The sequence below is a fragment of the Nakamurella panacisegetis genome (assembly GCF_900104535.1).
GTDB classification, from domain to species: domain Bacteria; phylum Actinomycetota; class Actinomycetes; order Mycobacteriales; family Nakamurellaceae; genus Nakamurella; species Nakamurella panacisegetis.
This window is the reverse complement of record NZ_LT629710.1, coordinates 517,449-574,641: the sequence shown is the minus strand read 5'-3', so window position 1 is coordinate 574,641 and position 57,193 is coordinate 517,449. Positions and strand designations below refer to the sequence as shown.

Here is a 57,193-nt window from a genome sequence, read left to right as displayed (position 1 = left end):
CGACGCACCCTCGACGGTGGTCGACCGTCTGTCGCGAACGCGGAGCCTACGGCGTCCTGGATCAACTCCGCAGCGCGTCTCACGCGCCGGAGGGATCGTCCGGCCGGGTCAGGAATGTCGTCGTCGACCAACCGGCCCGCGGCTACGACGCTGCGTTGCGAGATGGCCAGCTCGAGCAGCTCACCACCGGACGTCGCCGTGGGCCGGTCGGCGGCCGAACCGACCAGGCGAGCGAACTGCCGGATGGTGAAGGTGCGATGGAGAACGACCGGGTGGAGGGAAACCACCTGCGACCGGTTGACGCGATCTGCCGTGAGGACGAGGTCGGCGGCATCGAGCATCTCCGGTGTGACCCGGGTGGTGAGGAAACCATCGTGGGGGACTTCCAAGCTCGTCAGCACGCGATCGGCCCACGGGTGCATCGGCAACCCGTCGGCGGCCTGGACCCCCGCCGAACGAACAGCTACGTCGGGCGGCCCGCCCGGGTGGACCGACACAGCCTGGCGGATCAGCATCTCGGCCATCGGCGAACGGATCTGGTTGGCGTGACACACCACCAGAACTTGAAACGAGCCTGTCGACTCGGGTGCCATGCCGCGAGCGTAGCGGACCACAATGGCGAGAACAACGCCATACGGCCGAAGGACGGAAATTCAGCATTTCGCATCCGTCATCGGAACCCGGTTTCCCGCGCGCCGACCGCCAGGTGGCTGTAACATGCCGACAATTGTTGGGATCACAGGAAATTGACCGTTCGGTCCTGATCGGGCGGCGGACCAGTGGGAGGTTCCAATGCGCCGGATCATGAGGACTGCGGTACTTGCCTTCAGTAAGCGCAATCGTCAGAAGAAGGCCCGACTCATTCTGAAGTTCATGGCCGACAACGGAGTTCACAATGCGATCTTCGTCGGCTGCAGTCCCGGTGGTAACGCAAACGAACGTATTGTTGAACGCGCTGTGGCCGACCACGCCGACGTTCTGGCGGCCTGCGACATCCTGAGCGCGCCCGGTGCGTGGCGCTTCGTCCTGGCCGACGGTCGCGCCCTCCCGTTTCGCGACGGGGCTACCGACCTGGTGGTGGCCAACGCGGTCATCGAACATGTCGGGCAGGCGGACGAACAACGCACCTTCGTGCGGGAGCAGACGCGGGTGGCCCGGAACTGGGTCATCACGACCCCAAATCGATGGTTTCCCGTCGAATCCCACACCTCGGCGATATTTCGTCATTGGTCGACCGCTTGGCGCGATCGTCATGCCGAGTTCACCCGCCTACTGTCGCTCCGCGAGTTCTCCGACCTGCTGCCCGCCGGTGCCGTGGTGCACGGGAGGCCGTGGTCGGCCACCTTCACGGCCTTCTATCGGGCTCCGCGGGCGGCGACGACTGAGCAACCGGTTCGCCTCCGGGCGGCTCAGCAGGACAGAGAGTAACCTTCGAGACACACAGAGCCCTCGTCGGCCTCCCCTGACGGGGGACAGTTAACCCGTTCGAGGCATTCTCTCGCCGCGATCGCCACCGTCGGTTACGATACGGTCATCCGTAGAGCCGTCAGTTGTCGGGGCTGATGAGTCAGGGACCGTCCGGTCCCCTGGGCTCGTGGACCGAGCTGGCGAGAGGACCGACGCAGTGGCAATCCGGATCGGGTACGCACCCGGCGCGTACGACCTGTTTCATGTTGGGCACCTGAATATCCTGCGGCAGGCCAAGGCGCGCTGCGACTTCCTGGTTGCGGGCGTCGTTACGGACGAGATCTGCGCGCTGACGAAGGGTCGGCTGCCGGTGATCCCGTTGCCGGAACGCATGGAGATCGTTCGCAACATTTCTTACGTCGACGAGGTGTATGCGGAGCGGACGACCGAGAAGCTGGACTCCTGGCGGGATCTCGGATTTACGCATCTTTTCAAGGGTGATGACTGGCGGGGTACTCCCAAAGGGCTCAAGTTGGAGTCGGATTTTGCCTCGGTCGGAGTCGAGATCGTGTATTTCCCGTACACGGTGCACACGTCCAGTTCGATGCTGCGCCGAGTGCTGAATGCGACCGCCGGGCCGGATACGGACGAACTGGCTGTCATCTCCGGTTGAGCCGCGGTCTCCCGTCGCGACGCCCGTCCGCTGTCGAACATCCAATGAACTGTTTTCGAGAACGACAAGAGCTTTCGTGCTTGCCACATCCAACTGAGGGGAGGTGAACGATGACTCTCAGCACAAGCCCGCGGTCAGCGCAGGTGCCGGCCGACGGGCGGCCGCTTCCCGCGTCGGACGAACGCGGCGCCCTCCGTGCGGGCGCCCCGGCCGACGCGGCCTCTCGTGGGCTGCCATGGGCGCGGCGGTACGCCATCGGGCTGTTCGTCTCGGATGTGGTCGTCGTGACCTGGGCCGCCGTCGGGGCGCACACCATTCGCCTCGGATCGTTGACCACTCGGGTTTCTCGGGCTCCGGACCAGACCGGCTACGTGTTACTGACGGTCGGCCTGGTTCTGCTGTGGCTGGTCGGATTGCACTGGGGCGGGTCACGGGAGAAGTCGGTGCTCGGCTACGGGCCCGAGGAATACAAACGCGTCGTGCAGAGCACGGTCACCCTCTTCGGGTTGGTGGCGATCTGTTCCTACGTCTTCGACCTGAATCTGCCGCGTGTATATGTGCTGGTGGTGATGCCGGCCGGATTGGTGGCGCTGACTCTTTCGCGCTTCATCTGGCGTCGGTGGCTGCACGCCAAGCGGTTGGCCGGCGAGTACCAGTCGAAGGTCCTGGTGGTCGGAAACGTGCATTCGGCCACCGAATTGACCAGGTCCCTGCGGAGGGCCCCGCTGGCCGGATACCGGGTGATCGGTATCTGCACGAGCGTGACGGCCGCCGATCAGCACGCGGTGACCCAACAGGGCGGCACGATGTCGGTCGACGGGTTCCCCGTCCTGGGAACGCTGACCGATGTGGCCGGTGTCGCCACTGCCTGCGGGGCCGATGTGGTCGCCGTGACAGCCACTGCGTCGTTCAGCCCGGACATGGTCCGAAAGCTCGGGTGGGAGCTTGAAAGTACTGACATCGACCTGGTGCTGGCGCCAGCCCTGACCAACATCGCCGGTCCGCGGGTGCACACCACTCCGATCGCCGGACTGCCGTTGATCCACGTCGACCGCCCGACGTATCGGGGCGCCAATCGCATTGTCAAGAAGTCTTTCGATATCGTCGGGGCGCTGGTTCTGATCCTGCTGTTGTCGCCGGTGCTGCTGGGCTTGGCGGTGTCGATCAAGCTCACCGACCGCGGCTCGATATTCTTTCGGCAGGAGCGGGTGGGCCTCAACGGGAAGTCGTTCCGGATGGTCAAGTTCCGATCCATGGTGCCCAATGCCGAGGATCTGTTGGCCGATCTCCGCCGGAGCAGTCGGGATGCCGGGAACGACATCTTGTTCAAGCTGCGCGACGACCCTCGGGTGACCAAGATCGGTCGTGTTCTACGACGCTTCAGCCTGGACGAGCTGCCTCAGTTGTTCAATGTCCTCAAGGGCGACATGAGCCTGGTCGGCCCCCGTCCGCCTCTTCGGACCGAGGTGGACGTCTATGGCGATGATGCCAGGCTTCGGTTGCTGGTGAAGCCCGGCATGACCGGCCTGTGGCAGGTGTCCGGGCGGTCCAACCTGACGTGGGAGGAAACCGTCCGGCTGGACGTGTATTACGTCGAGAACTGGTCCATCACCGGTGATCTGGTGATCCTGTGGAAGACCGCCAAAGCCGTCGTCGCGTCATCCGGAGCCTACTGAGCCGGGCGGCTCAGTCGATTCGGATGCCCCCGGTGAAGCTCACCGTGAACGTCTGATCCTTCATGCTGGACGGCACGCTCGCGCACGACGGATCGAAGAGATTGGTTCCCAGTCCGGCGATGGTGATGCCGCTCTTGTAGCGGATCTGGTAGCGGGAACTGCTGCCGTAGTTGTACTGATCCATGCCGAATCGGTTGCTCGAGATCGTTCCGAAGTTCGCCCCGACTTCGCCCGACGAGGACGACTGGAAGGATGCCGTGCCGCCTTCGAACCAGTTCTGGGTGATGGTCGCATTCGTGATCTGACCCGAGTCGGGCGACGCGGTGATGCCGGCGCCCCAACGGCGATTCCAGGATCCGGTCGCCGGGTCGATCGCCGGGATGCCATGGATTCCGTCATTGGTACCGAGCTGCACGTACGACGAGAAGTAGTTGCCGCGGATCATGTATGGTCCCGCACCGCCGGAGATCTGGATGCCGTCGTTGTGTTCCCAGTAGGGGTGGTAGGCGTCCGAGGCATGGTCGACCGAGTTGTTGAAGAAATAGAGATCATGGATGTAGTTGCCGGTTGCCGTCAGTGACGCACCGGACACGTTGAGGCCATCGGCGACGGCCGAGATGTTGCAGCGGTTCACTGTGACCGAAGCCCCACTGCGCACCGAGACGCCGTTGCACCAGTACATGTTCGTCGCGGTGGCCGCAAACGTGCATCGGTCGATCAGCACGTTGGTGGCCGCTGATGATCGGCAGTCGACCAGTCCGTAGGTGACGAATGCGCCCGAAGCGGGTCCGCGGAACTCGCAGTTGCGGAAGGTGACGTTGGCCGCTCGCACGTACACATAGTTGCGGAACCGCTTGTTGGTGATGACGGCCCCGGCCACCGAGGCGGTGAAAGCGCCGGTGACGTCCACCAGGCTGGTGCCGGCCGGCACGCCGGTGGTGCTGGCATCCGGCTTGGTGGTCCCCAGGACGAAGGTGGTCCCGATGCTCTGCGACACCGCATCGATGATGTTGATGGTGGGCGTGGTGCCGGCCGCGGCCGTGCCGCCGAGGCGGGGGAAGGCCAGAACGCCGACGCCGATGGGTACGGCTGTGAAGGCAAGCCGAAGAACATTCCGACGGTTGAACGTGCGGGGGGCGCGGGCGTCGGAACCGGGTGTAGTCACTGGAGGCCTCTCGAGGTCTGTCTGTTTGCGGCTTCTTGTTCGATCTCGGCAACCTGCGGTCGGCCCTCGTCCCGTTGCTCTGGGTAAGCTCTTCTGTCAGCAGCAGTGCGTTGTTGCTAACTGTAATCTATGGTCTACGGAACGTCACCTTGTCCCGACCTGGGCGTAGCGTGCCCATGGCTACAGAGCGTGTGTTGGGTGGCGCAAAGTGCTACTGAGTGTGCTTTGGATCTTGAACACTCAGCGTGATGGCTACGGACCGCAACCAATCGGCGGCGTCGGACCGCAGGCGGGGTTGAAGGTGTGGGAAAGACCACCCGACGGTGTGAGCGGATCCGGAGTCGACCGGCTGGATAAGTCGGCTCGGTCACTTCCGGTCAACGTGCCGCCGGCTGACCCGGTCACGACCATGGCCGTGGTGGCCCGTAAAGCCGGGGACGGTGGGCCGCCCCCGAGGGGCTGTGGCAGGCTGAGCCAGGCATCGTCCGGCAATCCTCGGAGGTCAGGCTCGTGGTACTGCAGATGGCTCGTCGTGGAGCCGGAGGGCGCCGCCGCATGCTGGGGCTCGGGATGGCCGTGTTGTTGATGACCAGCAGCGCGTGTTCGGTGGTCCGCGAGTCGGGCTCGGCCGCGGTTGTCGGGCCGAGTGCCATCAGCGAGTCCACGATCCAGCAGCAGAGCGCTGCGTTCATCGACGAACTCGGTCAGGGCAGTCTGGATGACTCGCAGCGAGCCCAGGTGAATCGACTCCAACTGACCTTTCAGGTCCGGCACTTGTTGATCGAGCGAGCTGCGGCGGCCGCAGGCGTGACGGCAACCGCGAGCGAGGTGTCCGCGGCGCAGGCGCAGTTCTCGACGCAGAAGGTCATCCCGTCGCTGAATCTGCAGAGCGCGGACCTGCCGACGCTGTCCAGGGATTACGTGTTGCTCGGCAAACTGGCTCGAGGGATACCCGCAGCCGGTGTGACCGTGCCGGACGTCAGCGTGGTGGTCGACGGCGTGCCGACGGCGACCCGTGATGCGGCAGTGGCCAAACTGGCGGTCTACAGCGCCGACCCGGCCAGGCTGACCGCCGACGTCGCCGCGGCCGGCCAAGGGGGAGTGTCCAACCGCCAATTCAATCTGCTGACTACCCCCAGTGCCGGCTCGGCGGGGCTGTACAGCGCGGCCAACGGATCGTTCATCATCCTGCCGACGAACGGGTCGTACCTGGTTGCCCGGATCAGCCAGCGGAAAGTCTCCACCGCCCACCTCACGGCGGCGACCCTGCAGGCTGCCCAGTCCGCCTCCGACTTCTTCGATCTCGCCATCCTGATGGTGCCGACCAGCACTGATGAGCCGGTCTCGGTGAATCCGCGTTTCGGGTCCTGGGATCCGGTCAGCCGGCAGGTCGTTGCGCTCAACGGTGGCCTGTGAGCAGTCCCGAGTCACCCCTGCGGCAAGCAGTCGAGGTCATGGACCGGTTGCGGTCGCCCGGCGGTTGCCCGTGGGACGCCGAGCAGACCCACGCCTCCCTCGGGCGGTACCTGGTCGAGGAGACCTACGAGTTGCTCCAGGCCATCGAGGACGAGGACGAGGTGGCCATCCGTGAAGAACTCGGGGACGTACTGCTCCAGGTCCTCTTCCACGCCCGCATCGCCGCCGAACGCGACCGTGCGCTCGGTGGCTTCGACGTGGATGATGTGGCCGCAGATCTGGTCGACAAGCTGATCCGGCGCCATCCGCACGTCTTTGCCGGGGCGGAGCCGATCCAGGATGCGGCCGACCAGCAGGTGCGGTGGGACGAGCTGAAGAAGGCCGAACACGGCCGGTCGTCCGTCGTGTCCGGGGTGGCTCTCGGGCAGCCGGCGGTGGCCCTGGCCGCGAAGCTCGGGGCGCGGGCCGCGAGGTTCGGGGTCGAGATCGATCCGCCGACCGGAGACTCGCCGGCCGAGCAGATCTTCCGCATCGCCTACGCGGCCGGCGCTGCCGGCGGCGATCCGGAATCGGAGCTCAGAGCCGTGGCCAAGGCGCACGCCGCCCGCCTGGCCGACACGGAGACCGCCGCCGCCGACCAGGCGCCCGTCACCGTCAGTCCCCACCACGTGGCGCGCTGACCCAACCCCCGGACCGGTGCGGCCGACCGCGGGGCGACGCCCTCCGGCGCCATGGCCAGAGCCGCGAACACGAGCACCGACCGGATCTGCCCCGCCGGCGTGAGTTCGGTCCCCGGCGCATTAACCCGTATTCCCTGCGGGCGGGAAACGGTGCCCGGTATGCTCGGGGCAGGTCTTGAGTTCCAGCACACAGCCCCGGCTTGCTGGGCGGCAACCCTCCACTCGCGGTGGGGTGCCCCGGGTGATGACCTGGCTGTTCGTTGCACCTGACGAATAGCAAGCGCGGGCCCGCCAGCGGCGAGCCCAAATCGTTGTCGAATCGGGTGAGTCGCTGCCTCATCGGCGGCTCACCGCCACCCGTCTGCGACCGGAACCGTGTCGCAGACCCACCCAGCCTGGAGCCCACCGATGAGCCCCCAATGGTCCTTCGAAACCCGCCAGATCCACGCCGGCCAGACGCCTGACCCGACCACCAAGGCCAGAGCCTTGCCGATCTACCAGACGACGTCGTTCGCGTTCGACTCGTCCGAGCACGGTCGCAAACTCTTCGCGCTGGAAGAGCTCGGCAACATCTACACCCGCATCATGAACCCCACCACGGCCGTCGTGGAGGACCGGATCGCATCGCTGGAGGGTGGCGTCGGCGCACTGCTGGTCGCCTCCGGCCAGGCTGCCGAGACCCTGGCCATTCTGTCGATCGCCGAGGCCGGCGACCACATCGTGTCCTCCCCGCGGCTCTACGGCGGCACCTACAACCTGCTGCACTACACCCTGCCGAAGTACGGCATCACGGTCGACTTCGTGGAGAACCCGGACAGCGCCGAGTCCTGGCAGGCCGCGGTGAAGCCGAACACGAAGCTGTTCTACGCCGAGTCGATCTCCAACCCGCAACTCGACGTCCTGGACTTCGAGGTGGTCTCGGCGGTGGCCCACGCCAACGGCGTGCCGTTGATCGTGGACAACACCGTGCCGACCCCGTATCTCATCCGACCGTTCGAGCACGGCGCCGACATCGTGGTGCATTCGGCGACCAAGTACCTGGGCGGTCACGGGACGGCCATCGGCGGCGCCATCGTCGACTCCGGCAATTTCGACTGGACGGCCGACCCGGAGAAGTTCCCCAACTTCAACAACCCGGACCCGAGTTACAACAACCTGGTCTGGGGCCGCGATCTCGGTCCGGAAGGCCTGTTCAAGGCGAACGTCTCGTTCATCTTCAAGGTGCGCCTCCAGTCGCTGCGCGACATGGGCCCGGCCATCTCGCCGTTCAACGCCTTCCTGCTGGCCCAGGGCATCGAGACGCTGAGCCTGCGGATCGAGCGGCACGTCGCGAACGCGACCGCGGTGGCCAAGTTCCTGCAAGGACGCGACGAGGTCCAGTCGGTGTCCTACCCGGCCCTGGAGTCCAGTCCGTGGCACGCCCAGCAGCAGAAGTACTCGCCCCTGGGCGGTGGCCCGATCGTCTCGTTCGAGATCAAGGGTGGCGTCGCCGCCGGACAGAAGTTCACCGACGCCCTGGAGCTGTTCACCAACCTGGCCAACATCGGCGACGTCCGGTCGCTGGTGATCCATCCGGCCTCGACCACCCACAGCCAGCTCTCGCCCGAGGAGCAGCTGACCACCGGCGTCACGCCCGGACTGATCCGGCTGGCCGTCGGTACCGAGAACGTCGACGACATCCTGGCCGACCTGGACGCCGGGTTCCGCGCGGCGAAGTCCTGATCCGGGCTGCTCCCTCGGCCGCACCATGACCCTGACCTCTCGACCCGGTACCACCGCCGAGCCTGTGGGCTCCGGCGGCGGTACCGGCCTGCCCGGGGCCCGTCGGTACCTCGACATCGGTGACCTGTCGCTGGAGTCCGGGGTCACCCTGAGCGGGGTGCGGATCTGTTACGAATCCTGGGGGCAGCTCAACGAGCGCGGCGACAACGCCGTGCTCGTCGAGCACGCGCTGACCGGCGACTCGCACGTCGTCGGGCCACCCGGCCCCGATCACCCGACCCCCGGCTGGTGGGAGGGGCTGATCGGTCTCGGGTCCCCCTTGGACGAACGGTATTTCGTGGTCGCGGCCAACGTGCTCGGCGGGTGCCGGGGAACCACCGGGCCGTCCTCGCCCGCTCCCGACGGCCAGCCGTACGGATCGCGGTTCCCCGCGATCACCGTCCGCGACCAGGTCAAGGCCGAGGCCGCCCTGGCCGAGCACCTGGGCATCAGCTCCTTCGCGGCCGTGCTCGGCGGCTCGATGGGCGGCATGCGGGCCCTGGAGTGGGGGGTCACCTACCCCGCCCAGGTCCGGCGGGTGATCGCGGTGGCCACGACGGCGGCCGCGTCCGGAGACCAGATCGCTTGGGCGGCATCGCAACTGGCCGCCATCCGGATGGATCCGGACTTCGCCGGCGGCGATTACTACGCCGGTCGACCGCCGTTGCGGGGGCTGTCGGTGGCACGTCAGATCGCCCACACGACCTACCGGTCCGGGTATGAACTGAACACCCGGTTCGGCCGTGCCCGTCAGGACGACGGACCGCAGTTCGCCGTCGAGTCGTACCTGGACCATCACGGCACCAAGCTCGGTCGGCGGTTCGACGCCAACTCTTACATGGTGCTGACCGAGGCGATGAACGCCCATGATATCGGCCGCGGCCGCGGCGGGGTCGAGGCCGTGCTGCAACGGTTCTCGCCGCGGCTGACGGCTGCCGTGGTCGATTCGGACCGGCTGTACACGCCCGCCGAGGGGGCGCGCCTGGCCACCGCCCGCGGCGCGGCCCCCCTGGTCACCATGCACTCGGATCACGGGCACGACGGGTTCCTGATCGAAGCGGCCCAGGTGGCGGCCGTCGTCCGGGGGGCGCTGGCCTGACCGACCCCCGGACACGGTCCGAACGGGTCGGGTGCCGTGAGGGCCGGGTCGGGGCCGGGGTAAGAATGTGGAGAACGCCGGCCCCGATGACGGGGCGCGGGCGGGAGCAGCGAACGTCCCGTCATCGGGGCAGAAAGAGGGTCGGTGATGGCATTGCGCCTGGGGTACAAGGCTTCAGCGGAGCAGTTCGGACCGAAGGAGCTGGCCGATTTCGGCGTGCTGGCCGAGCAGGCCGGATTCGATTCGGTCTTCGTCTCCGACCACCTGCAACCCTGGCGACACGACGGGGGACACGCTCCGGCCGCGCTGCCCTGGCTGGGGGCGCTCGGCGCCCGTACCGAGAAGATCACCCTCGGCACCTCGGTCCTGACCCCGACGTTCCGGTACCACCCGGCCGTCATCGCCCAGGCCTTCGCCACCCTGGGGCTGCTGTTCCCGGGTCGGATCATCCTCGGCGTGGGCTCGGGCGAATCCCTCAACGAGGTCCCGCTCGGCCTGACCTGGCCCGACGGCAAGGAGCGGTTCGCCCGCCTGAAAGAAGCGGTGCTGCTGATCCAGCAGCTGTGGCGGGAGGACCGGGTCACCTTCGACGGCACCTACTACTCGACCGACAAGGCGACCATCTACGACAAGCCGGAACAGCCGGTGCCGATCTACATCGGGGCCTCCGGCCCGGCTGCGACCCGCCTGGCCGGACGGATCGCCGACGGCTTCATCACCACCTCCGGCAAGGCCGACACCCTGTACCGGGACACCCTGCTCCCGGCCCTGGCCGAAGGAGCGGGCAAGGTCGGCCGCACCCTGGACGATCTCGACCTGCTCATCGAGATGAAGGTCTCCTTCGACCACGACCGCGAGAAGGCCATGCACGACACCAAGTACTGGGGTGCGCTGGCGCTGACCCCGGAGCAGAAGTCCGGGGTCGAGGACCCCATCGAGATGCAGCGGCTGGCCGATGCGCTCCCGGTGGAACAGGCCGCCTCCCGCTGGATCGTGTCCAGCGACCCGGAAGAACACGTCGAGAAGATCAAGCACTACGTCGATCTCGGCTTCCGGCATCTGGTCTTCCATGCCCCCGGCCCGGACCAGGCCCGATTCCTGGAGCTCTACGGAGCCGAGGTGCTACCCCGGCTCCGCGCCCTCGGCGTCTGATTCAGCCGGTCGGGGCGGTCCCCGGGGTGCCGGTTGCGGCCTGCGGGGTGCCGGTTGCGGCCTGCGGGGTGCCGGTTGCGGCGCCCGTCGGGTCGTCCAGCAACCGCCGGTGCAGCTCCGTGGTCAGCACGTGGATCTCGCGGGTCAGGTCGGTGTTGGTCTTGAGTTCGAGTTCCTGCTCGACGAAGTCGTGATCCGCCTTGTGCTGCTGGAAGGCCGCGGCCCGGTTCTGGCCGATCATCACGAAGGTGGACAGGAAGATCGCCTCGAGCGACACGACCAGGGTCAGCGTCGGCCACGGCGACTTCTCGACCAGGAGCATCCAGACGCCGAACACCACGATGTGCAGGTAGACGAAGTTCATCGATCCCGCGAACGAGGTGATGGCATCGGCCACCTTCAGCTGCACGTTTCCGGCGCGGTGTTCGAAGGCCGCGACCACCGTCGGGTGGTGGGGGACGGTGGGGTCGAGCCGGCGACGGCTGAAGTACGGGATGGTCTTCTTGGCGGTTCCGGGCATCGATGGCTCCAACGCTGGTCGTTTCACGGCCAGGCCCGGCCGTTCGCAGCGCACTATCCACCCGTGGCGGTACCCGTGACGACCGAATCCACCGATTCACAGGCAAACGGCCCATCGGTTTCACGCCCGCGCCTTCTGATCCACCCGAACGGTCGCAGCAAGCCGTGACGACCGGGCGAGTCCGGTGCCGGTGAACCCCGCCGCGCCGATAAGGTGACCATGGAGCAGCGTGGCTCCGTCCCTGGCGTGGCCGCGGCCGCCGGTGAGCGATCACCGGTTCGCAGTACGGCAGCTCAAACATGACAACCCGCTAGTGAAGGGATGTGCCCGTGGCGGCCATCGAACTCATCGGAGCCCGCGAGATCCTCGATTCCCGGGGCAATCCCACCATCGAGGTGGAAGTCGCCCTGGAGGACGGGTCACTGGCCCGCGCGGCCGTGCCGTCCGGTGCATCGACCGGCGAGCACGAGGCCGTCGAACTGCGGGACGGCGACCCGGGCCGTTACCTCGGCAAGGGCGTCCAGAAGGCGGTCGAGGCCGTGCTCGACGAGATCGGCCCCGAGCTGGTCGGCTTCGACGCCACCGAGCAGCGGCTGATCGACCAGAAGCTGATCGACATCGACGGCACCCCGGACAAGAGCCGGATCGGCGCCAACGCCATCCTCGGCGTCTCGCTGGCCGTGGCCAAGGCGGCCGCCGACTCGGCCGAGCTCGAACTGTTCCGCTACATCGGTGGCCCCAACGCCCACATCCTCCCGGTCCCGATGATGAACATCGTCAACGGCGGCGCGCACGCCGACACCGCGGTGGACGTTCAGGAATTCATGATCGCGCCGATCGGCGCCCCCACCTTCCGCGAGGCCCTGCGCTGGGGCGCCGAGGTCTACCACTCGCTCAAGTCGGTACTCAAGAGCAAGGGTCTGTCCACCGGGCTCGGCGACGAGGGCGGATTCGCCCCGTCCCTGGCCTCCAACCGGGCCGCCCTGGATCTGATCGCCGAGGCGGTGACCAAGGCCGGCTTCACGGTGGGCACGGACATCGCGTTCGCCATGGACGTGGCGGCCACGGAGTTCTACTCCGACGGCGCGTACACCTTCGAAGGTGCCAAGAAGTCCTCGGCCGATCTGATCAAGTACTACGCCGAGCTGGTCGCGAACTACCCGATCGTCTCCATCGAGGACCCGCTGTCCGAGGACGACTGGGACGGCTGGGTGGCCATGACGTCCGAGATGGGCAGCAAGATCCAGATCGTCGGCGACGACCTGTTCGTCACCAACCCCGACCGCATCGAAGAGGGCATCGCCCGGGGCGCCGCCAACGCACTTCTGGTCAAGGTCAACCAGATCGGCACCCTGTCGGAAACCCTCGACGCGGTGACGCTGGCCCAGAACAACGGCTACCGCTGCATGATGAGCCACCGCAGCGGCGAGACCGAGGACACCACCATCGCCGACCTGGCCGTCGCCACCAGCTGCGGCCAGATCAAGACCGGTGCTCCGGCCCGGTCCGAACGGGTGGCCAAGTACAACCAGCTGCTCCGCATCGAGGACAACCTCGGCGATGCGGCCCGGTACCTGGGTGAACTCGCGTTCCCGCGGTTCAAGGCCTGACCTTGACCGACAGCACACCACGCCGGCGCGCGCGCAGCACCGGACCCTCGCGGTCCGGTGCGGTCGCGCGCACCGGTCGTGGGAGCTCACGAGGGCGGACCGGGCGTCCGGCCTCGTCCGCCGGGCCGGACGCGCAGGGAATCGGCCAGACGCCGGCCGCGGGGAACGACGCCTCCGGGGTCGGCTGGTCCGCCCCGCGACCACCGCGGACCGGGCCGACGCCGCGGCCGGCCGGGAAGCGCCCCGGCACGGCCCCGCCGGCCACCCCCGGACGTCGCGGACGCCGGCGCACCGGCGTCACCGTCCGCGGCCTGAGCCGACCGGCCGAGACCAAACGCAGTGCCTCACAACTGGTCAAGCAGGTCGCGGTGCTCGGCCTGGTGTTCTGCGCCGTGGCCCTGGCTCTGGCCGTACCGCTGCGCAACTACCTGACCCAGCGCGCGGACCTCGGTGCGGAAGTGAGTACCGAGCAGAAGCTCCGGGTGCAGCTCGCGGCGCTCGAGGAGGAGCGGGCGGCCCTGACCGACCCGGCCTACATCGCGGCCGAGGCCAAGCGGCGCCTGCAGTACGTCAAGCCCGGTGACACCGTGTTCGTGGTGAACGCGCCGGCGCTGCCGAAACCGAAGGCGGCGTCCCCGGTCACCCCCGGCACCGCGGCGCCCTGGTACTCGCACCTCTGGGACACCCTGTCCGACCCGACGGTGACGAAGGCGCCCGGCCCGGCCCCCACGTCCGGTTCGACCGCGCCGACCACCGCGCCCTCGGCGCCGGCCGCCGCGCCCGGCAAGTCGACCACGCCGCGCAGTTCGGCCGCCGCTCGAACCGGAGCCGGGCGATGAACGCGGAGTCCGGTGTCTTCGGCGCCGCAAACGATCTGCAGGCCGTGACCGATGCCGATCGCGAGGCCTTCCAGCGGGAACTCGGACGGCCGCCGCGGGGCATCCTGGCCGTGGCCTACCGCTGCGCGCACCAGGTGCCGGCCGTCGTGCTGACATCGCCGCGGCTCGAGGACGGCACGCCGTTTCCCACCATGTACTACCTGTGCTGCAAGGAACTCAACGCGGCCGTCAGCCGGATGGAGTCCGAGGGCGTCATGAAGGAGATGACCGAACGTCTCGCCCAGGACCCCGACCTCGCCGCCGCGTACCGACGCGCCCACGACAGCTACCTGGCCACCCGCAATGCGCTGGGCGATCTCGGGATCGCCGTCACCGCCGGCGGAATGCCGGACCGGGTGAAGTGCCTGCACGTGTTGGTCGCGCACTCGCTGGCCGTCGGCCGGGGCGTCAACCCGTTGGGTGACGAAGCGGTGGATCGCTTGGGCGACTATTTCCGCGGGGAGCCGGCCTGCTCGCACCTGTGATCAGGTGCTCCTCGTCGATGGGGACAACGGCGGTCGATCGGTGACGGAAGGGGTCGGACGGTGATCTTCGGACTGCTGTGCGCGGTCCTCGCGTCGGTCTGCTATGGCAGCGCGTCCGTGCTGCAGGCCGTCGGCGCCCGCCGGACGACGACCTCCGCGAATCTCGACCCCCGCCTGTTCATCCGGCTGCTCGGTCAACTGCCGTATGTCATCGGTATCGGCTTGGACGTGATCGGGTTCGTCGTCTCGGTCGTGGCCCTGCAGCTGCACCAGCCCTTGTTCGTGGTCCAGGCGATCGTCGCCGGCAACGTCGGCGTGACGGCCGCCATCGTGGCCTTCATGGGCACACCGCTGAGGCGGGCGGAATGGCTTGCCATCTCCGGCCTCGGGCTGGGCCTGGTGCTGCTGGCGCTGTCGGCCGGCGCGGAGAAGGACGTCGTCCTGGCCACTGTCTGGTACTGGGTGATGCTGGCCGCGGCGGTCCCGGTCGGGCTGATCGGAGCGGTGGGGCTGCGCCTGACCGGGGCGCCGGCGGCAGTGCTGCTCGGTACGGCCGCCGGCCTCGGCTTCGGCATCACCGCCATCGCGTCCCGCAGCCTGGTGGTGCCGGACCAGTGGTGGCGGCTGATCTATTCGCCGGCGCTGTGGGCGATCGCGGCCGGCGGCGGCATCGCCATGCTTATCTTCGGGCTGGCGCTGCAACGGGTTCCGGTGACGACGGTGATGGCGTTCGTGGTGATCACCGAGACCATCGTTCCGTCGGCGATCGGCGTGGCCTGGCTGGGCGATACCTTCCGGTCCGGGTTCGTGGCCGTCGCCCTGATCGGGCTGACGCTGGCCCTGCTCGGGGCCGCGTTGCTGGCCCGGTTCGGCGAGGTCGACCTGGAGAAGATCTCAGTCGGGGCCGGGCGTGACGGCGGCGACGATCCTCGCCAGATCGAAGCCACGGGGTAGTTCGCCGTAGGCCCGGGCGCCGGATCCGGCCAGCCGGGTGGCGCAGTAGAGGCCGCTGACCTGCGCCGGGGCCGATCGCAGCAGCAGTGACGCCCCGAACAGGCGGGCGGCCGAACCGGCCAGCTCACGGGCCGAGATTTCGTCCGGGTCCCGGAGCCGGGCCCGGAGCCGGGTCACTGCGGCGTCGAAGTGGCGGTCGACGCCGAGGGCCGGCGACAACTCGGCCAGCAAGGCCTCGCCCGGGTCCGGGGACCGGGTAACGGCCCGGACGGCGTCCAGCGCGGCCACGTTTCCGGACCCCTCCCAGATGCCGTTCAGCGGCGACTCGCGGAACAGCCGCGGCATCACCGATTCCTCGACGTATCCGTTGCCGCCCAAGCATTCCAGGGCCTCGGCCACGGCCGGCACGGCCTGTTTGCAGACCCAGAACTTGCTGACCGGAAGAGCAATCCGCAGCAGTGTGGTCTCTCCGGCGTCGACCGCGGCGGCCAGCCGCAATCCGATCGACGTCGACGCCCACGACTCGACGGCCAGGTCGGCCAGCACAGCCGTCATCGCCGGCTGGTCGGCCAGTCGACGCCCGAACGCGATCCGGTGGGCGGCGTGGTGGGTGGCCTGGGACAGGGCCGCCCGCAGGCCACCGGCCGAGCCGAGCACGCAGTCGAGCCGGGTCATCGTCACCATCCGCAGGATGGTCCGGACGCCGGCCCCCTCGTCACCGACCCGATGGGCCATAGCCGCGTCGTACTCGACCTCGGCCGAGGCGTTCGAGCGGTTGCCGAGCTTGTCCTTGAGGCGCTGCAGCGCCATCGTGTTGCGTTCGCCCCCGGGGAGGACCCGCGGCAGCAGGAAGCAGGTCAGGCCGCCCGGGGCCTGGGCCAAGGTCAGGAACAGGTCGTTCATCGGGGCCGAGGTGAACCACTTGTGGCCGGTCAGCCGATAGATGTCACCCCCGGCCGCGTCCGGGACGGCCCTGGTGGTTCCGGCCCGGACGTCGGAGCCGCCCTGCTTCTCGGTCATCGACATCCCGGCCAGCAGCCCGGCCTTGCCCGATGGATCGGTCAGTCCCGGTTGGTAGACCAGCGAGGTGAGACCCGGACCGAACTCCGCCATCAGCTCGGGCGACTCGCGGAGGGTGGCCACGGCGGCGTAGGTCATCGAGATGGGACACAGATGGCCGGCCTCGGCCTGGGTCCAGACGTAGAAGGCGGCCGCCCGGCGTCGATGGGCGTGCGGGTCGGCCGACGCCCAGGTCGCTCCGGCCAGCCCGGCGCCGACCGCATGCCGCATCAGCGTGTGCCAGGCCGGGTGGAACTCGACCTCGTCGATCCGGTGCCCGGTCCCGTCGAATGTCCGCAGGACGGGTGAGCAGGCGTTGGCCAGCCGGGCGGCCTCGATGGTCTCGGCCGACCCGGCGAGGGAGCCCAGCTCCCGCAGGCTCTCGTCCACCGGACCGGCCGCGGCCAGGGCCGGGTCCGCTGCGGTGACGTCGACCCCGACGAGGGGCGGTACCTGGTTCAGGACGACATGCGTCGGCGTCATGCCGCCATCTTGGCAGCCTCGGTGGTGGTCAGCGGGTGATCAGGACCCGGAGGGTGCGGGGACCGTGCACGCCCTCGACCCGGGAGAGTTCGATGTCGCTGGTCGCCGACGGCCCGGAGATCATGGTCAGCGGCGCGGTCGGCGTCAGGCGACGCAGACCGTCGGGCACCGTTTCGACGATCTGTTCCAGCCGGACGATCACCACCAGTAGGTCGGGAACCAGGCTGATGGCCCGGCGCCCCTCGTCGCCCCGGCCGGACAGGATGATCGTTCCGGTGACGGCGATGGCCACCGTCGCTCCGGTGACCACGGCATCGATCCGGTCGAGCTCGACCGGGGTGAGGACGGCGGGATCGGAGTCGACCACGACCGTGCGTCCGCCGGCGGCGGACCCGGCACGGGCCGGTTCCGGCAACCCGGCCGGTACCACCACCGACCGGGCCCAGCCAAGGGCGACGTCCACCGCGGCCGGCAGCTCGGCGGTCGAGCCGACCACGGTGACCTCGGCCTTGTAGTCCAGGAGCCGGTCGACGAGAAGGTCCAGCACCTGTTCGGAGCCGGGGGCGTTGGTACCCGCTCGTTGGTAGGCCCGGGGAACCGGACCGGGGGCGACGGCCGGTGACCCGGCGGCCACCGCGGCCCGGATCCGGTCGAGCATGGCCGACCGGGTGGTCGACCGGGGCGTCGTCACGACGGGTCTCCTTCTCCGGCAACCGGTGCCGGGGCGACGTGATCGTCCCGCCACCACTGCCGGAACGTCTGTTTGGGTGGGGCCGGAAGGTCGCGGCTGGTCGACCAGGCCGACAGCGGGAACGGCAGGGTGCTGATCCGGCCCTTCTTGCCGGCCAGCACCCGGCCGGCCTTGCTCAGGGATTCGGCGGCGGCGAAACGCTTCTCGTTGGACATCACCCACGAGGCCGCCTTCATGGCGGCGGCCCAGCCGCCGGGAAGTCCGTGGCCGCGGTCGGCATCGACGGCGCGACCACGGAGTTCCACCAGCATGGTCGGGATGTCGATCTTCACCGGGCAGGCATCGAAACAGGCCCCGCAGAGGGTCGACGCGTAGGGGAGGGTGGAGTTCACGTCGTCGTGCCCGGCCATGCCGGTGAGCTGCGGGGTCAGGACCGCCCCGATCGGCCCGGGATAGACCGAACCGTAGGCGTGGCCGCCGGCCCGTTCGTACACCGGGCAGACGTTCAGGCAGGCCGAGCAGCGGATGCAGTGCAACGCGGTGCGGCCGAGTTCGTCGGCCAGCGCGTTGGTCCGTCCGTTGTCCAGCAGCACCAGGTGGAAGTCCTGCGGGCCGTCGCCCGGGGTGACGCCGGTCCACAGCGAGGTGTACGGGTTCATCCGCTCGCCGGTCGAGCTGCGGGGCAGCAGTTGCAGGAACACCTCCAGATCGTCGAAGGTCGGCAGCAACTTCTCGATCCCCATGACGGTGATCAGGGTGTCGGGCAGGGTCAGACACATCCGCCCGTTGCCCTCGGACTCGACCACGGCCAGGGTCCCGGTGTCGGCGATCCCGAAGTTCGCGCCGGAGACGGCGACCTTGGCCGAGAGGAACTTGCGCCGCAGATGGGCCCGGGCGGCCATGGCGAGCACTCGGGGTTCGTCGGTCAGATCGGATGGTGCGTCCTGCATCTCGGCCAGGAAGATGTCCCGGATCTCCGCCCGCCCGCGGTGGATGGCCGGCACCAGGATGTGCGACGGCTTGTCGTGGCCCAGCTGGACGATCAACTCGGCCAGGTCGGTCTCGATCGCCGCGATGCCCTGCTCTTCCAGGTACTCGTTCAGCCCGATCTCCTGAGTGGCCATGGACTTGACCTTGACCACCTCATCGGCGCCGGTGGCCTTGACCAGCTCGGTCACGATCTGGTTGGCCTGCAGCGCATCGGCCGCCCAGTGCACCGTGCCGCCGCGGGCGGTGACCGCCGCCTCCAGCTGTTCCAGCAGTTCCGGAAGCCGGGCCATCACGTCGGCCTTCACTGCGGATGCGGTGTCGCGCAGTGCTTCCCAGTCCGGCACCTCGTCCACCACGGCCGCCCGTTTGGCCCGGATGGTGGCCGTGGCCCGGCCGAGGTTGCGCCGCTGCACCGTGTTGCCGACGGCCCGCCTGGCCGCGACCGGGAAGGTCTCGGTGCCGCGCAGCGGACTCTCCGTCCCGGTCGAACGCCGAATGGGCACGCCCAGGAACGTCGTCATACCGTCACCGTGGTGGCCTGGGAATCGGCGGCTCGGGGCGCGGCGGACCGGGTGGAGGCCAGGATCTCGGCCAGATGGACGGTGCGGACCCCGGTTCGCAAGCGGTTCAGACCGCCGCCGATGTGCATCAGGCACGACGAATCGCCGGCCGAGCACACCTCGGCCTTGGTGGCCAGCACGTCGGACATCTTGTCGGCCAGCATCGCGGTGGACACCTCGGGGTTCTTGAGCGCGAAGGTCCCGCCGAACCCGCAACACTGATCGGCGTTGGGCAGCTCGACCAGATCGATCCCGCTGACGTTGCGCAGCAGGGTCAACGGCTTCTCGCCGACGCGCAGCATCCGCAGCGAGTGGCAGGTCGGGTGGTAGGTGACGCGGTGCGGGTAGTAGGCCCCGACGTCGGTCAGCCCGAGAACGTCGACCAGCAGCTCGGAAAGCTCGAAAGTCTTGTCGGCCAATGACTTCGCCCGGCGCTCGAGGTCGGTGTCGCCGGCCCGTCGAGCCACCATGGCGTGTTGGTGCCGGATCGAACCAACGCACGACCCGGATGGTGCGACGGCGACATCGAACTCGGCCGGGTCGAAGACATCGACGTGATGACGCACCACCGGGACGGCTTCGTCCAGGTACCCGGTGTTGATGTGCATCTGCCCGCAACAGGTCTGGTCGGCCGGGAAGACCACCTCGTGACCGAGCCGCTCCAGCAGGTGGGTGGTGGCGATGGCGACCCCGGGGAACAGGGCGTCGGCCAGACACGTGGCGACGAGCGCAATGCGCATGGACGGACTCCAGATGAGCTGGGAGCGGCGGATGGGGCGCGGGTACCGGCCACGGACCGGTGGCGTACGTCCGGCCTGGTGTGGTCAGACCACAGTAGGATAGTGAGGTCGGACCATGTAGGCAATCCCCGAGGAGCCCCGAAGAATGACAGCTCGTCCGGTGGCCCGGAGCTATCAGACGGTGCTGGCCCGGATCGAGGCCGACCTGGCCGGTGGTCGCCTGCAGGTCGGTGGCCGGCTGCCGGGGGAGCGCGTCCTGGCCGAGCGGTACGGCGTTTCCCGAGCCAGCGTGCGAGAGGCGATCCGCGTGCTCGAGGCGATGGGGCTGATCCGCACGGCCGCCGGATCCGGGCCGGAGGCGGGAGCGATCCTGATCTCCGACCCGGCCGCACCCATCGGTGCCGCGCTGCGCTGGCACCTGGCCAGCCGACATCTTCCGGTCGGGGACCTGGTCGCGACCCGGGTGTTGATCGAATCGTGGGCGCTGCGCGAGGCAGCCACCGCACAGGCCATCGCACTGGGCACGGCACAGGCCCTCGATCTCGGCCCGGCGCGGACGTTGCTGAGCGCGATGGACGCCCCAGAACTGGGCGCCACCGAGTTCTTGGCCCTGGACACCCGCTTTCATGTGGAGTTGGCCCGGCTGGCCGGGAACGTGGTGATCACGGCCATCATGTCGGCCATGCGGGAGGGCATCGAGAGCTACGTGACGCAAGCGGTGGCGGCGTTGCCGCCCGCACCCGACAAGGATTCTCTGCCGGCGTCGGGGCCGTCGTCCCGCGGGCGGGACGACGGCCCCGGATGGCCGGAGATGGCGGGTCTCCTGCGGACCCAGCACACGGGCATGCTGGACGCCGTGGCCGCCGGGAACCCGGTGGTGGCGGCCGAACTGGTCGCCGCCCACATCGAAGGGTTCTACCGAGCGACGGGAGTCGGCTGAGTTGAGTTGGTATGGGTAAGCACAGCGCGACCGCCGATCCGGGGTCTTCACGACGGGTGGCGGCCATCGACTGCGGCACCAATTCGATCCGTCTTCTGGTCGCTGACCTGACCGTGGTCGACGGAGCCGTGCGGCTCACCGACGTGCACCGGGAGATGCGGGTGGTCCGCCTCGGGGAGGGGGTTGACGCGACCGGTCGGCTGTCGCCGGCGGCCATCGACCGCACGTGGAGCGCACTGGCCGCCTACACGGCGATCCTGCGGGCCGAAGGGGCGGTGCAGGTACGGATGGCGGCGACGTCGGCCACCCGCGACGCCGACAACCGTGCCGACTTCGTGGCCATGGTCACCTCGACGCTCGGACAGGAGCCCGAGGTGATCACCGGAGCCGAGGAGGCGGCGCTGTCGTTCCGCGGCGCCGTTGGCGATCTCGATCCGTCCACCGGGCCGTTCCTGGTGGTGGACATCGGTGGTGGGTCGACCGAGATGGTCGTCGGCTCGGTGGTGGACGGCCGGATCGTCATCGCCGGGGAGGTGAGTCTGGACATCGGCTGCGTGCGGATCACCGAGCGGGTGCTCCGCGGCGATCCGCCGACGGCGGCCGAGCGGCGTGAGGCGGAGAAGTGGGCCAGGGCCGTGCTCGGCGACGGCCTCGACCAGTTGCCGGTGCGTTCCGTCCGTCGACTCGTGCCCGTCTCCGGTACCGCGACGACGGTGGCCGCGGCGGCCCTGCGGCTGCCGACCTACGATCCCGACCGCATCCATCTCGCCCACATCCCGGCATCGCGGGTCCACCAGGTGGCGGACACCCTGCTGGGCGCCACTCGCGCGCACAGGGCGGCACTGGGCTACATGCACCCCGGCCGGGTGGATGTCATCGGGGGCGGTGCCCTCGTCCTGTCCACCCTGGTGTCGCTGGTGCGGGAACGGGTCGCTCCGGGGGCTGTGGAGGAGATCACAGTCTCCGAACACGACATTTTGGACGGGCTCGCGTTGTCCCTCGCCTGAGTGGTCCGGTGCGCCGTGGATCGGTCCGCCGACGGGCGATGGTCGGGTGTCGGGCCGGGTCGATTTCCCCTGGTGACGACGGGAAGAACCGACCCCGTGGTCCGTTGTCCGGTCCGGAATGTTTCGCACGGCGTCATATTCGAAGTTCTCGGACTTTCATGATCAATTCTGTCGTCGATCACGCGTCGTTCAAAAGTTTCTGGGCACCGGATTGCAACTTTTCTATCTCATTCAGGTAACGTACCCGGTGCGGTCCGGCCGGCCGCTTGGAGGAGTCACGCACTGCCAGGGGGTCTGACCTGCGAGAGCTGACCTGAAAGAGAGCCGACTTGATGCATCTGCATGATGAGTTGTCAACGGAACCGCGCACCGAAAAGCGCGCCCGCGTTCGGGCGAGATTACGCCGCAATCGGGTGATCGCGGGTGCGATCTCGGTACTCGTTGCCACGGGAGTTGTCGTCGCGACGATTGGCTCGGCCAGTGCCGAGCCGTCCGCGGGCGATTGGCTGAAACTCCGCAACTGCGAATCAGGTGGTAACTACTCCACCAATACCGGTAACGGCTATTACGGCGCCTACCAGTTCGATCTCGGCACCTGGCAGAGTATCGGCGGCAGCGGACTGCCGAGCAACGCCAGTGCGGCTACCCAGGACGCCCTTGCCTACAAGCTCTGGCAGCAGCGCGGCTGGAGCCCGTGGACGTGCGCGAGCATCGTCGGTCTCCCCGCGGGTGGTTCCGGTGGGCCGGCCCGAGTTGCCACCGTCCGGGCCGCGCCGAAAGTACTTCCGGCGCAGCAGCGCGCGCACCTCGACAGCGTTCGTTACGACGCCGCGTCGGGGCGTTTGATCGTGACCGGTTGGGCGCTCGACGCCAACCATCCGCGCGCAACCAGCCGGGTGAAAGTGACGATCAACAACTGGACCACCACCTGGAAGGCGGCAACCCGCCGGGCGGACGTGAACCGGTCGACGCACGTCGCCGGAGCCCATGGCTATTCGGTCGCCATCGCGTCGTCGTCGGGCCGGAAGCGAGTCTGTGTCACCCTCGTCGCCATGGGCTCGAGTCCGGCCCGCGTTCTGGGCTGCAAGGTCGTCAACGTCCCGGTGAAGATCCGCGAGCGCACCTCCATGAAGTCGATCGGTGGTCGCGCGGTGGTGGCCGGCTGGACCTTCGACAATGCCGCTCCGGCTCGTTCGGTCGCCGTCTCGGTGACCGTCAACGGGGTCAAGCACCGAGTGGCCGCCAACTTGCCGTCGTCGGGGCCGTCCTCGGTGTTCGGCGTGCCCGGCAAACACGGGTTCCGGGCCGGCTTTGCTCTGCGGAAGGGCGGCAACCGGGTCTGTGTCACCGTGATGGGCGTGACCGCTTCTCACAACCATGCCGTTGCTTGCAAGATTCTGACGGGCTGATGACTCCCGGGCTGCTCCGGACCGTCGGGGGTCGGAGCCGTCCCGGGTACCCGATTGACGAGCGGCGCCGCCGGCCAAGGACACGTCCTGGCCGGCGGCGCCGCTCGTGTGCTGGGCCTCGGACGCCGATCCGACGGCGTCGCGTGGAAGACGACGCCGAGCGGAAACGGTGCGTCGGCCGCGGTGGGCAGCATCTACGCTGACGCCAGAGGTTGCTGGCCCTCGTAGCCCAATCGGCAGAGGCGACCGACTTAAAATCGGTGCAGTGCGGGTTCGAGTCCCGCCGGGGGCACTGAGCAGCACCTAATCGACCCGGTGGCGCGGCCTCGCCGACCTGATACAGGGCCACCGGCTCACTTGGACCCGCTGCGGGGCCGGTGGAGAGCATCTCGAACCCGGCCCGTGCGTAATCCTCGTCATGGCGCTCGGCTGGGTATTCGTCTTCGTCGGCTGGCTTCTTGCGCTCGCGTCCGGTCTGTTGTGGTTACGTCGATACCCGGGGCAGCGTATTGGACGGAACTGCCCTGGCACTCACACCCAAGGTTGGAAATCCTGGACGCTCCTGGCCGTTGGGTATCTGGGGTTCGGAGTCTTCGGCGGTGAGCGGCTTCAGGAGCGGTACGGCGGTATCTGGGAGTGGCTCATTCCGTTTTTCCTAACGTTCGGTCTCGGTGTCGCCATGGCGCTTCCGGTCATTTCGCGGATGCGAATTCTGCCCCGGCCGCACTAGCCGAGCCGTTGCCCTAGCAGTCGGCCCACGGTCGTGCCGCTCCGTCGGGCACCGCCGGTCGCGGCCCCACGGTCGCCGGTCTACGGTTGGGAACTTCGTCGCTGCCGCTGGCGTTGACATGGTGACCGCACAGATCGGCCACAGGGCCGGCGGAAGTGATGTGCGGCCGGTTCGTCCGAGGGAGTGAAGTCGTGCAGAGCAGTAATCCCGCTTTCCGCAGCTTGAACCAGCAGCCGGGCGCGGCGCAGCAGGGTGCCCCGAGTGCGGCCTACCTGCAGCAGATGTACGCGCAGCCGTCCACCGGTGCCCCGGCCCGTGAGCGGTTCCTGACGTTGGACGACGTGGTGGCCAAGACGGCCACCGTCCTTGGTGTCGGAATCGTGTCGGCCGTCGTGGCGATGTCGATCAACCTCACCTGGGGCCTCATCGCCCCGGCGATGATCGTCGGGCTGGTCCTCGCCCTGGTCATCATCTTCAAGCAGTCGACGAATCCGGCTCTGATCCTGGGCTATTCGGTGGCCGAGGGCCTCGCCCTTGGCGGCATCACCGGCGTCTTCGAATCCATCCCGCAGTACGCCGGGGTCGGTCTGCAGGCCCTGGTCGGAACGCTCGGGGTATTCGCCGGCATGTTGATCGTCTACAAGACGGGCGCGATCCGGGTCACCCCGAAGTTCACGAAGATGCTGATCGGCGCCATGATCGGCGTCGTCGTACTGGTCGTGTTCAACCTGATCGCCAGCCTGTTCGGGGTGAACACCCACCTGCGTGACGGCAGCACCATGTCGATCATCATCTCGCTGGTCATCATCGTCATCGCGGCGCTGAGCTTTCTGCTCGATTTCGACCAGATCGACAAGGCCATCAAGGTCGGGGCACCGGCCAGCTACGCCTGGTATGCCGCATTCGGTCTGATGGTCACCATGGTCTGGCTGTACCTGGAGATCCTGCGCCTGCTGGCCAACCTCCGCGACAATTGACCTCGACGACCACTCCAGGCCCGCAGCTCACCGATCTGTTCCGGCGGCTGTGGGCCTGGAACGTCTCGTCCTGGCAGCACGGTGACCGGATCGAGTTGGCCCGCGTGACCCTGCGCCGGCTGGCCGCGATGGCCTCCGACAGCGACGGCCTCGCCCGCCCGGACGTGCCGGACGTCGGTCCCCACGCGCTGGCCGACCAGTTGTTCGTCCTCGCTGCTGACGCTCTGGGGTCCGGTTGTTCGACCGAGGCTGTCGAGGCGGTCCTGCTGGACCTGGGCGGCGCGCTCCGACTGCGCTGATGTCGGCCCGGACGTCTCGCGCTCAGGCCACGACATCGCCGTCGAGCGCGGCGGCCGTGCCTCGCAGTTCCTGGATCGCGACCGGTAGCAGTGCGGCCACGGCCTTCGCATAGCCGGCGCCCGACGGGTGGAAGCGGTCGCCGGCGAACAGTTCCGGGTCGTGGGCGAAGTCCGGGCTGACCAGCCGTCCGATTGCCACCGGCCGGCCGCCGGCCGCCAGCACGGCCCGCTCCTGCAGGGTGGCCAGCAGAACGGACCAGGAGTGCAGCACCGACCGCAGCGGCTGGGGGATCGGCCCGATCACCCCGAAATCCGGACACGTCCCGACGACGACCGGAATGCGCTGGGCCCGGAGGGCGGCGACGGCGTCACCCAGGTGGTCGGCCGACCGGCCCGGCGGCACTTTGTCCCGGATGTCGTTGGCACCCACCACGATCACCGCGAGATCCGGGGCGCCCGGTAAGGCCTCGGCCAGCTGACGGGGGAGGTCGGCGGCGCCGCTGCCGCTGCGACCGTGGGTCCGCAACCGGACCGGCCGGTCCAGGGCGGCGGCCACGCCTCTCGCGAGCAGGACGCCGGGCACCTCCTCGGCCCGGCGAGTGCCGTATCCGACCGACGTCGAATCTCCGAGCATGGCCAGCACCAGGGGCCGGGCGGCGCCGAATCTCTCACCGGGAGGAACATCCGGGACGAGCGCACCGTCGGCCGCGTACACGCCGTCCGCCGCCGGCACCGGGAGCCGGGCGATGCGTTCGCGATCCATACCGGCGGCGGATGCGATCAGCCCGTCGGCCAGCGCCGAATCGACCGCCGCCCGCTCGATGGCGCGAACGGTGGACCGAGCCTGCGTCATCAGCGCGGTCAGGGCCGCGCCGACCAGGCCGGCACTCACGCCGATCCCCGCCGCTGTGGCGACGATCGCCCGGCTGGACACTCCGCGCCGCTGGTTCCCCACCCGGACGCCGGCGCCGGATCTCTGCCCCATGAACGTCACTTCTTTCCTGCGTTCGAGCCCTCTTCACCCGGCCGGCGAGATCAGGTCAGCGACCGAGAGGAACAATTGTGCTCCTTTGTCGTCCTGATCGATACCCGGTGTCACGCGGAGGGGTCGGGCGTGATCCGCCCCCGCCGGCCGGAGGTGCCTGTGCCCACCGGGCTGCCGATCGGGGGTTGCCGTTGGTGGTCCGGGCGATGGCGGCCCGTTAACCTGCTTACACAGGGCGCAACGTGGCGAGGGACGCCGCGCATGCCGAGAACGGAACCTGCCGGTCGTTGGACCCTTCGGCAGAGGCTGTTCCGGTGCCGTCCGAGCGGTGGCCATCCCAAGCAGACCGTCCGAAAGCAACTGGCGCGACGCGCCGACAAGGAGATCTCTCACGTGCGCTACGCCCAGTCCGTCGTCGACCTGGTCGGCGGCACCCCGTTGGTCAAGCTCAACTCCCTCGCCGCCGGGCTCAAGCCGTTGATCCTGGCCAAGATCGAGTACGTGAATCCGGGCGGGTCGGTCAAGGACCGGATCGCCCTCAAGATGATCACCGAGGCGGAGAAGTCCGGTGAACTCCGGCCGGGCGGCACCATCGTCGAGCCGACCAGCGGTAACACGGGCGTCGGGTTGGCCCTGGTCGCGCAGCAGCGCGGCTACCACTGCATCTTCGTCTGCCCGGACAAGGTCAGCGAGGACAAGCGGAACGTCCTGCGGGCCTACGGGGCCGAAGTGGTCGTCTGCCCGACCGCCGTCGCTCCGGAAGACCCGGACAGTTACTACTCCGTCTCCGATCGACTGGTCCGTGAGACCCCGGGGGCCTGGAAGCCCAACCAGTACGCCAACCCGGCCAATCCGGCGTCGCACTACGAGTCGACCGGCCCGGAGATCTGGGCCGACACCGACGGCAAGGTCACCCATTTCGTGGCCGGCGTCGGCACCGGAGGCACCATCTCCGGCACCGGCCGCTACCTGAAGGACATGTCCGGGGGCGCGGTGCGCGTGATCGGCGCCGACCCGGAGGGATCGGTCTACTCCGGCGGCACCGGGCGCCCGTACCTGGTGGAAGGGGTCGGAGAGGACTTCTGGCCGAGCGCCTACGACCCGACGGTGACGGACGAGATCGTCGCCGTGTCCGACGCCGAGTCGTTCGCCGTCACCCGGCGGTTGGCCCGCGAGGAGGGCCTGCTGGTCGGCGGCTCCTGCGGAATGGCCGTCGCCGCCGCGTTGCGGGTCGCCCAGCACCTGACCGAGGACGACGTGGTGGTCGTCCTCCTGCCCGACGGCGGCCGGGGCTACCTGTCCAAGATCTTCAACGACGAGTGGATGGCGTCGTACGGATTCCTCACCCAGGACGGGCACACCACGGTCGGGGACGTACTGCGCCGCAAGAGCGGCGAGCTCCCGTCCATGGTGCACACCCATCCGAACGAGACCGTCCGCGACGCCGTGGAGATCATGCACGAGTACGGCGTATCGCAGATGCCGGTGGTGTCGGCCGAACCGCCCGTCATGGCGGGCGAGGTGGTGGGTTCGGTCTCCGAACGGGCGCTGCTGGAGGACCTGTTCACCGGACGGGCCACGTTGGCCGACGCCGTGTCGTCCCACATGGCGGCGCCGCTGCCGTTGGTCGGCTCGGGCGAGGAGATCCCGTCCATCCGCGCCGCACTGGAGCGTTCGGACGCCGTCATGGTGATCGACGACGGCAAGCCGGCCGGGGTGCTCACCCGGGCCGACCTGCTCAACTTCCTAACCGGCTGACACGGCCTGCGCCGCGGCGGCCCTGAAGAACTCGATCGGGTCGGCCGTCGGGCGGCCGATCAGTTGCGAGAGCTGGTGGGAGTCGGTCTCCAGGTCGCCGCGCGCGATGGCCTGATCGATGCCGACCACGAACTCGGCCACACCGGCCGGGAGGCCGGCGCCGGTCAGCACCTCGGTGTAGGCCGGCGCGGTGAGCTGCTGATAGACCACGGGCGTTCCGGCGCCGGCGGCGAAGGCGGCGGCCTGCTCGGCCAGCGTGAAGGACGTGTCGCCCCCGAGTTCGAGGATCTGCCCCTCGAACCCGCTGCCCAGCAGGACTGCGGCGGCGGCCGCTGCGTAGTCGGCCCGGGCGGCCGCCGATACCCGGCCGTCACCGGCCACCCCGACGATCGTCCCCCGGGCGATGGTGGCGGCCAGGTCGCCGGTGTAGTTCTCCAGGTACCAGCCGTTGCGCAGGAAGGTGTACGGCAGGCCCGAGGCGACGATCAACTCTTCGGTGGCCTTGTGTTCCGGCGCCAGGTTGAGCTGCGTGGTGTCGGCCCGCAGCAGGCTCGTGTAGGCGAGGTAGCCGACCCCGGCGGCCACGGCCGCCTCGACGACGTTCCGGTGCTGGGGTACCCGCACGCCCGGCTCGCTGGCCGAGATCAACAGCAGCCGCTGGACTCCGGTCAGGGCGGCGGTCAGCGCGTCGCGCTGGCCGTAGTCGGCCACGCGAACGTCGATGCCCTGGGCGGCAAGGTCTTCGGCCTTGCCGGCGGATCGGACGACGGCGACGATCTGCTCGGCCGGCGTACCGGCCTTCAGCAGGTCGGCGATGACGAGGCGGCCGAGGTGACCGGTGGCTCCGGTGATGGCGATCATGGCGTGCTCCCTGAAGATGATGGCGGTGGATCGACGGCTGACCGGTCCACTGGCACTAACTCCTGGTTAGTGCCGCCTGTTCCGTTAGTGATGCGGATCACCGAAGGGGCGGACGGTGGCGATCCCGGAGGTACCTTGCTGGGGTGTCCCATCCCGCACTCCGGCCCCCGGCTCCGGACGACCCGGCTCCGGACGACCCGGCTCCGGACGTCCCGTCCTCGCTGATCGCCGACGTCTTCGCGCGCGGCTGCTCGTCCCGGTCGGTCGTGGAGACCGTCGCCGGCAAGTGGGGTGCGCTGGTCATGCTGGCCCTGGCCGAGGAGCCGCGACGGTTCAATGCTCTCCGGCGGCGGGTCGATGGGGTCAGCGAGAAGATGTTGGCCCAGACCCTCCAGGCCCTGGAACGGGACGGCATGGTCAATCGTGACGTGCAGGCCGAGATCCCCCCGCGGGTGGAGTACAGCCTGACCGAGCTCGGCGCACCCGTCGCCGCGCGGCTGGGGGCCCTGGTCAGCCTGGTCGAGTCCGAGACGGCCGCCGTACTCGAAGCCCGGCGGCGGTACGACGAGCGTCAGGCCCGCTGAACGCCGCTGCGTCCGGCGTCGGTGCGAACTACCCTGGACGGGAACGAGCGCGGCTGGAGGTGATGCGACGTGACCTATCTACCGGCACCGTACGAATCCGCCCGGCAGGACGACCTTCCGGCCGCGCTGGCCGCCGGCCTCACCGTCACCGTGGCCGGCATCAGTAGCTGGATCCTCGGCCGCTGGTCCTACGACCACGGACGGGCGCTCATCGACCAGATCAGGGCGAACCAGGGCACCACGTTGCCGAAGTACGTCCTGATCCCGACCGTGGGCTGGGGCGCGGCCGTGCTGCTGATGGTCATCGGTTCGGTGTTGCTGGCCTTCCGGCTCGGCCGCGGTGTCCTCGTGCTCGGGGCGATGATCGCCATCGCCACCACGGCCGTGGCCCAGTTCAGCTACCACTACGGATCGAGCGTCGCGATCCCGCAGTGGTCTCTCTACTGGGGAGCCGTGGTCGTGTTCGCGGTGGCTGTGCTTCCGGCCACCGGACGTTGGGTGACCGCCGTCGGGGCAGCGAAACCGGCGTTTCCGCCGTCCGCGACCTATCTGCCGACGTGACCGCCGGGGCGGGGCACGAAAGTCCGTCCTTTCGTCGGTCGTGCGGGTCTCGTCGTCCGTCCGGCATCCGCCCGCGTCCGCTAGCCTGAGCGCATGACGACCCCGGCCGATGACGGCTTCGCGACCCGCGCCATCCACGTCGGCCAGGAGCCGGACGCCACCACCGGTGCGGTCGTGGTGCCGATCTACCAGACCTCCACCTTCGCCCAGGACGTGGTGGGCGAGACCAGGGCCGGTTACGACTACTCCCGCGCCGGCAATCCCACCCGCACCGCGCTCGAACTCGCCCTGGCCAGCCTCGAGCGAGGCCGCCACGGCAAGGCGTTCGCGTCCGGCATGGCCGCCGCCGACGCCGCGATCCGGGCCATCCTCCGTCCCGGTGACCACCTGATCATCCCGTCTGACGCCTACGGCGGGTCCTTCCGCCTGATCGACAAGATCGGCGTGCCGTGGGGACTCACCTATTCGGCCGTGCCGTTGGCCGACCTCGACGCCGTCCGAGCGGCCGTCCGACCCAACACCAGGTTGATCTGGTGCGAGACCCCGACCAACCCGCTGCTGGGTATCGCCGACATCTACGAGCTGGCCGCCATCGCCCGCGACGCCGATGCGAAGCTCTTGGTGGACAACACTTTTGCCTCGCCGTACCTGCAGCAGCCGCTGGCTCTGGGGGCGGACATCGTTCTGCACTCCACGACCAAGTACGTCGGCGGCCACTCCGACGTCGTCGGGGGCGCCCTGATCACCGCGAACGACGAGCTGGGGGAGGCGTTCAGCTTCCACGCCAAGTCGATGGGAGCCGTCGCCGGTCCGTTCGACTCGTGGCTGACCCTCCGCGGACTCAAGACGCTGGCCGTCCGGATGGAACGTCACTGTGACAACGCCGAGCAGATCGTCGACCTGCTCGAGTCGCACAGCCGGGTCGGCACCGTCTACTACCCCGGCCTCGAAACCCATCCGGGCCACGATGTCGCCGCCGGACAGATGCACCGCTTCGGCGGCATGGTCTCGTTCCGGGTGGTCGGTGGCCGGGAGGAAGCGGTGAAGATCTGCTCCCGGACCCGGTTGTTCACCCTCGGCGAGTCCCTCGGCGGGGTCGAATCACTGATCGAGCACCCGGCCCTGATGACCCACGCCAGCGTCGCCGGGTCGAGCCTCGAGGTCCCGGACGACCTGATCCGGTTGTCGGTCGGCATCGAGGACATCGACGATCTGATCGCCGACCTCTCGGACGCGCTCGACTGATCGTCGTCGGTTCGCCGCGAACGGTCACCGCGATCACCCGGGCGGGCGAGAATGGACGCGTGCCGATCAACACCGAATCGATCATGATCCCTGACACCGACCGCGAATCGAGCCAGCCCCTCGACCTCTCGCGGTGCGCATTGGCCGTCGACATCGGCGGCACGAAGTTCGCAGCCGGGATCGTCACCGAGCTGGGGGAGATCGTCTCGTCGCGGCGCATCGGCAATCCGCAGGGCAGCAACCCGGAGGAGTTGTACGACGCTCTGACCGACGTCATCGATTCGGTGCTGCACGCGGTGGGTCTGGAGTCGGACCAGCCGCTGCCGATGCCGGCGGTCGGCATCGCCACGGCCGCCCCGCTCGACCGGGACGCCGGCACGGTGTCCCCGGTGAACATTCCGGCCTGGCGCGGCTTCCCGCTGCGCGACCGCCTGGTCGAGCGGTACGGCCTCGGCGTACGGATGTTCGGTGACGCGGTGGCGGTGGCGGTGGGCGAGCACTGGCGCGGCGCCGCCCGCGGACGCCGGAACGTGCTCGGCATGGTCGTCTCCACGGGTATCGGCGGTGGCGTCATCATCGACGGGCGGGTGGTGCCGGGCACCACCGGGAACGCGGGCCACATCGGCCACATCAGTGTCGATCCGTTCGGGCCGCCCTGCGTGTGCGGCGGCATCGGATGCCTGGAGGCGGTGGCCAGCGGGACCAGCATCGCCGGGTGGGCCAGGGCCCACGGTCTGGATGTGCCGGACGCCGGGGCGGTGGCTGCCGCGGCCCGCCGGGGCGACCCGATCGCACTGGCCACCTTCCGCCGGGCCGGAGAGGCGATCGGACTGGCCGTGGCCGGCGCCGTGACCCTGCTGGACCTCGACGTGGTGGTGATCGGCGGGGGTGTGGCCGGGGCCGGATCGCTGCTGTTCGATCCGATCGCCGACGGGTACGCCAAGTTCGCTGGCCTGGGCTACGCGTCCTCCCCGCGCGTCATCCCGGCCCTGCTCGGCGGAGACGCCGGCCTCATCGGTGCGGCCGCGGTGGTGCTGCAACCGGACAGCTACTGGCCGCACGCCTAGCGTTGCGGATACGGCCGGGGCTGGCAGGATGCGGTGATGACCGAACCTGTGTTGAGCGCGGCCGAGGTACGCATGATCGGCGTCGAGGAGATCCAGGAGGCCGCGGCCCTGCTGGAGGGCGTCATCCGGTACACCCCGATGGAGTCCTCGCGGCCACTGAACCTGCTGGTCGGCGGGCCGGTGTACCTCAAGTGCGAGAACCTCCAGCGCACCGGATCGTTCAAGATCCGCGGCGCCTACACCCGGATCTCCCGGCTCACCGACGCGGAACGGGCGAACGGGGTGGTCGCGGCCAGCGCCGGCAACCACGCGCAGGGGGTGGCCCTGGCCGCGGCGCTGCTCGGGTGCCAGGCGACGGTCTACATGCCGGTCGGCGCGTCCATCGCGAAGCTGTCGGCCACCCGGGCCTACGGAGCCACGGTGCACCTGCACGGCGAGACGCTCGACGAGTCACTGATCGAGGCGCGGGCGTTCGCCGCGCGGACCGGGGCGGTCCTGGTGCACCCGTTCGACCATCCGGACATCCTGCGCGGCCAGGGCACCGTCGGACTGGAGATCCTCGAGCAGGTGCCCGACGTGGCCACCATCGTGGTGGCGGCCGGAGGTGGCGGCCTGATCAGCGGGATCGCCGCCGCCGTGAAGGCAACGCGGCCCGATGTGAAGATCGTCGGGGTACAGGCCGAACAGGCCGCGGCCTGGCCGGGCTCGCTGGCCGCCGGGCATCCGGTCCGTCTGATGAAGATGTCCACCCTGGCCGACGGCATCGCCGTCGGCGAACCCACCGCGCTGACCTACACGCACGTCAGCGAGTTGGTGGACGACGTCGTGACGGTGTCGGAGGATCAACTCTCCCGGGCCATGCTGCTGTGTCTGGAGCGGGCGAAGCTGGTGGTCGAACCGGCCGGGGTGGCGGCGGTGGCCGCCATCATGGCGACGCCGGAGATGTTCACGCCGCCGGTGGTGGCGGTGCTCTCCGGCGGAAACATCGACCCGCTGGTGCTGCTGCACGTCACCCAGCACGGCCTGGTCGCGGCCGGACGGTTCCTCTCGTTGCGCATCGAGATCTCCGACCGTCCCGGATCACTCGCCCGCCTGCTGGCCCTGGTGGGCGAACTCGGGGCGTCGGTGGTCGACGTCGAGCAGTCCCGGCTCGGCAGTTCGCTGGCCCTGGGCGACGTGGAGGTCGACCTGCGGCTGGAATGCCGCGGGCCCTCCCACCGCGACGAGCTGCTGGAACGCCTGGCCGAAGCCCGATACCGGGTGATCGACCACCGTTGAACACCCGGCAACGAGCAGTGGCCGCACCCGGTCCCGGGTGCGGCCACTACGGCTGACGGAGAGGGTCAGCCCGCGTACGGGGTCGCGTCGACGATCTTGACCTTCTGGATCGTGCCGTTGGGCAGCGCGTACTCGCGGAATTCGCCCTTCGATGCGCCACGGATGGCCGCGCCGAGCGGGGACTGCGGCGAGTAGACCTGCAGCGATCCGTGGGTGCCCTCCTCGCGGGAACCGAGCAGGAATGTCTCCTGGTCGCTGTCGTCCCCGTCGTAGGCGATGGTGACCACCATGCCGGGCTCGACCGTGCCGTCGTCGGCCGGGCGGACGCCGACCTGGGCGTCACGCAGCAGTTCCTGGAGCTTGCGGATCCGGTCTTCCATCTTGGCCTGCTCGTCGCGGGCCGCGTGGTAACCACCGTTCTCCTTGAGGTCACCCTCCTCGCGACGGGCGTTGATCTCCGCGGCGATGACCGGTCGCTGCAGTACCAGCTCGTCGAGCTCGTGCTTGAGACGGTCGTGCGCCTCCTGGGTCAGCCAGGTTGCGACTGTTCCGGTCATGTCAACTCCTTGCTACGTGTATGAAAGAACCCGATCAATTGTGGAATCCAAAGGGGCACTACTGGAAATGCCAACGTTCTTGCGCGATGCACCGTCCCCGCAGGGCTCTTCCTCACGCGAACTGCCCCGAGGTTCGGGTGGGCAGAGCCCGGGCGCGTTGCCGTACCCGGAGGTTTACCCGGCTGCGTGACCCGAGGAAAAGCGGCCAGGCGGCCCTCGCAGGGCCGCCTGAATGGTTGCAAGTTTAACACGCTGCAATCCGCGCGGCCGGAAATTGCGGCAAACGAGGACCGGCCGGCCGGGGCGGCTGCAGCCGGTCGTCGGGCGGTCGTCGACGGCGGGACGGCGTGCCCGGGGGACCACGTGCGCGTGGGCCTGGGGCCGGCCGGGTCAATGGACCGGCCGGGTCGGGGGACAATGATGGGTGACGAGGCGGTGACCCGCCCGGACGCAAAGGATGGACGTTTCAAGTGAGCGAGGGCCTGATGGACACCCGGGATTCGATCGTCGACGCTGCACGGGCCAGAGCGGCGGCCGCCGCAGCGGCACCGCTTCGCCTGATGGCGGTACACGCCCACCCGGACGACGAGTCGAGCAAAGGCGCCGCCAGCCTGGCCAAGTACGCCCACGACGGCGTCGGCGTGATGGTCGTGTCCTGCACCGGCGGCGAGCGCGGAGACATCCTCAATCCGAAGTTCGCCGACACCGACGTCGACATCCCGGCCCTGCGGATCGCCGAGATGGCAAGGGCGGCCGAGATTCTCGGTGTCGCCCACACCTGGCTCGGCTTCGAGGACTCGGGCTACCACGAGGGAGACCCCGAGACCTGGAACCTGCCCGCGGGTTCGTTCGGCGCCCTGGATCCGGCGATCGAGATCGAGGCGCTGGTCCGTGTGGTGCGGGAATTCCGGCCCCACGTCATGACGACCTACGACGAGAACGGCGGCTATCCGCACCCCGACCACATCCGCTGCCACGTGGTGTCGATGGCGGCGTTCGAGGCCGCCGGTGACCCGGATGCCTACCCGGGAACCGGCGACCCTTGGCAGCCGCTGAAGCTGTACTACAACGTCGGGTTCTCCCGTCAACGCATGCTGGCCATCAACGAGGCCGTCCGGGAGAAGACCGGTGAAGGGCCCTTCGACGAGTGGATCAAGCGGTTCAACGACAACCCCCGTCCGGATCCCGGCATCCGGACCACCACCAAGGTCGAGGTGGCCGGATTCTTCCAGCAGCGGGACGACGCGCTCAAGGCACATGAGACGCAGATCGACCCGAATGCCCACTGGTTCGCCGTTCCGCACGACATCGAGGCGTCGGTGTGGACGACGGACGACTACGAGCTGGCCCGATCGCTGGTCGACACGCAAGTGCCGGAGGACGATCTCTTCGCCGGCGTTCGGGACCGGGTGGAGTCATGAACGCGGTCACGCAGCTGGCGGTGTCGGTCCAGGGCTTTCTGGCCGACGGTGGCAACAGTCCGAGCGACGTCAACCAGACCACCGGCAAGGGGCCCGAGTGGGGTGAGGCGGCGCCGGTCGGCCTGCTGGTCATCGTCCTGCTCTGCGTCGCGGTCTACTTCCTGGTCAAGTCCCTGAACCGGAACATCCGCAAGGTGCCGGAGTCGTTCTCCACCGTGGGGACCCCCGGTGCCGAGGCCGACGGTCCGCGAACCGAACCGAGCACGACCGGGGCGGACGCCGACCCCGCACCGCCGGCCGGTTCGTCCTGACTTGAGCGGGTCCCGCCTGGCCCTGGCCACATCCACCTACCTCCGGCAGCACGCCGGTCAGCCGGTCGACTGGTGGCCCTGGTGCGACGAGGCCTTCGCCGAGGCGAAGCGGCGCGACGTGCCGGTCCTGTTGTCGATCGGGTACGCGTCGTGCCACTGGTGTCACGTGATGGCGCGCGAATCCTTCTCCGATCCCGCAGTCGCCGCCCAGCTGAACCGCGACTTCGTGGCGATCAAGGTGGACCGGGAGGAACGCCCGGACGTCGACGCGGTCTACATGACGGCCACCCAGGCGCTCACCGGGTCCGGCGGCTGGCCGATGACCTGCTTCCTCACGCCGGACCGGGAGCCCTTCTATGCGGGAACGTACTTCCCGCCGGAGCCGGCGCACCGGTTGCCGTCCTTCCGGCAGGTGCTGGCCGGGCTCACCGCGGCCTGGACGGACGACCGGTCCGGAGTCCTGCAAACGGCGGCGAAGATCCGGGCCTCACTGGCCGAGGTGGGGGTGGGCGCGGCGATGTCCACCGGGCAGGTGTCCGGGGCCGGGCCGCTGGACGGCGATGAGCTCACCCTGGCCGCCGAATCGCTGGTCGGACAGATGGACCAGGTCAACGGCGGGTTCCCGGGGGCGCCCAAGTTCCCGCCGTCGATGGTCTGCGAGTTCCTGCTGCGGCAGTACGAGCGGACCGGGGACGAACCGTCCCTGCGCAGCGCCGGTCGCACCCTGGAACAGATGGCCAGGGGCGGCATCTACGACCAGCTGGGCGGCGGCTTCGCCCGGTACAGCGTCGACTCCCGCTGGCACGTACCGCATTTCGAGAAGATGCTGGACGACAACGGGTTGCTTCTTTCGGTCTATGCCCACCACGCCCGGCTGACCGGCTCGACGCTCTCGACCGACGTCGTCGCGCGGACGGCCGAGTTCCTGCTCTCCGGTCTGCGGACCTCGACCGGTGCGTTCGCCGCTTCGCTCGACGCCGACACGGCCGGTGTCGAGGGCGCCACCTATCTGTGGACGCGGGCGCACTTCGACCAGGTGCTGGGCCAGGAGGACGGTGCCAGGGCCGCGGCCGTGTTCGGCCTCGACCGTGCGGATCACGACGAGGCCCTGGCCGGTGCCGTCCTCCGGTTGCCGGCCGATCCGGTGGACGGCGCGTGGTTCGACCGGATCCGGACGGCCCTGCTGGCGGCTCGGACGATCCGCCCGCAGCCCGGTCGGGACGACCTGATCGTGCTGCGCAGCAACGGCCTGGCCATCCGCGGCCTGGCCGAAGCCGGCGCTTCGGCCGGACGCGGGGACTGGATCGCCGCGGCGTCCGATGCGGCCCGGTACCTGCTGGCGGTGCATCGAGTCGACGGCCGGTGGCGTCGTTCGTCCCGCGACGGCGTGGTCGGCCCCGGGGCCGCTGTCCTGGTCGATCACGCGGACCTGGCCGGCGCGTTGCTGGCCCTGTACCAGGCCGACGGCGATCAACGGTGGCTGGACGAGGCATCGGCGGTGTTGGATCTGGTGGTGGCCCGGTTCGTCGCCCCGGACGGCGGATTCAACGACACCGCCGACGACGCGGAAACGTTGTTCCTGCGTCCGCGGGATCCGGGTGACGGGGCCGCCCCGTCCGGCGCCTCGTCCATCGCCGACGCACTCGTCACCGCCGGGGCACTGACCGGCCGGACCGACTACACGCGGATCGCCGAGCGCGCGATGGCTTCTGTCTCCACACTGATGCTGCGAGTGCCCCGGTCGGCCGGATGGCACCTGGCGGTCGCCGAAGCGCTGGTCGCCGGGCCGCTCCAGATCGCGGTGGCCGGCCACCCTGGTCCGGCCCGCGACGAGTTGGTCGCCCTGGTGCGCGCCCACGCGCCGGGCGGCGCAGTGGTCGTGGCCGGAGAGCCGGACTCCTCCGCTCTCCTGGCTGATCGCCACCTCCTCGACGGTCGTCCGGCCGTGTACGTGTGCCGCGGCTTTGTCTGCGACCGGCCCGTGACATCGGCGGCGGAGGTCCTCGCCCTGCTGTCTCGGCCTCGCTGACCACACGTTGTAATCATCGGACCGGATCGGGCACGACCGGGGCCCGTGCGGCCGGCCCGCGAACCGGACGCGCCGGAGCACACCGTCGCCGTCCTCTGCCTTGAGCGGGCCTGATCTGCCGATATCGCCTCCGTCGGGCTGACCGCCAAAGCCCGTTCGGGACGTCGGGGCCGACCCCGCACGTCCTCCGGCCGTGACTCTTCCTCCCGGAACAAATCGACCTTGTCGAGCCGTTGTAACGGCTGTAACGTTGTAATCAAATGCGGCCGCGAGCCAGCGGCGGCAGCGAGAAGAAGAGAGAAGCACCATGAAGACACATTTCAACTCTGCTCAAGGCCAGTTCGGTCGCCCGGGCGGGCCGGCCTTCGGACCCGAGTTCGGTGACGGACGCGGTCCGTTCGGCCCTGGTGGTCACGGTGGACGAGGTCACGGGCGTGGCCCGCGGTTCGGATTCGGGCCGGAAGGCCCCGGCCCGGAAGGTGAAGACGGCCCGCGCGGTCCGGGCGGCAAGGGCGGTCGGGGACGCGGTCCCGGCTTCGGCCCGGGCTTCGGCGGACGCGGCGGCTTCGGCCCCCGTGGTCGCGGACGCGGCCCGGCTCCGGAAGGTCCGGACGCTTCGGACGCGGCCGGCTGGTTTGCCGGTCGTCTGCCGAGCGACTGGTTCGTCGGGGCGCCGACCGTCACGGTCGATCGGGACGAGATCCTCATCGTCGGAGAGCTCCCGGCCGTGGAGAACACCGACCCGCAGGACGCGGCCGCGGTGGCCGCGGCCGAGGCCGGGCGCATTGCCCGGTTCCGTGAGGACACCCGCGAGGCCCGGATCGAGATCGCCCGTCAGGGGCAGTTCCGGTACGGGCGGGAGATCTCCTGGGGGGCCCGCCTCGGCGGCACCGAAGAGCTGTTCACGACCGCGTCGATCCCGGTGATGACCCGGCTGCGTCAGCCGGAGCGTCAGGTGCTGGACACCCTGGTCGATTCGGGAGTGGCCCGCAGCCGGTCCGATGCCCTGGTCTGGGCCATCCGGCTGGTCGGCGAGCATGCGGACGAATGGTTGGGCGACCTGCGCTCGGCCATGGAAGAGGTCAACCGCCTTCGGTCCGAAGGCCCGAACCTCGGCTGAGCCCTCGATCGGACGGCGAGCCGTCCGGGCCATGGTCCGGTCGGCCGCCGTCCGATCCTCCCGCTTAGCGTCTGTGACGACCCTGACCGGCGCATACGGAACTGCCGAAATAGGCGGATAACGCGCTTCGAACCGGCCGAACCGTATGCGGCGGGCCGGAATGTATGCGCGGAAAGTCAGCCGGGGTAGAGCACCAGGAAGATGGCGACGTAGTGACAGGCGGCAGCGAGGGTGACGCAGGCGTGGAACAACTCGTGATAGCCGAAGATGCCGGGCCACAGGTTGGGCTTGCGCAGTCCGTAGAACACGGCACCGACCGTGTAGAGCAGGCCACCGGCAATCACCAGCACGACGACCGCTACGCCACCCGCGTGCAGGATCTCCGGCATGGCGAAGATCGCGACCCAGCCGAGGCCGATGTAGAACGGAACCCCGACCCACCGTGGTGAGTGCGGCAGGAACATCTTCAGCGCGACGCCGCCGGCGGCTCCGGCCCAGACGATGATGAGCAGCACCTTGCCGAACGTGCCCGGGACGGCCAGCACGGCGAGCGGCGTGTAGGTGCCGGCGATGAACACGAAGATCATCGAGTGGTCGGCCCGCTTCATCCAGGTCCGCGCCCGCACGGAGACCCAGGTATGACGGTGGTAGGTGGCGCTGATGCCGAACAGGCCGACGATCGTCACGGCGTAGACGGAGCAGGCGACGGCCGCCTTGCTGCCGACGGTGGTCGCGGCCATCACGATCAGCAGAATGCCCAGCACCCCACCGACCAGCGCGGAGTACCAGTGGATCCATCCGCGGGCGCGTGGCCTCGCGATCGCTGGGGGCGGCGGCGTTGCGGGCATCATCAGCCCATGGTGCTCGACCGGGGCGAATCTTCCTAGCCGCCGGATCGGACGCCCGGGACGGCCGGGCTCATCATCTGCCAGTAAGGTCGCACACCGTGAGGCTTCCCACGCTGCTGTACCGGGTGTACGAGAACAGGTTGATCCACAACCTGGCCGGCGCCGAGAAGCCCCACCACGTCGGGGTCATCATCGACGGCAACCGACGGTGGGCGCGCAAGGAGGGGATGACCAACCCGAACGACGGTCACCGGGCCGGCGCCGCCCACATCTCCAACCTCCTCGAGTGGTGCCAGACCAGTGGCATCGGCATGGTCACGCTCTGGCTGCTGTCCACCGACAACCTGCGTCGGCCCGACGAGGAACTGCAACCCCTGCTGACCATCATCACCGAGGTGGTCGACGACCTGGCCGCGCCCGGCCAACCCTGGAAACTGCGGATCGTCGGGGCCATGGAGGTGCTGCCGCCGTGGATGGTCACCCGCCTGACGGCGGCCGAGATGCGGACGGCCGACCGCACCGGAGTGGAGGTCAACATCGCCGTCGGCTACGGCGGACGGCAGGAGATCGCCGATGCGGTGAAGTCGTTGCTGCAGAGTGGCGCCGACGCCGGACTCTCCGTCCCGGAAGTCATCGCCAAGCTCGATGTCGACGCGATCAGCGAGCATCTGTACACCTCCGGCCAGCCGGATCCGGACCTGGTGATCCGCACCTCGGGCGAGCAACGGTTGTCCGGGTTCCTTCTGTGGCAGAGCGCCCATTCGGAGTACTGGTTCTACGAGGCGGACTGGCCGGACTTTCGCCGGGTCGACTTCCTGCGGGCCCTTCGCGACTACGCCCACCGCCACCGCCGGTTCGGCGAATAGCGTCACGTCCGCGCGGTCGGCCCGGCTACCGTGACGGTCATGGATCTCGTCACCGAATACCTCAAGCTGGGGCTGCGCTTCGACCGGGTCGTCGACGGGTTCGTCGACGCATACATCGGCGACCCGCTGCTCAAGCAACAGGTGGCCGACGAACCGGCGCCGGATCCGGCCGAGTTGTCCCGCACCGCATCCAGGCTGTCGGTGCGGCTGGGCGACACCGACCTGCCGGCCGACCGGCGAGAGTTCCTCGCGGCCCATCTGGGCGCCTTGGCCGTGTCCGGACGCCGGTTGGCCGGCGAGGACATGTCGTTCATCGAAGAGGTGCACTCCTACTTCCAGGTGGAGATCAGCGAGATCGATGTCGAGGTCTACGCCGCCGCTCACCGGGAGATCGACGCCCTGCTGGACCAGGCCGGCGCCGCCCCGAATCCCGTCCTGGCCGAACGGCTGGCCGCCGTGCGGGCGCAGGAAGCGTGTCCGCCGGAACTGGTCGAGACCGCGGTGCGGGCGATCGCCGCGGCCCTGCGCGGTCCGGTCGTGGCCGCGACCGGCCTCCCCGAGCAGGAGACGATCGACTTCGACATCGAGCGAGACGTCGCCTGGAGCGGATTCAACTACTACCTGGGCGGCTTCTCCTCGCGGGTCGCGGTGAACGCGGACGTCGGGCACCGGATGAGCCAGTTCCCGGTCCTGGTCGCCCACGAGTGCTACCCCGGGCACCACACCGAGCACTGCCGGAAGGAGAAACTCCTGGTCGACGAGGGTGGTCAGGCCGAGCAGACGATCTTTCTGGTGAACACCCCGCAGTGCCTGATGGCCGAAGGACTGGGTGACCTCGCCCTCACCGCTGCCATCGGGCCCGGCTGGGGGCACTGGGCGGCCGACGTGCTCGACGGCATCGGGCCGCGCTTCGATCCCGAGCTGGCCGAGGCTCTCGAGATCGCCTCCCGCCCCCTGAACACGGTGCGGCAGAACGCCGCGATCATGCTGCATGACCGGGGGGCCGACCCCGACGACGTGCTGGCCTACCTGCGCCGCTGGGGCTTGGCCGACGAGAAGCGCGCTGGACAGATGCTTCGTTTCCTGTCCGATCCGCTCTGGCGGGCCTACACGTCGACCTATGTGGAGGGTGAGCGGTTGCTCCGGCCGTGGCTCGAGGCCCGGCCGGCTGGTCAGAGTGCCATGGACCGCTTCCGCCGGTTGCTGGACGAGCCCCTGACGCCGGCGGCGATCCAGGCGGAGCAGCGAGATCTCGGTCAGGGTGCAGGGGCCCGCACCGGCCGCTGAGGGGCAACCGAGGGCGGCTGGGGAGCCGGGCGATGGCCTAAACTCGGTGTCGGCCCGGCTCGACCCGGACGCCACGGCTTCACTCCGTGTGCCCGGACCCGACCGGATCAGCGGGATGACCAGGGGTGGACCCTGTCCGGCCGCCCGACTGGCAAGGAGCTGAACCAGACCATGGTGGATGGTGCGCGGGATTCGGCCGACCCCGATTCGGAGGTCGGCCCCCCGGCGCGTCGGAGCCTCGGGCAGCTGCTCAAGGTCGGTTTCCTGGTGCTGGTCCTGGCCTTCGCGGTGTATTACGTCTGGCGGCGGCACGACGAGATCGGCCGAGCCTGGAGTCAGGTCACCGTCTGGCCGGTCGTCGGCTCGTTCCTGGCCAGCGCCATCGCGGCCTGGAGCGGCGTCCCGGCCTGGCGGACTCTGCTGGCCGGCCTTGGTTCCCCGCTGCGCCTCAAGAACGCCCAACGGGTGTTCCTGACCGGCCAGCTGGGCAAGTACATCCCGGGCGGTGTCTGGACCGTTGTCGCGCAGGCCGGTCTGGCCAAGGAGCTGAACGTTCCGCGGGCGCGGAGCGGCACCGCCAGCCTGATGGCGATCCTCCTGGGGGTCGTCACCGCCTCCGGCCTCGGCGCGTTGTGCCTGGCCGTCGCCGGTCATCAGGTCATCGGCCACTACTGGTGGGTACTGCTGCTGGCCATTCCGCTGCTCGCCCTGCTGCATCCGGATGTGTTGGTGTGGTTCGGCGCCACGGTGAGCCGGCTGACCAAGCGCAATCTGCCCCTGGAACGCCTGACCGAGCGCAGCCTGCTCGGCGCGGCCGGATGGCTGGCGGGCGGCCAGGTGTTCAACGGCCTGGCGTTCTATTTCCTGGTCGATTCGATCAGTGGTCACCACACCAATCCGCTGCTGCCGATCGGCCTGTTCGCGCTGGCCTCGGTGGCCGGCATTCTGGTCGTCTTCGCCCCGGCCGGGGTCGGGCCCCGGGACGCGATCCTGCTGCTCGGCTTGTCGGTCGTCACCGATCTCGGTTCGGCGACCCTGATCGTGTTGTTGTCGCGGGTGGTGCTCACCGTGGTCGACATCGCCCTGGCGGCGGCCGCGGCCGGTCTCGGGCGTCGCGGTCGGGCCGAGGTCAGCGCGTGAGAGAGCCACGGGCCCGCCGCATCGTCGTCTTCGGCACCTACCAGGCCGACGCGCATCCGCGGGTCCGGGTCCTGATGGAAGGACTGCGGGCGGCCGGGAACAACGTGGTCGAGATCAACGAACCGCTTGGACTTTCCACGGCTCAGCGGGTGTCGATGTTGCAGAAGCCGTGGACGGCCCCCGTGCTGCCGGCGAAACTGCTGGTCCGCTGGGTCCGGTTGTGGCGCCGCGGACGCGCGGAACGACGGCGCAACCGGCCCGATGTCGTACTGGTGGGTTACATGGGGCACTTCGACGTGCATCTGGCCCGCTTGGTCTTCCGCGGTTCGGTCATCGCGCTCGACCACCTGATCTTCGCGTCCGGGACGGCACTCGACCGCGGCGCGCGACCGGGGCTGGTCACGCGGGCCCTGGCCCTGGTGGACACCCTCGCCATGAAGGCGGCCGACCTGATCGTGCTCGACACCATCGAGCACCGGTCCAGGGTGCCGGAGCGGCTCGCATCGCGCGCCGTGGTGGCCGCGGTCGGCGCTGATTCGTCCTGGTTCGGGGCGGGCGCGGCGGCAGCGGCCGATCCAGGCCAGGGCGAACCGGTGCGGGTGATCTTCTACGGCCTGTTCACCCCCCTTCAAGGGGCGGTCACGATCGGGCGGGCTTTGAAGGCGCTGGATGGAATGGGGTTGGGCCCCAAGGACATCTCGGTGACGATGGTCGGCTCCGGTCAGGATCTGGCGGAGTGCAAGGACGCGGCCGGCGCGGATGCCCCCGCGCGCTGGATCGACTGGGTGGCCTCCGATGATCTCCCGGCCGTCGTCGCCGCTCATCACATCGCGTTGGGCATTTTCGGTACCACGGCCAAGGCCGCTCAGGTGGTGCCCAACAAGGTCTATCAGGCCGCCGCGGCCGGCTGCGCGATCGTCACCTCGGACACCCCGCCCCAGCGCCGGGTGCTGCAGGATCACGCGGAGTTCGTTCCGCCCGGAGACCACGTCGCGCTGGCGTCGACGCTGGCCGCCCTGGTGGGCGACCGGGAGCGTCTGGGGCGCCGTCGCCGTCAGGCCCGGGAGTTGGCACGCGACGCGTTCTCCGGTGGCGCCGTGATCGGCGAGTTGGTGGCTAGACTGCCATCCGTGCCCACGAGTGAGAGTCGATGACCGATACGAGCTTTTCCGCGACCCCACGGGGCGCGAAGCAGGCCGCCGCGCCGTTGACCCCGCGGGGAGCCCTGCGATGGCCCCTCATCAAGCGGGCGATGAAGCTGGCCCGGCCAGAGACCACTCTGGAGATCGGCTGCGGGCAGGGGGCAATGGGCGCCCGCCTGGTCGGCCTGACCCCGTCGTTCCTGGCGGTGGAGCCGGACCCGACGTCCTTCGAGATCGCCCGGGCCCGGATCGAGCCGCGCGGCGGACAGGTGCGCAACGAGCTGACCACCGACCTGCCGCCCGGTACCACGTTCGACGCAGTGTGCGCATTCGAGGTGCTCGAACATCTCGAGGACGACGAGGCTGCGCTGGCCGAGTGGGCCCACCTGGTTCGTCCGGGCGGTCATCTGATTCTGTCGGTGCCGGCCTGGCAGCACATGTTCGGCACCTGGGACAAGGCGGTCGGTCACTACCGGAGGTACTCGCCGGCGGAGTTGAGTGACAAGCTGCGGGCGGCCGGATTCGAACCGGTCACCGTCCGCCTGTACGGCTGGCCGCTGGCGTTCGCACTGGAGGCCATCCGTAACCGCGTGGCCGACGGATCCCCGCAGTTGGAGGACTCCACCACCGACCAGACCGCGCACTCCGGGCGATGGTTGCAACCGTCCAAGCGGCTGTCATCGCTGATCATCACGGTCGGGATCGCGCCGTTCCAGTGGCTGCAGCGATTGGTACCGGGCAAGGGCAACGGGCTCGTCGCGCTGGCCCGCCGCGTGAGGTGATCTCGGTCCGCGCGGCGCGCCGGGGGGTGCTCGCATTCGCCGCGGTGGCCCTGGTCATCAAGCTGGTGCTGGCGGCGACCACCTACGGTACGAACGACATCGGCCATTGGGGTGACTTTCTGGCCGGCGTACGTCAGGCCGGCCCGGTCGGTATCTACGGCTTGACGTTCAGGTTGTCGTTCTACAACCATCCGCCTCTCGTCGGTTATCTGCTGCAGTTCGTGAATCTGATCTCGGGGACGGGCATTCCGTATCGGTTCACGATTCGAGCATTGGCCAGTCTGGCCGACGTGGGTTCGGCATTTCTGGTCTTCGAATTGCTTCGCCGCCGAATGCCGCTGCGTCGCGCGCAGTTCGGCGCGATCGGCGTCGCCGTCAGCCCGGTCCTGATATTGGTCTCGGGCTTCCACGGCAATACGGACCCCACCTTCGTCGCGTTCGTCCTGCTGTCGACCTACCTGCTGGCCGATCGCCGGATGCCGATCGCGGCCGGCGCGGCGATCGCGATCGCGATCGGCATCAAGATCGTGCCCATGGTCGTGATCCCCGCCCTGCTGGTCTTCGCCTTGCGCCGCGGCCGACGCGAGGTGCTGCGGTTCATCGCCGGTTTCCTCGTGACGTTCGGCGTCACCTGGGGGCCGGCCCTGCTCCTGGAGTTCACCCCGCTGCGAACCAACGTCATCGGTTACGCCGGGTTCTTCCGGTCGCCCTGGGGGATCGCTCAGATCGGGCACTGGCTGGGTGACCCGGGGTGGGTCGCCTGGTACGCCGGATCCGGCCGCATCCTGGTCGTCGTGATCTGCGCAGTCGTTCCCGCGGTAGCGGTGTGGCGGAGGCCGGAGGTGGTCGCCACGGCGATCGGCTGGTCCCTGGTGGCCTTCCTGGCCCTGGCCCCGACCTGGGCCGTGCAGTACATGGTGTGGCCGATGGCCGCGTCCTACCTGATCGGCATCGGGTGGGCCACGGTCTACAACGCCACGGCCGGGATCATCCTGTTCATGATCTACAACCGGTGGAGCGGTGGGCTCCCCTGGTACAAGGCCTCGGCCACCTTCGTCGTTCCGCAGTACGAGCTGATCGCCATGCTGGTGCCCTGGCTCGTATTGGTGGTCCTCGGTATCCGTGGCACGATCAGGTTGATCCCCCGGGCCCCGGCGGGACCCGGCGGCACTTCGGCCGAGGTGACTCCCCAGGGTAAACACGCCAGGCCACTCGAGAGGAAAGAACTGTGACCCAGCAGAAGACTGCGGCCCTACGCATAGGGATCGTCGTGGTCGCGTACAACGCGGAGACCACCCTGCACAAGACGCTCGATCGCATCCCGGCCGATTTTCGGCCGCGCATCGAGGAAGTGTTCATCTGCGACGACGCAAGTGGCGACCAGACGTTCGAACTCGGACAGGTGTGGGCTGCGCGTGAAGATACGCCGCGCACCACCGTGATTCGTCACACAAAGAATCTCGGTTATGGCGGAAATCAAAAGGCCGCCTATCGTCTCGCCATTGAAAGTGGTCTTGACCTGGTGGTGCTTCTGCATGCCGATGGCCAGTACGCGCCGGAGAGCCTGCCCGACATCGTCGCGCCGTTCTTCACCACCGACTGCGCGGCGGTCTTCGGCTCGCGGATGATGCACCCGGGCGCGGCCAAGGAGGGCGGCATGCCGCTCTACAAGCGGCTCGGCAACCGGGTGCTGACGACGTTCGAGAACAAGGTCCTCGGTACCGACCTGACGGAGTTCCACTCGGGGTATCGGGCGTACCGCACGGACGTGCTCCAGGCCATCCCGTTCGAAGCCAACAGCGACGGGTTCGACTTCGACACCCAGATCATCGCCCAGGTCCTGCACGCCGGCGGCAAGATCGTCGAGGTGCCGATCCCGACCTACTACGGCGACGAGATCTGCTACGTGGACGGGATGAAGTACGCCAAGGACGTCGTCCGGGACGTCCTGGAGTACCGGCTCGCAGTCCAGGGGTTCGGCACGTCCGAATGGGTCCCGACGCCCGACGAATACGACTTCAAGGAGGGGGACGGTTCGTCCCACTCCCTGATCCTGGAGATGATGGCCACGCTGCCGCCGGCACGTGTGCTCGACCTCGGTTGCTCGGCCGGCCTCCTGGCCGAGAAGATCCGCGCCGCTGGTCACACCGTCGTCGGGGTCGATGCGATCGAACTGCCGCACGTGCGCGAGCGCACCGACGCCTTTCACGTCGCCGATCTGGAGAAGCCGCTCGCCCCCGAGGTCGGCACCGGGTTCGACGTCGTCATCGCGGGCGACATCATCGAGCACCTGGCCCGCCCGGGCGATGCCCTCAGGGAGATGCGCCGGGTGCTGCGCCCGGGTGGTCAGCTGATCCTGTCCGTCCCCAACTTCGGGCACTGGTACCCGCGGTTCCGGGTCGCCTTCGGCCTGTTCGGGTACGACCGCCGTGGCGTCCTGGACAACACGCACCTGCGGTTCTTCACGCGTTCGACCCTGCGCCGGACCGTCCGTCGGGCTGGGTTCGACGTACTGCAGGAAGAAGCCACCGGACTGCCGCTGGGCACGATCGGCGCCTCGGGCGGATTCGGCGCCGTGTTGCGCCGGATCGACCAGTGGCTGGTCCGGGTGCGCCCGACCTTCTTCGGCTACCAGAACGTGCTGCGTCTGACTCCGCACGCCGAGGACGTGGTGAAGGCCTCGATCGAGGTGCACGAGCCGGACCCCCTGTCCAGCGCCATCGGCGCCTGACCGGGAAGGCCGAGCCATGTCGTCGATCGAGCCGGCCGCCGCGTCGCCGGAAGCCACCACGCCAGTCAGCAGAGGAGGACGTATGAATCTCGCCAGTTTCGGAATCCTGCTGGTGGCCGTGGCCCTGGCCGCGACCGGTCAGCTGATGCTGAAGAACGGGATGAACCTGGCCAAGACCAACTCCGCCGAGAGCGGCCGGTCGATGATCCTGGTCGCCGCCACCTCGCCGTGGATCCTCGGCGGCCTGGTGATCTTCGGTGTCTCGGCGGTGGCCTGGTTGGTCACCCTGTCCCGGGTACCGCTCAGCGTGGCCTACCCGTTCAACGCCGTCGGCTTCGTGGCCATCCTGGTGGCCAGCTCGATCATCCTGGGCGAGCGCACCAATCTCTGGACCTGGGCCGGCACGCTGTTGGTGGTCAGCGGTTTGATCGTGGTGGTGACCACGGCGCCGTCCCACTGACCGGGACGGGGTCGATCTCGACGCGAGCGCAAGCTCCCATCCGGTTCACAGGGGCACGGCAGGGTTTTTCCCGTTGGGCTGGGATGTTCTACTCATGGCGGCCACCGCAGGCACGTCCGCCCGCGGTGCTCGGACCGAGCCGTTGACCATTCGAGACGATGAAGAAGTGAGTACATGACGGGGCAGTCGAAGTTGCTGGTCGTGGATGACGAGCCGTCCCTGCAGGACATCGTGGCCACGTCGATGCGTTTCCTCGGGTACGACGTCAGCGTCGCCTCCAGCGGCCGCGAAGCCGTGCGGGTGGCCACCGACGTGCGGCCCGACCTGATCATCCTGGACATCATGCTCCCCGATTTCGACGGCCTGGAGGTGATGCGCCGGCTGCGCGCGGCCGGGATCGACGCCGGCGTGGTCTTCCTGTCGGCCCGGGACACCCCGGCCGACAAGATCGCCGGGCTGTCGGCCGGCGGCGACGACTACGTGACCAAGCCGTTCGGGCTGGAGGAGCTGGCCGCTCGGGTCAGCGCGGTCCTGCGCCGCGTCCGCCCGGACCTGGCCACCGACGGGGTGCTCAAGGTCGCCGACCTGGAACTGGACCCGGAGACCTACCAGGTGACGCGGGCCGGAGTGCCGATCGAACTGGCGCCCACCGAGTACAAGATGCTCCGCCACCTGATGATCAACGCCAACGTGGTGCTCTCCCGCCAGCAGTTGCTGGACGCGGTCTGGGGCACCGACTTCTACGGTGACGACTCGGTCGTGGCGACCTACATCTCGTACCTGCGGCGCAAGGTGGACGCCACCGGCGAGCCGCTGATCCACACCCACCGCGGCTTCGGTTACGTGCTGCGGGTCCCGAAGCGCTGATGGCGGGATCCTTCCGGATCGCCGGGACGTCCTGATGTCCGCGCCGGTTCCCGTTCGGGCCCGTTGGGGACTACGGGCCCGATTGATCCTCCTGGTCGTGGCCGTGTCGGCCATCGGCCTGGTCGCGGTGGACGTCGTACTGCCGTTGAGTGTCCGGGCCTCGTTGCTCACGGATCGGGACGCCACCCTGACCAGCGCCGTCAAGGCGATCGTGGTCAGCGGCCGAACGTCGACCAACGCCCTGACCCAGGCCGCCTCGTCGACCCCGCTCAGCGGCGAGGTCGGCTGGTCGATCGTGTCGGCCGGCGGAATCGCCAAGGTGATCCTGCCCCCGACACGGGACCGGACCGGCAATCCGGCGATCGGCAGCGAACCGCCGACGAACGAGCCGGCAACCGTCGGGGACGCCGACGGTGGGCCGACCCGCTACCGGATCTTCGCCGCCCAGGGCACCGACGGGTTGGGGAACACCGCCTACCTGGTGGCCTGGGTCGGCCTCGACGACGTGTCGGGAACGGTGCGCAGCCTGATCCTGCTGGAGCTGCTGGTGTCGATCGGCCTGCTGGTACTGCTGGGCTTCATCGCCAGCCTGATCATCCGCCGCGAGCTCAAGCCGCTGGAGATCATGGCCAACACGGCCGACGACATCGCCGACGGCGATCTTGACCGTCGCGTCACTCCGGGCGACCCGAGTACCGAGATCGGCCGGCTGGGGACGGCGTTCAACGGCATGCTGGACGGTATCGGGGGCCTGCTGGATGAGCAGCAACGCAACGAGGCACGTCTGCGGCAGTTCGTCGCCGACGCCTCGCACGAGTTGCGCACCCCGGTGGCCGCGGTGCGGGGCTACTCCGAGCTCTACAAGGCCGGGATGCTGCCCGACGAGGCCGCGGTGGCCAGGGCCATGGACCGAATGGGATTCGAGGCCCGGCGGATGGGCGGTCTGGTCGAAGATCTGCTCACGTTGATCAAGGCCGACGCCGAGCAGCCCCGCGAGCACGAGCCGGTCGACCTGGCGCAACTGCTGGTGGGTGTGGTCGACGACGCCGCCGTCATCGATTCCAGCCGCACCTGGCGGCTGGTCGGGGCGACCCGGCCCACCGTGGTGGTCGGTGACCGGTTGCGACTGCACCAGCTCTTCGCCAACCTGCTCTCCAACGTGCGGACTCACACCCCGCCCGGCACCACGGCCACGGTGTCGGTACTGCCGGGACACGACGAGGTGGCCGTGACCGTGACCGACGACGGACCAGGGGTGTCGCCCGAGGCGCTGCCCCGGTTGTTCGACCGGTTCTTCCGGGAGGACGAGTCGCGGTCGCGGGAGAACGGCGGCAGCGGGCTGGGTCTGTCGATCGTGGCGGCCATCGTCCGGTCCCACGGCGGCCGGATACTGGCCGCCAACGCGCCCGGTGGCGGCCTGACCATGACCGTGGTGCTGCCCAGGCCGGTCGGTACGGCGGCGGTGGCCGGGATGCCGGCCGACGCGCCGGTCGGCGTCACCACCGGCCCCATCGATCTGTCCCAGCTGAACCCGTCCAGGGCCGACGGGGCGGCTCCCGCTCACGAGCGTCCCGCGGCCGGCGACCACCACGGTGCGCCGGCTCCGCCGACGCCGGTGCCCACGGCTGAAACCTGATGTTCACGCCGTCGTTCGCGTTTCTGACGTGTCGGCGAGGGTCTCGGCGGTAGCGTCCCAGGAGTGCACCGCAGTTCTGCGGGTCACACGGGAGGCCCCGATTGGACAGTGCCGGAATATTCCAGCACCTCGATGACAGGGGGCCGGTACCGGGCCCCTCGGGGGGCCGGCCCAGCGCCGGATCCCCGTCGGGACCACCGGCCCACTCTGCCAGGCGCGCGTGCCCGCGTCGTCAAGGAGCTGTTCGTGGTCCCACGTCGTTCCGTCTCCCCGACCTCCACGCCGACGCCTGCCGAGCCGTCGGACGTAGCCGCCTCCGCCCCTGACGCCGCCGGCCAGGCCCGCCGGACCTACGTGATCGACACGTCGGTCCTGCTCTCCGATCCGTGGGCGCTCACGAAGTTCGCCGAACACGAGGTGGTACTGCCGCTGGTGGTGATCGGGGAACTCGAGGCCAAGCGGCACCACCCGGAGTTGGGGTACTTCGCCCGTCAGGCCCTGCGCATGCTCGACGACCTGCGCATCGAGCACGGCCGATTGGACGCGCCGATCCCGGTCGGTCAGGACGATTCCGGCGGCACGATGCACGTCGAGTTGAACCACACCGATCCGCGGTTGCTGCCGGCCGGCTTCCGCAACGAGAGCAACGACTCCCGCATCCTGGCCTGCGCCCTCAATCTGGCCGCCGAGGGCAAGAACGTCACCCTGGTGTCCAAGGACATGCCGTTGCGGGTGAAGGCGTCGGCGGTCGGTCTGACCGCGGACGAGTACCGGGCGCAGGACGTCGTATCGTCCGGGTGGACCGGGATGGCCGAGATCGAGGTCGGCACCGAGCAGGTCGACACCTTGTTCCACACCGGCCTGATCGACTCCGATGTGGCCCGGGATCTGCCCTGCCACACCGGCGTCAAGCTGATCACGCCGACCGGGTCGGCCCTGGGACGGGTCACCTCCGGCAAGCAGATCCGGTTGGTCCGCGGCGAGAAGGAGGCGTTCGGCCTCCGGGGAAGGTCGGCCGAACAGCGCATCGCCCTGGATCTGCTCATGGACGACGAGGTCGGCATCGTCTCGCTCGGCGGTCGGGCCGGCACCGGCAAGTCCGCGCTCGCCCTGTGCGCCGGACTCGACCTGGTGATGGAGCGTCGCGCGCACCGCAAAGTGGTCGTCTTCCGACCGCTCTACGCGGTCGGGGGCCAGGAGCTGGGCTACCTGCCGGGCAGCGAGAACGACAAGATGCAGCCGTGGGCCCAGGCTGTGTTCGACACCCTCTCGGCCATCGCCTCGCCGGCCGTGGTGGAGGAGGTGATCGCGCGGGGGATGCTGGAGGTGCTGCCGCTCACCCACATCCGGGGGCGGTCTTTGCACGACTCCTTCGTCATCGTCGACGAGGCCCAGTCGCTGGAGCGCAACGTGCTACTCACCGTGCTGTCCCGGCTCGGGTCCAACTCGCGGGTCGTGCTGACCCATGACGTCGCCCAGCGGGACAACCTTCTGGTCGGGCGACACGACGGAATCGCAGCCGTGATCGAGGCGCTGAAGGGACACCCGCTGTTCGCGCACGTCACGCTGACCAGATCCGAACGATCCCCTATTGCGGCGCTGGTCACGGAGCTGCTGGAGTTCCCGGAGCTTGCGTGAGAACGCTCCGGTCACCCCGTCGGGACGACGTGTGATGTGCCTCCCGGGGTCGGCAACGGCCAGGGACCAGGGCTCCGGTACGACAAAATGAACCGGTGACCCCCGCAGAACACGTCGCCACCTCGTTCCGACGCCGCTTCGCGGCGGCGTTGTCCGCCCGTGTCGCGGCCGCCCTGGCGGCGGTCGCGACACTGGCCGTAGGCCTGCTCATCGGACTGAACCCGAGCGCTCAGGCCGCCGCGAGTCCGACGGCGGCGGTCGCTGCGCCGTCCACCACTAGCAGTGGGTCGGCCACCCTGACGGTCGACCCGGCCAGCGGTCTGAGCGCCACCGGCGGCACGATCAAGGTCTCCGGCAAGGGGTTCAAGATCACCGACGGCCTGTACGTCGCGATCTGCCACGCGGACGGCAAGGCTCCGGCCAGCCTGGCCGACTGTGTCGGGGGTGCCATCCCGAACTCGAACACCAGCCTGTCCTGGGCCCACATCACCGTGGACGGCACCGGCGGCACCGCGGGTTCCGGCCCGGTGGTCGCCCAGTGGGCGCCCGGGGGCGTGTTCTCCGTCAGTCTGACCCTGCCCGCCTCGAACTCGGCCTCCGACGCGCTCGACTGTTCGCGGGTCGTCTGCGCGGTGTACACGGTGGTGGACAGCGGGAACGATGCCAGTCAGAGCCTCTCGGTCCCGCTGACCTACGCCGTCGCGTCCACGTCGACGTCCCCCACGTTGACGCCAACCACCGCGACCACGACCAGCACCACGACCACCCCCTCCACCACCTCTCAGCCGATCGTCACCAGCACTCTGGTCGGCGCGCCGACCACGGTGCAGCCGAAGACGATCAGGTCCACGTCGATCCGCGCCGGAGGCCAGCAGGAGGTGCTCTTCGCCGGATTCAAGAAGGATGAACCGGTCGCACTGAGCCTGGACTCGACGAAACTGCCTGCCGTGCGCGCCGATGCCGACGGCATCGTCGACGCCAAGTTCACCGTGCCGACCAGCACTGCCCCGGGTACGCACATCCTGCGGGCCATCGGGCAGAAGTCGAACGTCATCGGCATCGCCACCTTCGCGGTGACCGCGATCCCGACCAACAGCAAACCGGCCACCACGGCCATCGCCAGTTCCACGACGGCCGCGTCCAGTGCCCCGGCCAGCAGCGCGATCGTCGCCGTCCCCACGGTTTCCTCGGCGCCGGTTTCGTCGGCCCCGCAATCGACCGCCCCGGCCACCACATCCGCCGCCGCGGTCGTACCGGTGACGAACACGGGCAGCAGCAAGCCGGTCTGGCCCTGGTACGTGCTCGGCCTGGTGATCCTGCTGTGGATCGGCTTCGCGGTCTACATGCTGCGCCGCCGACGGTCCCGGCTGGCCGACGAAATGCGCGAGAAGGACCGGCTCCTGGCCGAGGGGGCGGCGGCCGAACAGAACCGCTCGGCCGGTGCCGTGGCGGCTGCGAACTCCGACGCTCCCACGGCCTACATCGGGCCGCCGCCGGCCGGTGAGCCCGGCGGCTACGGGGGATACAACCCGGGGGAGCACGGGCTGCTGGCCGGTCGGGACAACCCGGACAACCCGGGTCTGCTGTCCGGCCAGCGGTACCGCACGGACAGCACCGGTGACCTGCCGACGTCCAACCTCGGGCAGGGGGTGCCGCTCAATCCGGCCCCTGACCAGCCGGGTGGACCGCCGACCGGCGCCTGGACCCCGGACTTCACCTCGGGTCCGGCCGCTGCCGCTCCTGGTTCGACGCCGGCACCGGACGCGGAAGACGCCGACCCGGGTACGGCTCAATGGAGCCCGCCGTTCTTCGACAACCCAGAGGACGACGACTCCGGTGGTCGGCACAGCCGCTGAGCGGTGGCGCTGGTCGCTGAGCGGTGGCGCTGGTCGCTGAGCGGTGGTACGGCGGGTGAGCGGTCGGCCCAGTCGCCCGTCCCCGTCAGGCGCCCCCACACCACTTCGCCGCGGTCACACCGGCTCCCGACGGGAGAACCGGTGCGGCGGCGGCGAAGTGGTGTGGCCGGGATGACATGGTGCGGATGACCTGGCAGGGATGACGTGGTGCCGATGACGCGGTGCGGCGGCGGCCACGCGGGCCTGAACCCGAGCCACCGCCGCCGCGGCACACCGGGACCAGCCGGCGACGCCACCTCGCGTACTACGGGTGCGTCATCGAGAGGACGTCCAGAGCGGCGTCGAGCTGCTCGGCGGTCAGCTTGCCGTTCTCGACGTGCCCACGCTCGGTGACGACGGCCTTGATGGTCTTGCTCTCCTTGAGCGCCTGCTTGGCGACCGATGCCGCTTCCTCGTAGCCGATGTACTTGTTCAGCGGCGTCACGATCGACGGGGACGACTCGGCGTAGACGCGGCACCGCTCCTCATCGGCGACGATGCCGGAGATGCAGCGGTCGGCCAGCAGGCGGGTGACCGCGGCCAGCAGCCGGATGGACTCCAGCAGATTGCGGGCGATCACCGGAAGCATCACGTTGAGCTCGAACGACCCCGTGGTGCCGGCGAACGCGACCGTGGCATCGTTGCCGATCACCTGGGCGGCCACCATCGCGGCCGCTTCCGGCAGCACCGGGTTCACCTTGCCCGGCATGATCGAGCTGCCCGGCTGTAGGTCGGGCAGATGGATCTCGGCCAGACCGGCCCGCGGGCCAGAGCCCATCCAGCGGATGTCGTTGCAGATCTTGACCAGGGCCACCGCGACGCTCCGCAGCTGTCCGGACGTCTCGACCAGCCGGTCGCAGGCTCCCTGAGCCTCGAAGTGGTTGCGCGCCTCGGTGAACGGCAGCCCAGTGGCATCGGCCAGCTTGGCGATCACGGCGGGCGAGAAGCCGGGCGGGGTGTTGATGCCGGTACCGACGGCGGTGCCACCGAGCGGCAGTTCGGCCAGTCGCGGCAGGCTGGACTGCAGACGCGCGACGCCGCCGCGGATCTGAGCCGCGTACCCGCCGAACTCCTGGCCGAGGGTGACCGGGGTGGCGTCCATCAAGTGGGTCCGGCCCGATTTCACGACGGTGGCCCATTCCGCCGACTTGTCCTCCAGGGCGGCGGCCAGATGCTGCAGGGCCGGGACCAGGTCGACCACGACCCCTTCGGTGGCGGCCACGTGGATGGAGGTGGGGAAGACGTCGTTGGACGACTGGGAGGCGTTGACGTGGTCGTTGGGGTGGACCCGGCGGCCCAGCGACTCGGTGGCCAGGGTGGCCAGCACCTCGTTGGTGTTCATGTTCGAGCTGGTCCCGGAGCCGGTCTGGAAGACATCGATCGGGAAGTCGGCGTCGAATTCGCCGGACGCAACCCGCTCGGCGGCCGCTCCGATGGCGGCGGCGACCTCGGCGTCGACCACACCCAGTTCGGCGTTCACCGCAGCCGCCGCTGCCTTGATCAGGGCCAGGGCCCTGATCTGGCCGCGCTCCAGCCCGCGGCCGGAGATCGGAAAGTTCTCCACCGCTCGCTGGGTCTGCGCCTGGTAGCGCGCGGCTGCCGGAACCCGGACCTCACCCATGGTGTCGTGTTCGATCCGGAACGCGCCGTCGGTGGACGGGGCGGTCGGGCTGTCGGTGGGGGCGGTGCCGTTCGCACTGGGGAACGCGCCATTGTGTTCTGCCATGTCCGCCACGCTATCCGGGCCCGATCGGGCGCTGCTACCCGTGGCCCTCCGATCTGCGTCACAACCGAACCGGGCAACTTCGCCCCGACCGGCTCCTCGCGTCGGCTGTGACAGCATGGACGGGTGGCTGATCGCAGGAACAAGACCGTCCGGGACATGACCATCTCGATGGGCGTCATCGTGGTGGCGGTACTGGCGTTCGTCCTGCTGGAGGGCGGGTTCAGTTTCTCGCCGGGCAAGGCGACGGGCGGGCACATCATCGCCACCGACGTCGTCGGCGACTTCGGCACCGCCGGTCGGGTCGCTGGGTTCACCGTCACGGTTCCGAAGGGGATCCCGGCCACCTGGCAGGGCAGTTCGTTCTCGATCACCGATCCGCCCGGTACCCCGGAGGCGCCGCCCACCGTGCGCGGCGGGTGGCAGACCCCGAGCGGCTCGTACATCACGCTGATCGAATCCTCCGGCGAACCGACCGCGGTGCTGACGGCCGAGCTGCAGGGCGCCGATGGCTCGACCACAGGATCGGTGACGGCGGGCGGCGCGGTCTGGACGATCAGTCCCGGGGTTCGTCACGAGGTGGCCTGGTCGCGGACCGAGAAGTCGGTGACCTTCCTGATCACCGGCAGCGCGACCACGGCGGAGTTCCAGCAGCTGGCGGCGGCCGTCGCGGGTTGAGCTACTCGGTCTCGTCCGCGGCGGCGAGTGCTTTCTCGACCCGCTCCCGTGCACCGTCCAGGAACCGGTTGCAGACGGCGGCGAGATGTTCGCCTCGCTCCCAGAGGGTCAGGGACTCGTCCAGGCTGAGCCCGCCGGACTCGAGTTTCGCGACCACGGTGGCCAGTTCGTCCTTGGCCAGCTCGTAGGTCGCCGGGCTCATCGACGACTCCGGCGCCGCGGCCGGCTGATCGGCGGGGCGGGGGGCGTCGGGACCGGATGCGGCCTTCGGGCTCATGGTCGACTCGACTTTCTGCGGCTGGTTGGGGTGCGATCGGCGGCGACCTCGGCGTCGGGGGTCGGTTCTTCATTCTCCGGCCCCG

52 protein-coding genes, 1 tRNA gene, 2 pseudogenes and 1 riboswitch (2 of these 56 only partly in view) are annotated in these 57,193 nt (G+C 69.3%); of the genes and pseudogenes, 41 read left to right on the top strand and 14 right to left on the bottom strand.

Annotated features, from left to right (window positions below; translation table 11 throughout):
• A protein-coding gene (locus BLS97_RS02585; RefSeq protein WP_090474464.1) for an arsenate reductase/protein-tyrosine-phosphatase family protein crosses the window boundary here: on the bottom strand, positions 1–593 show its 5' portion. It extends 16 nt beyond the left edge of the window; the window shows 593 of its 609 coding nt (coding positions 1–593); its start codon is at positions 591–593; its stop codon lies beyond the left edge, outside the window.
• A 199-nt stretch (positions 594–792) separates the two neighbouring features.
• Between BLS97_RS02585 and BLS97_RS02580 the strand changes: the two genes are divergently transcribed.
• The 3 genes from BLS97_RS02580 (at position 793) to BLS97_RS02570 (ending at position 3,756) form a co-directional block, all read left to right on the top strand.
• Positions 793–1,428: a methyltransferase domain-containing protein gene (locus BLS97_RS02580; RefSeq protein ID WP_090474463.1), complete on the top strand. Its 636-nt coding sequence runs from the start codon at positions 793–795 to the stop codon at positions 1,426–1,428.
• A gap of 196 nt (positions 1,429–1,624) precedes the next feature.
• Positions 1,625–2,080 carry an adenylyltransferase/cytidyltransferase family protein gene (locus BLS97_RS02575; RefSeq protein ID WP_090474462.1) on the top strand — a complete coding sequence of 152 codons (456 nt, stop codon included), beginning with the start codon at positions 1,625–1,627 and terminating at the stop codon, positions 2,078–2,080.
• Positions 2,081–2,190: 110 nt separating this feature from the next.
• Positions 2,191–3,756 (top strand): sugar transferase, encoded by a 1,566-nt coding sequence (locus tag BLS97_RS02570; RefSeq protein ID WP_090474461.1) that lies wholly within the window; start codon positions 2,191–2,193, stop codon positions 3,754–3,756.
• Positions 3,757–3,766: 10 nt separating this feature from the next.
• On the opposite strand, the gene BLS97_RS02565 is transcribed toward BLS97_RS02570, so the two are convergent.
• Positions 3,767–4,921: a hypothetical protein gene (locus BLS97_RS02565; protein ID WP_090474460.1), complete on the bottom strand. Its 1,155-nt coding sequence runs from the start codon at positions 4,919–4,921 to the stop codon at positions 3,767–3,769.
• Between the two features lie 522 nt (positions 4,922–5,443).
• Here BLS97_RS02565 and BLS97_RS02560 point away from each other — a divergent pair.
• The 5 genes and pseudogenes from BLS97_RS02560 to fgd all read left to right on the top strand — a co-directional run bounded on the left by BLS97_RS02560 (position 5,444) and on the right by fgd (position 11,029).
• Entirely contained in the window at positions 5,444–6,337 is an 894-nt protein-coding gene (locus BLS97_RS02560) for a hypothetical protein (protein ID WP_157695127.1), read from the top strand.
• Positions 6,334–7,017, top strand: a pseudogene (locus BLS97_RS02555) (MazG family protein); the annotation flags it as partial. The gene BLS97_RS02560 and the pseudogene BLS97_RS02555, both read left to right, overlap by 4 nt.
• A gap of 171 nt (positions 7,018–7,188) precedes the next feature.
• A riboswitch (SAM riboswitch) is annotated at positions 7,189–7,306 on the top strand.
• A 119-nt stretch (positions 7,307–7,425) separates the two neighbouring features.
• Positions 7,426–8,739 carry a bifunctional o-acetylhomoserine/o-acetylserine sulfhydrylase gene (locus tag BLS97_RS02550; RefSeq protein ID WP_090474458.1) on the top strand — a complete coding sequence of 438 codons (1,314 nt, stop codon included), beginning with the start codon at positions 7,426–7,428 and terminating at the stop codon, positions 8,737–8,739.
• Positions 8,740–8,764: 25 nt separating this feature from the next.
• Complete coding sequence (gene metX / locus BLS97_RS02545) at positions 8,765–9,877, top strand: homoserine O-acetyltransferase MetX (RefSeq protein ID WP_090474457.1); 1,113 nt, start codon at positions 8,765–8,767, stop codon at positions 9,875–9,877.
• A gap of 147 nt (positions 9,878–10,024) precedes the next feature.
• Positions 10,025–11,029 carry a glucose-6-phosphate dehydrogenase (coenzyme-F420) gene (gene fgd, locus BLS97_RS02540; protein WP_090474456.1) on the top strand — a complete coding sequence of 335 codons (1,005 nt, stop codon included), beginning with the start codon at positions 10,025–10,027 and terminating at the stop codon, positions 11,027–11,029.
• A gap of 1 nt (position 11,030) precedes the next feature.
• Here fgd and BLS97_RS02535 read toward each other — a convergent pair whose 3' ends face one another.
• Positions 11,031–11,549 (bottom strand): DUF1003 domain-containing protein, encoded by a 519-nt coding sequence (locus tag BLS97_RS02535; RefSeq protein WP_090474454.1) that lies wholly within the window; start codon positions 11,547–11,549, stop codon positions 11,031–11,033.
• Between the two features lie 329 nt (positions 11,550–11,878).
• Between BLS97_RS02535 and eno the strand changes: the two genes are divergently transcribed.
• The 4 genes from eno to BLS97_RS02515 are packed head-to-tail and all read left to right on the top strand — an operon-like array spanning position 11,879 to position 15,476.
• Entirely contained in the window at positions 11,879–13,159 is a 1,281-nt protein-coding gene (gene eno, locus BLS97_RS02530; protein WP_090474452.1) for a phosphopyruvate hydratase, read from the top strand.
• 2 nt (positions 13,160–13,161) lie between these two features.
• The gene (locus tag BLS97_RS02525) at positions 13,162–13,998 is read left to right on the top strand and encodes an FtsB family cell division protein (RefSeq protein ID WP_090474451.1); all 837 of its coding nucleotides are present in this window, start codon (positions 13,162–13,164) and stop codon (positions 13,996–13,998) included.
• On the top strand, positions 13,995–14,522 hold the full coding sequence (locus BLS97_RS02520) for a DUF501 domain-containing protein (RefSeq protein ID WP_090474449.1): 528 nt from the start codon (positions 13,995–13,997) through the stop codon (positions 14,520–14,522). The genes BLS97_RS02525 and BLS97_RS02520 overlap by 4 nt, the downstream gene beginning before the upstream one ends.
• A gap of 60 nt (positions 14,523–14,582) precedes the next feature.
• A complete protein-coding gene (locus BLS97_RS02515) occupies positions 14,583–15,476 on the top strand; it encodes a DMT family protein (protein ID WP_090474447.1) in 894 nt (297 codons plus the stop codon).
• Here BLS97_RS02515 and BLS97_RS02510 read toward each other — a convergent pair.
• From BLS97_RS02510 to BLS97_RS02495, 4 genes are read right to left on the bottom strand one after another with little or no spacing between them, the layout of a single operon-like run.
• The gene (locus BLS97_RS02510; protein WP_090474445.1) at positions 15,417–17,018 is read right to left on the bottom strand and encodes an acyl-CoA dehydrogenase family protein; all 1,602 of its coding nucleotides are present in this window, start codon (positions 17,016–17,018) and stop codon (positions 15,417–15,419) included. The two genes, BLS97_RS02515 and BLS97_RS02510, sit on opposite strands and share 60 nt — an antisense overlap.
• A gap of 28 nt (positions 17,019–17,046) precedes the next feature.
• Positions 17,047–17,676: a LutC/YkgG family protein gene (locus tag BLS97_RS02505; protein ID WP_090481138.1), complete on the bottom strand. Its 630-nt coding sequence runs from the start codon at positions 17,674–17,676 to the stop codon at positions 17,047–17,049.
• 29 nt (positions 17,677–17,705) lie between these two features.
• Positions 17,706–19,220 carry a LutB/LldF family L-lactate oxidation iron-sulfur protein gene (locus tag BLS97_RS02500; protein ID WP_090474444.1) on the bottom strand — a complete coding sequence of 505 codons (1,515 nt, stop codon included), beginning with the start codon at positions 19,218–19,220 and terminating at the stop codon, positions 17,706–17,708.
• On the bottom strand, positions 19,217–19,999 hold the full coding sequence (locus BLS97_RS02495) for a (Fe-S)-binding protein (protein ID WP_090474443.1): 783 nt from the start codon (positions 19,997–19,999) through the stop codon (positions 19,217–19,219). The genes BLS97_RS02500 and BLS97_RS02495 overlap by 4 nt, the downstream gene beginning before the upstream one ends.
• 145 nt (positions 20,000–20,144) lie before the next feature.
• Between BLS97_RS02495 and BLS97_RS02490 the strand changes: the two genes are divergently transcribed.
• From BLS97_RS02490 to BLS97_RS02460, 6 genes are all read left to right on the top strand, one after another.
• On the top strand, positions 20,145–20,939 hold the full coding sequence (locus BLS97_RS02490) for a FadR/GntR family transcriptional regulator (protein ID WP_090474441.1): 795 nt from the start codon (positions 20,145–20,147) through the stop codon (positions 20,937–20,939).
• An 11-nt stretch (positions 20,940–20,950) separates the two neighbouring features.
• Positions 20,951–21,946 (top strand): Ppx/GppA phosphatase family protein, encoded by a 996-nt coding sequence (locus tag BLS97_RS02485; protein WP_090474440.1) that lies wholly within the window; start codon positions 20,951–20,953, stop codon positions 21,944–21,946.
• 413 nt (positions 21,947–22,359) lie between these two features.
• Positions 22,360–23,355, top strand: coding sequence for a transglycosylase family protein (locus tag BLS97_RS02480; RefSeq protein WP_269457487.1), 996 nt, complete (start codon positions 22,360–22,362; stop codon positions 23,353–23,355).
• Positions 23,356–23,573: 218 nt separating this feature from the next.
• Positions 23,574–23,647, top strand: a tRNA-Leu gene (locus BLS97_RS02475).
• Positions 23,648–24,243: 596 nt separating this feature from the next.
• Complete coding sequence (locus BLS97_RS02465) at positions 24,244–25,062, top strand: Bax inhibitor-1/YccA family protein (protein WP_090474434.1); 819 nt, start codon at positions 24,244–24,246, stop codon at positions 25,060–25,062.
• Positions 25,059–25,361, top strand: coding sequence for a hypothetical protein (locus tag BLS97_RS02460; protein WP_090474433.1), 303 nt, complete (start codon positions 25,059–25,061; stop codon positions 25,359–25,361). Before BLS97_RS02465 ends, BLS97_RS02460 begins: the two co-directional genes overlap by 4 nt.
• Positions 25,362–25,383: 22 nt before the next feature.
• On the opposite strand, the gene BLS97_RS02455 is transcribed toward BLS97_RS02460, so the two are convergent.
• Positions 25,384–26,346 carry an SGNH/GDSL hydrolase family protein gene (locus BLS97_RS02455; protein ID WP_157695126.1) on the bottom strand — a complete coding sequence of 321 codons (963 nt, stop codon included), beginning with the start codon at positions 26,344–26,346 and terminating at the stop codon, positions 25,384–25,386.
• A gap of 393 nt (positions 26,347–26,739) precedes the next feature.
• On the opposite strand from BLS97_RS02455, the gene BLS97_RS02450 reads away from it, so the two are divergent.
• A complete protein-coding gene (locus BLS97_RS02450; protein WP_090474430.1) occupies positions 26,740–28,104 on the top strand; it encodes a cystathionine beta-synthase in 1,365 nt (454 codons plus the stop codon).
• Here BLS97_RS02450 and BLS97_RS02445 read toward each other — a convergent pair.
• Positions 28,093–28,965, bottom strand: coding sequence for an NAD(P)H-binding protein (locus BLS97_RS02445; protein ID WP_090474428.1), 873 nt, complete (start codon positions 28,963–28,965; stop codon positions 28,093–28,095). The genes BLS97_RS02450 and BLS97_RS02445 overlap by 12 nt on opposite strands.
• 143 nt (positions 28,966–29,108) lie before the next feature.
• On the opposite strand from BLS97_RS02445, the gene BLS97_RS23670 reads away from it, so the two are divergent.
• The 5 genes from BLS97_RS23670 to ilvA all read left to right on the top strand — a co-directional run bounded on the left by BLS97_RS23670 (position 29,109) and on the right by ilvA (position 33,700).
• The gene (locus tag BLS97_RS23670; RefSeq protein ID WP_090474426.1) at positions 29,109–29,549 is read left to right on the top strand and encodes a winged helix-turn-helix transcriptional regulator; all 441 of its coding nucleotides are present in this window, start codon (positions 29,109–29,111) and stop codon (positions 29,547–29,549) included.
• A gap of 69 nt (positions 29,550–29,618) precedes the next feature.
• Positions 29,619–30,110, top strand: coding sequence for a hypothetical protein (locus BLS97_RS02435; protein ID WP_090474424.1), 492 nt, complete (start codon positions 29,619–29,621; stop codon positions 30,108–30,110).
• A 93-nt stretch (positions 30,111–30,203) separates the two neighbouring features.
• Positions 30,204–31,355: a cystathionine gamma-synthase gene (locus tag BLS97_RS02430; protein WP_090474423.1), complete on the top strand. Its 1,152-nt coding sequence runs from the start codon at positions 30,204–30,206 to the stop codon at positions 31,353–31,355.
• A gap of 59 nt (positions 31,356–31,414) precedes the next feature.
• Complete coding sequence (locus BLS97_RS02425) at positions 31,415–32,422, top strand: ROK family protein (protein ID WP_197676372.1); 1,008 nt, start codon at positions 31,415–31,417, stop codon at positions 32,420–32,422.
• Between the two features lie 36 nt (positions 32,423–32,458).
• Positions 32,459–33,700: a threonine ammonia-lyase gene (ilvA, locus tag BLS97_RS02420; protein WP_090474421.1), complete on the top strand. Its 1,242-nt coding sequence runs from the start codon at positions 32,459–32,461 to the stop codon at positions 33,698–33,700.
• 65 nt (positions 33,701–33,765) lie between these two features.
• On the opposite strand, the gene greA is transcribed toward ilvA, so the two are convergent.
• The gene (gene greA / locus BLS97_RS02415; RefSeq protein WP_090474420.1) at positions 33,766–34,257 is read right to left on the bottom strand and encodes a transcription elongation factor GreA; all 492 of its coding nucleotides are present in this window, start codon (positions 34,255–34,257) and stop codon (positions 33,766–33,768) included.
• 470 nt (positions 34,258–34,727) lie between these two features.
• Here greA and mca point away from each other — a divergent pair, with 470 nt between their 5' ends.
• From mca to BLS97_RS24110, 4 genes and pseudogenes are all read left to right on the top strand, one after another.
• Positions 34,728–35,678 (top strand): mycothiol conjugate amidase Mca, encoded by a 951-nt coding sequence (mca, locus tag BLS97_RS02410; protein WP_231988315.1) that lies wholly within the window; start codon positions 34,728–34,730, stop codon positions 35,676–35,678.
• A complete protein-coding gene (locus tag BLS97_RS02405) occupies positions 35,675–35,989 on the top strand; it encodes a hypothetical protein (RefSeq protein ID WP_090474417.1) in 315 nt (104 codons plus the stop codon). Before mca ends, BLS97_RS02405 begins: the two co-directional genes overlap by 4 nt.
• Position 35,990: 1 nt before the next feature.
• The gene (locus BLS97_RS02400; RefSeq protein ID WP_090474415.1) at positions 35,991–38,018 is read left to right on the top strand and encodes a thioredoxin domain-containing protein; all 2,028 of its coding nucleotides are present in this window, start codon (positions 35,991–35,993) and stop codon (positions 38,016–38,018) included.
• Between the two features lie 553 nt (positions 38,019–38,571).
• Positions 38,572–39,138, top strand: a pseudogene (locus BLS97_RS24110) (hypothetical protein); the annotation flags it as partial.
• 176 nt (positions 39,139–39,314) lie between these two features.
• Here the strand turns inward: BLS97_RS24110 and trhA are convergent.
• Positions 39,315–39,989 (bottom strand): PAQR family membrane homeostasis protein TrhA, encoded by a 675-nt coding sequence (trhA, locus tag BLS97_RS02390; RefSeq protein ID WP_197676370.1) that lies wholly within the window; start codon positions 39,987–39,989, stop codon positions 39,315–39,317.
• Positions 39,990–40,084: 95 nt separating this feature from the next.
• Between trhA and BLS97_RS02385 the strand changes: the two genes are divergently transcribed.
• From BLS97_RS02385 to BLS97_RS02330, 12 genes are all read left to right on the top strand, one after another.
• A complete protein-coding gene (locus BLS97_RS02385; RefSeq protein WP_090474414.1) occupies positions 40,085–40,852 on the top strand; it encodes an isoprenyl transferase in 768 nt (255 codons plus the stop codon).
• Positions 40,853–40,891: 39 nt separating this feature from the next.
• A complete protein-coding gene (locus BLS97_RS02380) occupies positions 40,892–42,139 on the top strand; it encodes a DUF885 domain-containing protein (RefSeq protein ID WP_090474412.1) in 1,248 nt (415 codons plus the stop codon).
• 171 nt (positions 42,140–42,310) lie between these two features.
• Complete coding sequence (locus BLS97_RS02375; RefSeq protein WP_090474411.1) at positions 42,311–43,279, top strand: lysylphosphatidylglycerol synthase domain-containing protein; 969 nt, start codon at positions 42,311–42,313, stop codon at positions 43,277–43,279.
• Positions 43,276–44,433 (top strand): glycosyltransferase, encoded by a 1,158-nt coding sequence (locus tag BLS97_RS02370; protein WP_197676369.1) that lies wholly within the window; start codon positions 43,276–43,278, stop codon positions 44,431–44,433. The genes BLS97_RS02375 and BLS97_RS02370 overlap by 4 nt, the downstream gene beginning before the upstream one ends.
• Positions 44,430–45,203 carry a class I SAM-dependent methyltransferase gene (locus tag BLS97_RS02365; protein ID WP_090474409.1) on the top strand — a complete coding sequence of 258 codons (774 nt, stop codon included), beginning with the start codon at positions 44,430–44,432 and terminating at the stop codon, positions 45,201–45,203. The genes BLS97_RS02370 and BLS97_RS02365 overlap by 4 nt, the downstream gene beginning before the upstream one ends.
• Complete coding sequence (locus BLS97_RS02360) at positions 45,200–46,435, top strand: glycosyltransferase family 39 protein (protein WP_157695125.1); 1,236 nt, start codon at positions 45,200–45,202, stop codon at positions 46,433–46,435. Before BLS97_RS02365 ends, BLS97_RS02360 begins: the two co-directional genes overlap by 4 nt.
• A complete protein-coding gene (locus BLS97_RS02355) occupies positions 46,432–47,934 on the top strand; it encodes a bifunctional glycosyltransferase/class I SAM-dependent methyltransferase (RefSeq protein ID WP_090474406.1) in 1,503 nt (500 codons plus the stop codon). Before BLS97_RS02360 ends, BLS97_RS02355 begins: the two co-directional genes overlap by 4 nt.
• A gap of 82 nt (positions 47,935–48,016) precedes the next feature.
• Positions 48,017–48,394 carry a DMT family transporter gene (locus BLS97_RS02350; RefSeq protein ID WP_090481122.1) on the top strand — a complete coding sequence of 126 codons (378 nt, stop codon included), beginning with the start codon at positions 48,017–48,019 and terminating at the stop codon, positions 48,392–48,394.
• Between the two features lie 174 nt (positions 48,395–48,568).
• Positions 48,569–49,261, top strand: coding sequence for a response regulator transcription factor (locus tag BLS97_RS02345; protein ID WP_090474404.1), 693 nt, complete (start codon positions 48,569–48,571; stop codon positions 49,259–49,261).
• 34 nt (positions 49,262–49,295) lie between these two features.
• Positions 49,296–50,897, top strand: coding sequence for a sensor histidine kinase (locus tag BLS97_RS02340; protein ID WP_090474403.1), 1,602 nt, complete (start codon positions 49,296–49,298; stop codon positions 50,895–50,897).
• Positions 50,898–51,251: 354 nt separating this feature from the next.
• Positions 51,252–52,535 carry a PhoH family protein gene (locus tag BLS97_RS02335; protein WP_197676540.1) on the top strand — a complete coding sequence of 428 codons (1,284 nt, stop codon included), beginning with the start codon at positions 51,252–51,254 and terminating at the stop codon, positions 52,533–52,535.
• A gap of 95 nt (positions 52,536–52,630) precedes the next feature.
• On the top strand, positions 52,631–54,391 hold the full coding sequence (locus BLS97_RS02330) for a hypothetical protein (protein WP_090474399.1): 1,761 nt from the start codon (positions 52,631–52,633) through the stop codon (positions 54,389–54,391).
• Positions 54,392–54,695: 304 nt separating this feature from the next.
• Here BLS97_RS02330 and BLS97_RS02325 read toward each other — a convergent pair whose 3' ends face one another.
• Entirely contained in the window at positions 54,696–56,156 is a 1,461-nt protein-coding gene (locus tag BLS97_RS02325) for a class II fumarate hydratase (protein ID WP_090474397.1), read from the bottom strand.
• 123 nt (positions 56,157–56,279) lie between these two features.
• Between BLS97_RS02325 and BLS97_RS02320 the strand changes: the two genes are divergently transcribed.
• Positions 56,280–56,831: a DUF4245 domain-containing protein gene (locus tag BLS97_RS02320; RefSeq protein ID WP_157695124.1), complete on the top strand. Its 552-nt coding sequence runs from the start codon at positions 56,280–56,282 to the stop codon at positions 56,829–56,831.
• A gap of 1 nt (position 56,832) precedes the next feature.
• On the opposite strand, the gene BLS97_RS02315 is transcribed toward BLS97_RS02320, so the two are convergent.
• Positions 56,833–57,108, bottom strand: a complete 276-nt coding sequence (locus BLS97_RS02315; RefSeq protein ID WP_090474395.1) for an exodeoxyribonuclease VII small subunit — start codon at positions 57,106–57,108, stop codon at positions 56,833–56,835.
• A protein-coding gene (gene xseA / locus BLS97_RS02310; protein ID WP_090474393.1) for an exodeoxyribonuclease VII large subunit crosses the window boundary here: on the bottom strand, positions 57,105–57,193 show its 3' portion. It continues 1,249 nt past the right edge of the window; the window shows 89 of its 1,338 coding nt (coding positions 1,250–1,338); the start codon falls outside the window, past its right edge — the gene reads right to left on this strand; the stop codon is at positions 57,105–57,107. Before xseA ends, BLS97_RS02315 begins: the two co-directional genes overlap by 4 nt.

Excerpts from the sequence above, each read along its gene's own strand:
- BLS97_RS02580 (WP_090474463.1), top strand. The coding sequence starts at position 793 with ATGCGCCGGATCATGAGGACTGCGGTACTTGCCTTCAGTAAGCGCAAT.
- BLS97_RS02570 (WP_090474461.1), top strand. The coding sequence starts at position 2,191 with ATGACTCTCAGCACAAGCCCGCGGTCAGCGCAGGTGCCGGCCGACGGG.
- BLS97_RS02560 (WP_157695127.1), top strand. The coding sequence starts at position 5,444 with ATGGCTCGTCGTGGAGCCGGAGGGCGCCGCCGCATGCTGGGGCTCGGG.
- BLS97_RS02550 (WP_090474458.1), top strand. The coding sequence starts at position 7,426 with ATGAGCCCCCAATGGTCCTTCGAAACCCGCCAGATCCACGCCGGCCAG.
- metX (WP_090474457.1), top strand. The coding sequence starts at position 8,765 with ATGACCCTGACCTCTCGACCCGGTACCACCGCCGAGCCTGTGGGCTCC.
- fgd (WP_090474456.1), top strand. The coding sequence starts at position 10,025 with ATGGCATTGCGCCTGGGGTACAAGGCTTCAGCGGAGCAGTTCGGACCG.
- BLS97_RS02535 (WP_090474454.1), bottom strand. The coding sequence starts at position 11,549 with ATGCCCGGAACCGCCAAGAAGACCATCCCGTACTTCAGCCGTCGCCGG.
- BLS97_RS02520 (WP_090474449.1), top strand. The coding sequence starts at position 13,995 with ATGAACGCGGAGTCCGGTGTCTTCGGCGCCGCAAACGATCTGCAGGCC.
- BLS97_RS02510 (WP_090474445.1), bottom strand. The coding sequence starts at position 17,018 with ATGACGCCGACGCATGTCGTCCTGAACCAGGTACCGCCCCTCGTCGGG.
- BLS97_RS02505 (WP_090481138.1), bottom strand. The coding sequence starts at position 17,676 with ATGCTCGACCGGATCCGGGCCGCGGTGGCCGCCGGGTCACCGGCCGTC.
- BLS97_RS02500 (WP_090474444.1), bottom strand. The coding sequence starts at position 19,220 with ATGACGACGTTCCTGGGCGTGCCCATTCGGCGTTCGACCGGGACGGAG.
- BLS97_RS02495 (WP_090474443.1), bottom strand. The coding sequence starts at position 19,999 with ATGCGCATTGCGCTCGTCGCCACGTGTCTGGCCGACGCCCTGTTCCCC.
- BLS97_RS02490 (WP_090474441.1), top strand. The coding sequence starts at position 20,145 with ATGACAGCTCGTCCGGTGGCCCGGAGCTATCAGACGGTGCTGGCCCGG.
- BLS97_RS02485 (WP_090474440.1), top strand. The coding sequence starts at position 20,951 with ATGGGTAAGCACAGCGCGACCGCCGATCCGGGGTCTTCACGACGGGTG.
- BLS97_RS02465 (WP_090474434.1), top strand. The coding sequence starts at position 24,244 with ATGTGCGGCCGGTTCGTCCGAGGGAGTGAAGTCGTGCAGAGCAGTAAT.
- BLS97_RS02455 (WP_157695126.1), bottom strand. The coding sequence starts at position 26,346 with ATGGGGCAGAGATCCGGCGCCGGCGTCCGGGTGGGGAACCAGCGGCGC.
- BLS97_RS02445 (WP_090474428.1), bottom strand. The coding sequence starts at position 28,965 with ATGATCGCCATCACCGGAGCCACCGGTCACCTCGGCCGCCTCGTCATC.
- BLS97_RS02430 (WP_090474423.1), top strand. The coding sequence starts at position 30,204 with ATGACGACCCCGGCCGATGACGGCTTCGCGACCCGCGCCATCCACGTC.
- ilvA (WP_090474421.1), top strand. The coding sequence starts at position 32,459 with ATGACCGAACCTGTGTTGAGCGCGGCCGAGGTACGCATGATCGGCGTC.
- greA (WP_090474420.1), bottom strand. The coding sequence starts at position 34,257 with ATGACCGGAACAGTCGCAACCTGGCTGACCCAGGAGGCGCACGACCGT.
- BLS97_RS02405 (WP_090474417.1), top strand. The coding sequence starts at position 35,675 with ATGAACGCGGTCACGCAGCTGGCGGTGTCGGTCCAGGGCTTTCTGGCC.
- trhA (WP_197676370.1), bottom strand. The coding sequence starts at position 39,989 with ATGATGCCCGCAACGCCGCCGCCCCCAGCGATCGCGAGGCCACGCGCC.
- BLS97_RS02380 (WP_090474412.1), top strand. The coding sequence starts at position 40,892 with ATGGATCTCGTCACCGAATACCTCAAGCTGGGGCTGCGCTTCGACCGG.
- BLS97_RS02375 (WP_090474411.1), top strand. The coding sequence starts at position 42,311 with ATGGTGGATGGTGCGCGGGATTCGGCCGACCCCGATTCGGAGGTCGGC.
- BLS97_RS02365 (WP_090474409.1), top strand. The coding sequence starts at position 44,430 with ATGACCGATACGAGCTTTTCCGCGACCCCACGGGGCGCGAAGCAGGCC.
- BLS97_RS02350 (WP_090481122.1), top strand. The coding sequence starts at position 48,017 with ATGAATCTCGCCAGTTTCGGAATCCTGCTGGTGGCCGTGGCCCTGGCC.
- BLS97_RS02345 (WP_090474404.1), top strand. The coding sequence starts at position 48,569 with ATGACGGGGCAGTCGAAGTTGCTGGTCGTGGATGACGAGCCGTCCCTG.
- BLS97_RS02340 (WP_090474403.1), top strand. The coding sequence starts at position 49,296 with ATGTCCGCGCCGGTTCCCGTTCGGGCCCGTTGGGGACTACGGGCCCGA.
- BLS97_RS02325 (WP_090474397.1), bottom strand. The coding sequence starts at position 56,156 with ATGGCAGAACACAATGGCGCGTTCCCCAGTGCGAACGGCACCGCCCCC.
- BLS97_RS02315 (WP_090474395.1), bottom strand. The coding sequence starts at position 57,108 with ATGAGCCCGAAGGCCGCATCCGGTCCCGACGCCCCCCGCCCCGCCGAT.